Source organism: Janthinobacterium sp. BJB401 (genome assembly GCF_013372745.1).
Lineage (GTDB): Bacteria > Pseudomonadota > Gammaproteobacteria > Burkholderiales > Burkholderiaceae_D > Janthinobacterium > Janthinobacterium rivuli.
In genome coordinates this window covers 1-43,441 of sequence record NZ_JABXFH010000050.1, presented here as the reverse complement: position 1 = coordinate 43,441, position 43,441 = coordinate 1, and the positions used below count along the sequence as shown (strand labels likewise).

Genomic DNA, 43,441 nt, shown 5'->3' with positions numbered 1-43,441 from the left:
CATCATCGCCCAGTGCTCACCCTCGGCGCACGAGGCCAGCGGCTCCTGGCACGGGGCGCAAAAAGTCCACCAGCGCTGCGTTTCCGGGTCGGCGGCAATGGCCGCCATGTCGGCCTCAAAATCCTCGCCGTGGTATTCCCAGTAACCGAACAGCAGGTTTTCCGGCTGGCGCAGGAAGATCGAATAATTGCTGACATGCGCGGCCGCCAGCCTTGCCAGCACCTGCGGCCAGACGGCGGCGTGCAGGGTTTTGTATTCGGCGATACGTTCAGGCGCGATGCCGATGACCATGCCCATTCTTTTCATGGCGTCTCCTGGCTGATGCCGTAAAAGCGCAGCGCATTCAAACCGAAAATATCGTCCCTGTCCTCTTGCCCCAGATGCGTCAACAGCGCCTCGCTGGCGGCCAGCCACGCCGCATAGCCCTCTGCCAGGTCCACCACGGGCCAGTCGCTGCCCCAGATCACGCGCCGGGGGCCGAACACGTTCAGCACATGTGCGGCATAGGGGCGCAGGTCGTCCACGTGCCAGCCGGGCCGCGCTTCCGTCACCAGCCCGGACAGCTTGCAATGCACGTTCGGCAGCGCGGCCAACTGCGCCATGTCTTCGCGCCACGCACCGAAGGCGGCGTCGGCGATCGGCGGCTTGGCCGCATGGTCGATCACGATGGCCAGCCGCGGATAGTCGCGGGCACATTGCAGCAGCGCGGGCAGGTGGCGCGGCAGCACCAGCGCGTCCAGACGCACGCCGTGTTCGACCATGGCAGCCAAGGCCGGCGCCAGCGCGGGATTGGCGATCCACCGGTCGTCATCGATATCCTGCAGCATGGGCCGCAAGCCTTTGAGCTTCGGCTGCGACGCCAGGCATGCAATCGCCGCCGCTGCGTCAGGCGCCAGCAAATCGGTCCAGCCCACGACGGCCCGAATAAAGCTGTTCTGTTCCGCCAGCGCCAGCAGCCAATAGGTATCGTCTTCGGACGGCAGCGACTGCACCAGCACCGTGCCGGCGATGCCGTGCGCAGCCAGCAGCGGCGCCATGTCGGCGGGCGCAAAATCGCGGTGGATGGCGGCCAAGGATGGCGGCGGCCAGCTGCCAGCGCGCGCGGCCAGCTGCCAGAAGTGCTGGTGGGCGTCGATGCGCATCATGCGGCCACTCCCGCAGGCAGCGGCGCGCGCGCATCGAGCAAGTCCGCGTCCCGCAGCGCCAGCCACAGGGCGTCGGGCAGCGGCGTGGCGAACCAGTCCAGGTTTTGCCGCAGCTGCGCCAGGTCCTGTCCGCCCGGGATGCAGGAAACGACGGCCGGATGGGCGAGCGGGAACTGCAGTGCCGCAGCCTGCAGCGGCACGCCGAAGTCACGGCAGACGGCGTCCAGGCGCGCCACGCGCTTGAGTATGGCAGCCGGCGCATCGGCGTAGTTGAATTTGCCGTTCCCGGCCAGCACGCCCGAGTTGAACGGGCCGCCGATCACGATGGCGTTACCACGCTCCACGCAGGCGTCCAGCAATGGCGACAGCGAGGCCTGTTCCAGCAAGGTGTAGCGGCCGGCCAGCAGGGTGCAATCGAGGTCGAATTCCGCCATCGCGCGCAGCACGATCTCGCATTCATTGACACCGAGGCCCACGGCTTTCACCTGGCCGCTGGCGCGCAATTCATCGAGGGCGCGAAAACCGCCACCGGCCGTCAGCTGGCGCCAGTAATGCTGATCGTGTTCGCCATGCGTGGCCTTGCCGATATCGTGCACGAACAGGATATCGATGCGCTCGAGCCCCAACCGCTGCAGGCTATCGTCGTGCGAACGCAGCACGCCGTCATACGTGTAGTCGTAATGGGGACGGAACGGCAGCGGCGCGGCAAAGCCGTCGTCGCCGGGGCGAACCGAGGCGTCGGGCCGCATCAGCCGTCCCACCTTGGTGCTGATCACAAATTCATGGCGGGGCCGTTCGCGCAGCGCCGCACCGAGACGGCGTTCGGACTGGGTATAGCCATAGAACGGCGCCGTGTCGAAGAAACGCACGCCCGCGTCCCACGCGCCATCGAGGGTGGCGCGTGCCTGCGCGTCGCTGACGGGCTGGTACAAGCCGCCTATCGGCGCGCAACCCATGCCGATGCAGGGCAGCGACAGGCCGCCACGCGGCAAGGTACGCAATTGTGTGACATCCATGAACCCGGCCCTCAAGCGGCGCGCAATGGGAAGCAGCCTGGCCCCACCGCGTCGAATTGTTTATAGGTCAGCACGAATTCCTGGTGACCCAGGTCTTCCGAGCGGCTCAGTTCTCCGTTGGCCACGTTCAGCACGGCGGCGACGATCTCCGCGCCCACTTCTTCCAGGGTGGCTTCGCCCGTGAGGATCTTGCCCGCGTTGATATCCATGTCGTCGGCCAGGCGCTCGAAGGTTTGCGGATTGGCGCACACCTTGATGACGGGCGAAATCGCCGAACCGACGACGGAACCGCGGCCCGTGGTAAACAAGGTGATATGGGCGCCGCAGGAAATGAGTTCGACGATTTCCGCGTTGTCCGACACGTTCGGAAAGCCGAAGCGCGGCTCGCCGTCCGGCACCACGTCAAGCAGGTACAGGCCGCCGCCGGCCGGCTGGTCGCCCGGTTTCAAAATGCCGACGATGGGCGAGGAACCGCTCTTGGCATAGGCGCCCAGCGACTTTTCTTCCTGCGTGGTGAGGCCGCCATCGGCGTTCCCCGGCGAGAAGCTGCCATGGCCCATGATGGTGTAGTAGCGGGCCGCCTTGGCCACGGTTTCGACGATGGCGTTGCCCAGGTCCGGACTCACGGCGCGCCGCTGCATGTGGTATTCGCAGCCCACCAGTTCGCCCGTCTCTTCGAAGATGCAGGGGCTGCCGGCCGCGATCAGGGTGTCGAACGCGACGCCGACGGCCGGGTTGGCGCTAATGCCGCTGGTGCTGTCGGAGCCGCCGCAGATGGTGGCGACGACCAGTTCATCGATCCCCATCGGCACGCGCTCCTGCCGCGCCAGGTGTTCCAGCGCCCAGCCGATCCACTCGACACCGCTGCTCACGCTGGGGCGCGTGCCGCTGTTTTCCTGGATCGTGATCGTGTGGACGGGGCGGTCGCTGTCGGCCACGGCGCTGGAGAGGCCGTATTTATTGAAACCTTCGCAGCCCAGGGAGACCAGCAGCACGGCGCCCACGTTCGGGTGCGTCAGCAGGCGGCGCATCACCTGGTCCGCGTATTCGTTGGGGAAGCAGCCCGTAAAGCCGATCAGGTGCACGGGCTGGCCGGGAAAGGCGTTGACCATCAGGCGCGCCACGTGATGCGCGCATTCGACCATATAGGCCACCACCACGATATTGCGGATGCCCTTGCGGCCATCGGCGCGCAGGTAGCCCGACAGGGCGGGTGTCGTCACGGGAGCGTTCATGCTTGGTCGTCCTTGTCCAGGAAGTGGTGGCCGTCCTGGCCCAGGGTAAACGTGGGGATGTAATCGCTTGCCAGGTTGTGCGTGTGGATATGCTCGCCGATGGCGACGGGGGCCGTGATGCTGCCGATCAGGGCGCCGTAGCGCAGCACCTTGTCGCCCACGGCCAGCGCGCGGCGCGCCACCTTGTGGCCGATCTGGATGTTTTGCGCCAGGGTGACGGGCACGCCGTCAATGGCGACGACGTCGCCGCAGGCCAGGGCTGTCCTGGCGATCAGGCAGTTATCCTCGGGCGACATCAAGAGCAGGCTGGCAGGCTGGGAAGCGAGGCTCATGGCGCACCCTCCCCGGCAAAAACGGCTAGGCGGCCGCCTGGCTCAGTTTTTCCCGCGTGCCGATCGAGGACAGCATGGTGCTGCGCGAGGAATCGAGGTGCGAGCGCATGGCATCGAGCGCCTTCGGCACGTCGTGCTCCGCCAGCGCGCGCAGGATCGCCAGGTGCTCCTGCACCGCGTACTGGTTGCGGCCCTTTTCCTCGCCCTTGTCCCACTGGTAGTGATAGTGAAACACGAACGAGACGATATCGTAGAAGCCCTGCGCGAAGCGATTGTTCAACAGGCCGATCAGGAAGGTGTGGAACTCGCGGTCCAGCGCCGGAAACGCGTTGTGGCGCGTGTCTATCCTGGCCGCCAGCTTCTCGTGCTGTTTGATCAGCCGCGCCAGTTCCGCATACGCCGGATCGCCATGCGGCAGGTGCGCAAACTGCTCCACGGCCGCCATCTCGAACATGCGCCGCATGTCCGCCAGTTCGGTGGCGAACGAGCGGTCGAACGCGCACAGGCGCCAGCCGCCGCGCGGTTTCTTTTCGATCAGGCCGAAGCGCGAAAAGCCGATCAAAAATTCGCGCACGCTGACGGTACTGGCGCCCGCCTCGCGCGCCAGCTCCGCTTCCGAAAATTCCGCGCCGGGCGGCATGTCGCGCTGGTACACGCGTTCCATCAGCACTTGCTGGATGCGCTCCGCCCCCGACTGCAATTCCGAGATATCGAAGTAGTCGCCCGGTATGGGTTTCCTCAGCAAGCGCCGGTCCGCCGGGCTGGCGATCAGCCGCCGCGTCGACAGATACGCGATCGCGCTGCGAATCGCCGTGCGGCTGCCCTGGCAGATGGTGGTCAGGAACTGCTCCGTCGGCAGCATCTCGCCCACTGCGACATTCTCGGCGAGAAATTGCAACAGCAGATTGGTACTGCGCTTGAAGACGGTGGCGGGTTTGGACATGGATGAATGAACGCGCTATGCCAGCGAAAGGGAAAGTGGATGAGTGGGCCATTTTAGTCGATATCGGATTGGATCGGCATGCCAGAAAAGAAACAACTGCGCTAAGCGGGGCGTTCATGGCTGCGCTCCCGGCGCCAGCATGGCGCGCAGGCGCGGCTGCGCCAGGGCGGGACAGAGCTGCCGCGCCTGCGCCGCCACGGGCGCCATGCGCCGCTCGATCTTGCCGGCGTGGTGCTGGGCGATGTCGGCCAGGCGGTGCGCGAGGAAGGGATTGCTGAAGCGTTCCCTGACCTGCGCCACATAGGCCAGCGCGGCGTCACTGTGCTGCGCCCCCATGGCGGCAAACACGGGCAGCACTTCCTCGTGCCACAGGGCTTCCAGCGCGGCGCGCATGGCGCCATCGTCCATCGCCTCGCGCACCGTCATGCCGGCCGGGCTGCCCCGTTCCATCCACAGCTGCGCCAGATAGGTGTGGCCGAGGTTGAGCAGGAACAGCTTGCGCTGTTCATACTCGCGCAGGCTGCCCGTCACCACCAGTTGCGGGTGGAGGCACGGCAGCAGCATGCCTTCCTGCGCCTCGATGGCCCACAGCGCATAAGGCTCGGCCACCGCACCTATCGGTTCGATCGCTTCGGAAACGATGCGGTCGACGAGGGAATTGATCCACAAACAGCCCGTTTGCAGGTAGACGATGAACGCGGCATCGCCCCCCCACTGCCGCGCCAAAGCCACGATCACCTGGCGCAGTACATGACCGTTGTCGGCCACCAGTTCGCACGGAAAAATCGAGATGGGCGCGGCGCCGGCCAGGAAGCGGTCGTGCAGCAGCACCAGCAGCTTGGCGGGAAAGCTGGCGGGAACGGTTGCGCCATCGAGCATGCCGGCGTGGTCGGAATCAGCCAGCTGGTAGCCCGTGTCGCCCGTATTCGAGACGATCACGCGCGCGGCCACGGCCGCATCGCGCACCTGCCGCCAGTCGCTGCCGGCTTGCCACGCTTGCGTGACGGCGTCGGCGCGGCGTTCCTCGTCGATTTGCGCGCCGTCCTGCCAGCCGCGGATGCGCACCGGGTAGCCGCCGGCCTGGCGAAACGCCGCCACCCGCGCCGCACCCTGCGCGCTGCCGGTCGTTTGCACGATGGTGATATGGCCCAGCGCCTCGCCTGCCTTGGCCGCTTCGCTGACGAACAGGTCGGCGTGCGCCTGCAGGAAGCGGCTGGTGCCAAATTGCAGTATGGGATTGAGATTGCTCATCTCAGACCTCGACGATGGCCTTGATGACACCCGCCTCGGGCTGCATCCAGCGATCGAGCACGCCCGTAAATTCGTCGAGCGTGGTGCGGTGGGTATTGAGCAGCGCGGTGGGCACTTTCCCCGCCTTCATGGCCGCCACCACTTCCTCGAAATCGTCGACGGTGGCGTTGCGGCTACCCAGCAAGGTCGTTTCGCGCTTGTGGAATTCAGGGTCGGAAAAGGACAGGCGGTCGCGCACGATGGAGACCAGCACATAGGCCCCGCCGTGGGCGACGAAATCGAGGCCCCGCTCCATGGCGGCGATATTGCCGGTGGCGTCAAACACCACGTCGAAGAATTCGCCGCCGGTGGCGTCCGACAGTTGCTCCTTGTCGCCGTCGCCCAGTTGCACCGTGCGGACGATGCCCAGCGCGTCGCGGCAGAACTGCAAACGGTCGGCGCGGCCATCGAGCACCGTCACGTTGGCGCCTTTCAAGGACGCGAACAACATCACGGCCATGCCGATCGGACCGGCGCCCACCACCAGCACGCGCTTGCCGGCATCGACCGCGCCGCGCTTGACGGCGTGCGCGCCGATGGCGAGAAATTCGATCATGGCCGCGTCGTCGAGCGAGATGCCTTCCGTCTTGAAGACGAAGCGCTCGGGCAGCGCCAGGTATTCCGTCATGCCGCCGTCGCGGTGCACGCCCAGCACTTCGATGCGGGTGCAGCAGTTGGTCTTTCCCTGGCGGCAGGCCACGCAAGTACCGCACGACAGGTAGGGCATCACGTAGACCTGGTCGCCAGCGGCCAGGCGCGAGCCGGCTGGCGCACTGTCGATATGGCCGGACAATTCATGGCCCATCACGCGCGGATAGCTGAGAAAAGGCTGGGTGCCGCGGAAGATATGCATGTCGGTGCCGCAGATGCCGACGCGGCGTATGCGCAGCAGCACTTCACCCTCGCCGGGCACGGGCACGGGGCGCTGCTCCATGCGCAAACTGCCGGGCGTATCGCAAACGATACTTTTCATCATGGTCGTCCCTCTCGCCTCCCGGATCTTGCCGGCGGCATATTATATTTAACGTACAAACCAACTGTGAAAAAAATCCGTCTGCGCGGATTGTCTTTCCAGCCCTGCCAATGGCGCGCTTTGCTGCGCCGCACAACGATTTTTTCGTCATTCCATGTGGCTCGAACGCGCTGATTCTTCTGCAGTCGTCGTTCGGTTTTATAAATATACCGTACAAAAAAATGAAGGTCAACGGATTCTTTTTATGGTTTTTTCGGCTCCTCTGCTACATTCCTGCTTGACCCTGACGTTACGTCAGGCGCCATCGTGGTTGGTACGCACTGAAGACAAGGAGAAGACGATGCTGTTGAAAATCGGTGAACTGGCCAGGCTCACGGGCCTGACCATCCGCACCCTGCACCACTACGACAGCATCGGCCTGCTCTCGCCTTCGGCGCGCACGCAAGCTGGCTACCGCCTGTACCAGCACGGCGACATGGACCGGCTGCACCGGATCATGGCGCTGCGCAAATTCGGGCTGTCGCTGGCCGATATCGCCAACGCCCTCGCCGGCCCGGAGCTGCCGCTCTCCTCCATCGTGGCGCGGCAAATCGCCATGCTGGAACGCCAGATTGCGCAGGCTTCCACCTTGCGCGAACGCCTGTGCAGCCTGCAAACGCAGCTGACGCAGGGGCAGGCGCCGGAACTGGCCGAGTGGCTCACCACTATGGAGTTGATGACCATGTACGACAAATACTTTAGCCCAGAAGAACTGCAACAGCTGCCGCTGCTGTCCGATGCGGCCGTGGAACAGGAATGGAAAGCACTGGTAACGAAAGTGCGCGCCGTCAAGGATGCGGGCGCCGGGCCAGGCGACGCGCCAGCGCAGGCGCTGGCCATGGAATGGATGGTCAAGCTGGTGCGCGACACGAGCGCCCATCCGGGCCTGTTCGCGCGCCTGAACGACATGCATGCGCAGGAACCCTCGATGCAGGCGACGACCAGCATCGATGCGGACTTGATGCAATTCATCCTCGCCGCCTTCAATGCCTCGCGCATGGCGCTGTACCGGCCTTTCCTCAACGAGCAGGAATACGCGCACCTGGTGGCCAACTACGGCAAGCGTTCGGGCGAGTGGCCAGCCCTGATCGCCGCCGTGCGCGCCGCCATCGATGCGCGCACGCCGCCCACCGATCCGGCCGTGCTGCAACTGGCAAGGCAGTGGCTGGAACTGTTCCGCTCCTACGCGGGCACGGACCCGGCCACGCAGCTGAAATTCCGCCAGGCGCACCAGCAGGAACCGCGTCTGATGGAAGGCAGCTTCGTCGACGCGGCCATGCTGCAGTACCTGGGCGCGGCGATGGCCGTCGTGGCGCAGGAGCGACCACACGCATAGTTGACGTGTGGCATCTCGTGGGCGCGGCCATGTAGAATCGGCCTTCGCCCACGAGAGGATTAACCGATGCGCCGCTTTCTGTTTGCTTGCCTGACCCTGCCCGCCCTGAACCTCGCCATGGCTGGCGATGCGCCCGTGCAAGGGGTATGGCACGGCACCGTGGGCAAGGCCAGTATCGTCGCCTGCTTCAACCAGCCCAGCCCCACGCAAGGGGCTGACCGCAGCGGCAATTATTACTACACGCGCTACAAGACGCCGATCATGCTGTCCCGGCCCAACGGTAAAATCCTGTGGCAGGAACTCGACGCCAAGGGCGACACGACGGGCACGTGGAGCCTGCGCACGCCGCAAGGCGGCAAACTCACCGGCACGTGGACGGAGCCGAAAAGCGGCAAGACCCTGCCCGTGGCCTTGACCCTGCTGGAAGCGGCGGGCGACCGCGAACACCCGTCGTGTGCCAGCGATGCCTACAATCTGGCGCTGGAAGACTTTCCCGCCACCAAGGTAAGCAAACCCGTCATCTTTGAAGGCAAGCAATACCGCAACCTGCAAGTGGGCGACACCATCACGGTGGAGCTGATGGCGCCCGGCGACGGCGTGGCGAAAATCAATACGCAACTACGCGCCGTGCTGGCGAAGAACAAAAAGGACCTGGAAGATTTCTATGCCACGCGCCGCGAATACCTGGGCCGCAACGGTTTCACGACGGAAGACGAAGTGTATGCGGATCCCACCTACTGGTCGCCGCGCTGGGTGACGGTCAAGTTCTACCGCTGGGCGGCCGGCTATGGCGCCAGCGGCATCTCCATCAAGTTCCGCACCTGGGACGTAAAAACGGGCCAGGAAACGGACGTGTGGAACTGGTTTGGCGCCAGCGCCAGCGATGGCGACGACAAGGCCGCATTGCCGGACCGCCTGCGCCAGGCCCTCTTCAAGGGCGTGAAAATCGACGCCGAATGCAAGGGCACGGATTACGACGGCCGCGGCCGCTTCCACCTGTCATTGAAACCGGAAGGCGTATCGTTCTGGCAAGACCCGAACGGCAGCGGCTGCGAAAACGACTTTTTACTGCCCTACAGCAAGGTCGGCCCCTTCCTCACCGTCAAGGGCCGGGCCGCGCTCAGCGACTTGCTGCCGAAGAACTAGCCAGCACCAATCATCGCGGCCACCATCTCCGCCGTGGCGGCCGCCAGGGTCCAGCCCAGGTGGCCGTGGCCCGTGTTGTAGTACACGCCAGGCGCCTTGCCCGGCCCCACTTTCGGCAGCATGTCGGGCAGCATGGGACGCAAGCCGGCCCAGGGCACAACCTTGCGCGTATTCACGCCAGGAAAGCACTGCTCGACCCATCCCAATAGCGGGCGGATGCGGTCGGCGCGGATGTCGTGGTTGACGCCGTTGAATTCCGCCGTGCCCGCCACCCTGAGCCGGTCTTCACCGAGGCGACTGCTGACCAGCTTGGTGGCATCGTCAAGCAGGCTGACGGACGGTGCGGCCGCGCGGCTGGCTGGGTCTTCAAGCTGCACGGTGATCGAATAACCTTTCACGGGATACACGTTGACATGGTCGCCCAGCATGGCCGCCATGGCGCGGCTGGCCGTGCCCGCGCAGACGACGACGGCGTCAAACACGGTGCTGTCCCCATCCATGGAGACGCGCACCTTGCCGTGTTCGCGCGCCAGCCCCGTGACCTGCGCACCATAGCGGCAGGCCACGCCCAGGCGCACGCACGCGTCGGCCAGGCCGCTCGTGAACTTGTGGATGTCGCCCGTGGAGTCGCTGTCCGTGTAGTAGCCGCCGTAAAAGTCGCCCTGCAAGGCTGGTTCGATGGCGCGCATTTCCTGCGCCGTGACGGCGCGCCGCTCCAGCCCCCCCTGCGCCAGCAGGCGCGACACGCCGGCCGCCCGCTCGAAACCGCGCTGGTCGCGGTAGACGTGCAGGATGCCGGCGCGGCGGTGATCGAAAGCTATGTTTTCAGCTTGCGCCCACGCAAACAAATGTTCACGCGCGGCGATCGCCATGCGCGCCGTGGCGATGGTGTTGCGTTCGTAGGCGGGCATGGCGGCGAGAAACTCCGCAAACCAGCTCAGTTTGTGCCAGCTGGGCCAGGGATGGAGCAGCAGCGGCGCATCGCGCCGAACCATCCATTTCAGGGCGTTCAGTATCGTTGCCTTGTGGTTCCACACTTCCGCGTGCGAGGCCGACAATTGCCCGCCGTTCGCATATGACGTTTCCATGGCGGCGTAACGGTGGCGCTCGATCAGGGTCACGTCCACGCCCCGCTTGGCCAGCGCATACGCCGTCGTCACGCCCGTAATCCCTCCGCCGATGACAGCCACCCGCCTCATTGCGGCGACACCTTGTGCACGACCGTGTCGTCCGCCTGCAACACGCGGCCGTCCAGCGCCAGCACGTCCATCCTGCGCACGGGCAAGCCTGAGCCACGCTGCAGCAAGGTCGAATGCGCCTCGCCCGCTTCGAACAATTGATCCTCGCTCCACTGGCGCAAGCCGACGACGACGGGAAACAGGGCCAGCCCCTTTTGCGTCAGCACGTATTCCTGGTAGGCCGTGCCGTCCGAGGCGGGCGCGACCGTAAAAATGCCCTCTTCCACCAGGGTGTGCAGGCGGTCGGCCAGGATGTTCTTCGCCACGCCCAGGCTTTTCTGGAACTCGCCGAACCTGCGCATGCCGTCGAAGGCGTCGCGCACGATCAGCAGCGACCAGCGCTCGCCGATCACGTCGAGCGCGCGCGCCACGGGACAGGGGTCGGTTTTCAGGCTCTTGCGCTTGGCCATCGTCATGCTCCAGGATTGAGTGGTTGCATTTTAAAACTTCCCGGCGTAGACTCCAAGTGGTTTTAATTTGAAACCACTTAATTGACCTCCCATGCGCGATACGACAACTCCCATCACGACAGCACTTCCTCCTACCCTCGTCTGGCTGTTTGCCACGGCGGCCGGCCTCAGCGTGGCCAATGTGTATTACGCCCAGCCTTTGCTGGCCACCCTGGCGCACGAATTCGGCATGACGGAGGCGGCCAGCGGCATGGTCATCACGGCCACGCAGATCGGCTGCGCGCTGGCCCTGCTGCTGCTCGTGCCCCTGGGCGACATGCTGAACCGGCGCCGCCTGACCCTGTTCCAGCTGGGCATGCTGGCCATCACCCTGGCGGCGCTGGGCTGCGCCCGTTCCACGGCCGCCTTGCTGGGCGGCATGCTGCTGGTGGGCTTGCTGGGCACGGCCATGACGCAGGGTTTGATCGCCTATGCGGCCAGCGCGGCGGCCAGCCATGAACGGGGAAGAGTCGTCGGCATGGCACAGGGCGGCGTGGTGATCGGCTTGCTGCTGGCGCGCACCCTGTCCGGCGTGGTGGCGGACCTGGCCGACTGGCGCGCCGTGTATGTTGTTTCGGCGGCCATCGCCTGCGCCCTGCTGTTGCTGTTGTGGCGCAAGCTGCCGCCGGCGCAGCCATCCAGTCAACGGCTGGCGTATGGCGCCCTGCTCGCCTCGATGCTGGACATGCTGCTGCACAACAAGGTGCTGCGCGTGCGGGGCATGCTGGCCCTGCTGATGTTTGCCGTCTTCAATATTTTCTGGAGCGCCCTGGTGCTGCCCTTGACGGCGCAAGGCTATTCCCATGCGGCCATCGGCGCGTTTGGCCTGGTCGGCGTGATCGGCGCGTTGGGTGCGGCGCGCGCGGGCGCCATGGCGGACAAGGGTCGCGCGCAATGGACGACGGGCGCGGCCCTTCTGCTGTTGCTGGCCGCGTGGCTGCCACTGAGCTTTGCGGGCGCGGCCCTGTGGCCCTTAATCGTCGGCATCATCGCGCTGGACCAGGCAGGCCAGGCCATCCACGTGACGAATCAAAGCCTGATTTTCAAGCAGGACAGCGACGCGCACAGCCGCCTGGTGGCGTGCTACATGCTGTTTTATGCGGTGGGAAGCGGACTCGGTGCGATTGCCGCCACCAGCGTGTATGCGCTGGCGGGCTGGCATGGGGTATGCGCGCTGGGCGCGGCGGTCAGCTTGCTCGCCCTGCTGTTCTGGCGGCTGACCTTGCCTGCTGAAAAAGCTGAGTGATCAACGCTTAATTCAGCATGGCCGTGGCGGAACCATGGCGGTAGGTTTTCAAGGCATCGGGCTGGATCTGGATCAGCGAACCGCTGACTTTAATCAGGTGCAAGTCCGTCAGTTGGTGCAGCACGCGCGACAGGGTGGCGGGCGCCAGGTTCAGGAACGATGCCAATAAACTTTTCTTCAGGTCCAGCTTGACTTCGTTCGAGCGCTGCTGGTCCGAGGCCTGCAACAGGTATTCGACCACGCGCTGGGTGGCGTTCTGCACGGAGCAGCGCTCCACGTTGCGGATGAAACCCATCAGGTGGTGCGACAGGCTGTTCATCATCTGGCGCGCGATGCGCGGCGACTGGTCCAGCAGGCGCAGCAGCGCGTGCGGAGGGATGCGCAGCAGCAAGCAGTGCTCAAGCGCTTCGGCGCAGAATGGATACGGTTCATCGAGGAAAATCATGGCTTCGCCGAAGCTCTGGCCCGGACGGATCAGTTCCAGAACCTTGTCGGTCCCTTCCATGGAAAACACGCTCAGCTTGACGAGGCCGAAGACCACCACATAGGCGCCTTCCGCCACTTCGCCCTTGCGGAACAGCACTTTGCCTTTTTCCACTTCAACACGCACGACATCCTGGCGCAATTGCTCTAATTGCGAAGGGGAAATATGGCGGAACAGAGCCTGGCTCGATAGCAAGCCATCGACGTTGACCTTATGCATGACACTCTCTTATTAGATTAGCGAATGACTAAGAGTGTAATGGGCCGGCACGGTCAAGGCCATACGTCAAAGGAACTAGGGTTGTCTAGGCCGGAACGCCATGCAGATCAAACAATCGCGCATTGCTTGCGCACTATTTGCACTTTGTTTGATCTTTATTTGCTCAATTCGCGCTCGACGGCGTAGACGGCGATCTGCACGCGGCTGCTGAGCTTAAGCTTTTTGAGGATGTTTTGCACGTGGATTTTCACCGTACTTTCGGCCACGTCGAGCTGGCGCGCGATTTCCTTGTTGCTCAGTCCTTGCGCCAGGCAGGCCATGGCTTCGCGTTCGCGCGGCGTCAGTTTGTCATAGTCTTGCTGCGGCGCGTTCTGCCCCGCGCGGAACTGCGACACGAGCTTGGCCGTCATGGCGTCGGCGATCACGGATTCGCCGGCGGCGGCGCGGCAAATGGCCTGGCCCAGCTGCTCGGCCTCGATATTTTTCAGCAGGTAGCCGCGTGCGCCCGCGCGCAGGGCCGCACCGAGGTCGGCCGCGTTTTCCGACACGGTCAGCATCAGCACCACCATCTGCGGCAGGTCCTGCAGGATCAGCTGCAGCGCCTCGACGCCGGACACGCCAGGCATGTTCAAGTCCATCAGCACCACGTCGGGCCGCAGTTCGGCCGTCAGGCGCACGCCGTCGAGCCCGTTCGATGCCTCGCCCACCACCTGGAATTGAGGATTGCGCTGCAGCAGCAGCTTGACGCCGCTGCGCAGCAAGGTGTGGTCATCGACCAGCAGGATTTTGATTGGTGCGTTCACGTGTTTGTTGCCTGATAAAGATGATTCATTTGTTACGCGGCCTGGCGCCGGGCTGCCGGCAAGGCCAGCGAGATCGTCGTGCCGCCGCCGGGCGTGCTGTCGATGGCAAATTGCGCACCGAGCCGCTCGGCTCTTTCCTGCATGATACGCAAGCCGATCTGCAATTCCGTTTTCTTGTCGCGCAGGTTGGCGGCGAAACCTTCGCCATCGTCTCGCACCTGCAGCGCAAAATCGCGCCCGTTGTCCACGCGCAGCGCCACGTTGCTCGCCTGCGCGTGCTTGCGGATATTCGACAGCGCTTCCTGCACGATGAACAATATCTGCAACTGCTGTTCGGGCGCCAGCGGCGCGCCGTTGCCGCTCATCTCCAGGGAACCGACGACGCCCGTCTGCAGCTCGAACTTGGCCAGCACTTCACTGAGTTTGCTTTCGAGATCGCTGCCATGCCAGCGCGTGCGGAAATTGACCAGCAATTCGCGCACGTCCTGGTAGCTTTGCTCGACGCCCATGCGCATCAGCGGCAACACTTCGGCCGCTTCGTCGAGCTGGCCACGGCGCACGGAATCGTCGAGCATCTGCACTTGCAGGCTGATGAAGTTCAGGCTTTGCGCGATGCTGTCATGCAAGCCTTCGGCCAGCAGGCTGCGTTCGCGCGCCACGGCAAATTCCTTTTCACGCGCGATCAGGCGCTGGTTTTCAATGGCGATGCCCAGGCTCTGGCCCAGCGTTTCCAGCCAGCCCTGCTGCTGCGCCTGCACGGCTTGCGGGCGCGCAAAGTGCAGCGAAAAACTGCCGACGACTTGTTCGCGCGCGAGGATGGGAAAGACGGCGATGGCGATGAAACCTTCGTCCTGGCAACGGTAGCGCTGCAGCGCATCGACCTGGCGGAAATCGCGGATCTGGATCACGCCCTGCGCCACGGCCGCGCCGCACAGGCAATCGTTGTTGCGGATGCAGTGTTCTTCTTCCACCATGGCGTCGGAAATGCCCTCGTGCACGATGATGTGCACGGTGTCCTGCTGCGGATCGAGGATGCGCACGGTGCCGCCTTCGGCCTGCGCGAACTCCATCACATGGCGCAGGAAGCCACGGCACAGCGCATCGATGGCGTGCTGTCCGGCCAGCAAGGTGGAAATCTCGTGCAGGGTGGCCAGCTGGCGTTCCTGCGCGGCGCTCAGGCCCGATGCGGCTTGCGCCAGGCGGCGCTGGCGCCAGCGCGACGCTGGAAGTTGTTTGCGGGAAGGTTGACTGCGCGGCGCATGCATGAAGAACTCGAATCTGAAAAGTGGTGCGCCCGGCAAGCGCTACGGCCTGCCGGGCTGGTAAAGGTTACAAACGGGTTACAAACGGGTTACAAACGGATCTCGGTGCCGAGCAGTTTGACGAACTGCGCCAGCCAGGCCGGGTGCGCAGGCCAGGCCGGCGCCGTGACGAACTGGCCATCCGTGACGGCGTCCGTGACGGCGATGTCGGCATACGTGCCGCCCGCCAGTGTCACTTCCGGCGCGCAGGCGGGATAGGCGGAAATGCGCTTGCCACGGATGACGTCGGCGGCGGCCAGCAATTGCGCGCCATGGCAGACGGCGGCGACGGGCTTGCCCGCCTCGGCGAAATGGCGCACGGCGGCGATGACGTTCTTGTTCAGGCGCAGGTATTCGGGCGCGCGGCCGCCGGCGATCATCACGGCGTCATAGTCGGCCGGGTCGATCTCGTCGAAGCTGGCGTTCAGGGTGAACAGATGGCCCGGCTTTTCCGTGTAAGTCTGGTCGCCCTCGAAATCGTGGATGGCCGTCTTGATTGTCTCGCCGCTTTTCTTGCCGGGACAAACGGCATGCACGGTATGGCCGAGCATCAGCAGGGCCTGGAACGGCACCATCGTTTCATAATCTTCTGCAAAATCGCCGGTCAAAAACAGAATTTTCTTCGCTGCCATTTAGTTCTCCTATGAAAGATTGATACCGCAAGGCGTATCTTAGCGCGACTTGGCAACCATACTGGATATTTATCAAACTTTTGCGCCTTGATCGAGGATTTTACAGGCTGAGGCAGAATTATTTGCAGCCTCGCCGGTCAAATCAAGCACACCTCCTTGAAAGGCCGGGCCATGGACAGCAACAGCGGCAACAGCGGCGACAGCGGCAACAGCACCCTCATACGTATCTTCGACCACTTGCCCGATGCCGAGCGCGCCCGCAACCGGCTGCTGGCCGATGGTTTTCCCGCTCACGCCGTGCAGCTGGACGCGGGCGACGACGAGGCCGGCCCCGTGCAGGGCAATTTTACGGTCGGCAATCGGGACACCCTCACCAGCCGCCTGGAACGCGTGATCAATGCCCTGTTCGGCGGCGACAACCATATGTACCGGCGCAACTATGGCAAGACGGCGTTTCGCGGCATGGTGCGCCTGGTGGTGGCCACGCGCCATGCCGATGAGCAAGAGCGCGCGCACGCCATCGTGCAAGCGTGCGGCGGCAACGATATCGAACAGCGCACGGCCCGCTGCGGACAGGACGGGCACGATGGCGTAGCGGCCCTGTACCACTAGCCGGAGTGCACAGCAAGGAGAACGAGATGGACGTCACATGGGTGGTCGTGGCCGACAGCAGCCGAGCGCGGCTGTTTGCGCTGGGACAGCAAAACCAGCTGGGCGAGCTGCAAGACTTTGTCAATCCGGCGGGCCCTGAAGACGATAACGCCTTGAACAGCGACGCCAGCGGACGCTTCGGCAGCGGCATGCGCGCGGGGACCCAAGCGGGCACGCAGGCGCACACGGCCGAGCCACAGGTGACACCCGTCGACCATGCGAACGAACAGTTTGCCCGGCAGATCGCGCAGGTGTTGCAGCAGGGCCTGCAGCAACGGCGCTACAGCAAGCTGTGCCTGGTCGCCGCGCCGAAGTTCCTGGGACAATTGCGTCTAAGGCTAGATGCCCAGGTGGAAAAACGCCTCAGCCATGCCCTGGCCAGGGATGTCGCCAGCATGAACGTGCCGCAACTGGAAGCCTATCTGCAGCAGGCGCTGGACAGGAACGGCGGCGGCAGCTGAACGGCAGCGGCCCCATCGCCATCCGCAAGCGGGCACAATCTGTGGCAAGATCTGCGTTCTTTCTTTCAAAACCGGAACTTGCCATGATTTTTGAAATTGCCCACATCCAGATCAAATCAGCCACACACGCTGCCTTCGAAGCGGCCGTGACGAAAGCCGTCCCCCTGTTCCAGCGCGCACGCGGCTGCGAGTCGATGCGCCTGGAGCGCTCGATCGAAAACGGCGACGCCTACCGTCTGGTAGTCGGCTGGACAACCCTGGAAGACCATACCGTGCATTTTCGCGGCAGCGAGGACTTCCAGGCATGGCGCGGCCTGGTCGGTGAATTTTTTGCCGCACCGCCGCAGGTCGAGCACATGGATACGGTGGTGACGGGGTTCTAGACAGGCACCTACACTGCGGGGTGGTGGAAGACCTGCCGCAAATACGCGAGGAAGGTTTCATCCTTGCACAGGGTCTTGCCCGGCGAATCCGATAATTTCGCCACGGACTGGCCATTGCAGCGCACCAGTTTCATGACGATGTTGAGCGGCGTCAAGCCGACGTCGTTGGTGAGATTGGTGCCGATGCCAAAGCCCGTCATGATGCGGTCGGCGAAGTGCTGGTACAGGGCGAAGGCCTTGTCCAGGTCCAGGCCGTCGGAAAACACGAGGCGCTTGGTATTGGCGTCGATGCGCAGGGCCGCGTAGTGGGCCAGCGCCTTTTCTCCCCACTCGACGGGGTCGCCCGAATCGTGGCGCAAGCCGTCGAACAGCTTGGCGAAATACAGGTCGAAGTCGGCCAGGAACGCATCCATGCCCACCACGTCCGTCAGCGCGATGCCCAGGTCGCCCCGGTATTCCTGCACCCAGTCTTCCAGTGCCGCCTTTTGAAAATCGCGCAGGCGCACGCCAAACGACTGGAACGATTGCATGTATTCATGCGCCATGGTGCCGATCGGCACGATGCCCAGCTTTTTCGCCAGGTAGACATTCGACGTACCCTTGAAATACTCGGGCACGTCGCGCGCCAGACGCTGCACCACCTCGTCGTGCCAGGCGCCGGAAAAACGCCGGCGCACGCCGAAGTCGGAAAATTCAAACGGATGCTTGCGCCGTGGCAGCTTACCGAATTCCTTGACGGCTTCCACTTTCAAGCCGAGGCGGTGGCGCCCTTCGCGCATGGCGGCGTCCAGGTCGAAACGGCGGAAATACAGTTCGTTGATGATGTATAGCACGAAAATCTCGAAGCCCATCACGTGCACCTGCGGCCCTGCCGCGTGCACGAGCAAGGTATCGCCATCCGTGCTGACGTCGATGAACTTGCGCTGGAAGCGGAACACCGTCAGGAAGTCGACGAAGTCGCTCTTCATGAAGCGCAGGGTGCGCAGATAGGCCAGCTCGTCGTCGGCAAACGACATCGAGCACAGGTGGTCGAGCTGCTCTTCCAGTTCGCCCTTCAGTTCAGCCAGGGGAAAAGCGGTGGCGTTGCGGCAGACAAATTCGTATTCGGTATGGGTATTCGGATGACCGTGCAGCAAGGCTTGCCACATTGTAAATTTATACAGATCGGTTTCCAGCAAACTGCGCACTATCGGGGTCATGTGTGTTTTCTCCAACTTCCTGAAGCCAGAATAGTACGCCACTGCAAGCATTTCAGCAGGGTCCGCTTGCAGGACAGCATCAATTGCCTGCGTTGGCCACCAATTCAGGCAAGACGTCGGCGGACGTGGCCAGCCGTGCGCCGCGCGCATCCATGGCGGCAAGGAAGTCGCGCTGCTGCGCTGCAAAGCCCGTGACGGGACTCATGCAGTCCGTCAGCAGGACCAGGCGCGACAGGGCCTGCTTGCCTTGCTGCGCTTCCAGATAGTCGGCGATGTGCTCGGTGCTGGCTTTCACGCAATGGCTGCCCGCTTCGCCGCAGATATAAATCTGCTGCGCCGGCAGCAGGGTGGCGAGGAAATCCAGGTTCAGCTGGGTGGCCGCATCCTGCGCATCGGGCACTTCCGCCATGACGGCCGAGTAATGCTCGGTCCACGGATTGGAACCCTTGCTCAGCTTGGCAACCACTTGCAGGTGATCCACTTCCCAGGCGTTGTAGGCGGCGCGCACGGCAGCGTGGATATTCTGGCCCCAGCTGCCGATCTCGCAATGCACAGGCCACACCATCAGCTGATAGCGCCCAGCTTGCTGCAAGGCATCGAGGTAAGCCAGCGCGCGCGGCAGCGCATCGCTGGCGGCGGGCAGGAACAATCGGTCGCGCACTTGCCGGGCGGTGATCTGCGTAAACGGTGGCACGGCGCCGCCATCGCCCGTGCGCCAGAAGGCCGGGTGGGCGATGTCGTAGCGGTGGTGGGCGTCGAGGGTCACGCTGATTTGCGTCAGGCCATTGCCCCCTTCGCGTATCAGCTGCGCCACGCGCAGCATGTCGGCGTGGGCGCCGGGCACGGCCAGCGCCGGTGCGGCGTCCGGCGGCAGCCAGGCGGCAGGTAAATCGCAAAAGTCATTTTGCGGGTCGATGACAAGCAGGTGCAACTGGCGTTTCATGGCGGTCCTCGTGCGTGGCGGGAACTTGCATGATAATGGCAACATCGCCATCACGCCAATCCGGGACCCGCCATGCATCTTTCAGATCGCAATAACTTGCGTCCAAACAAATTACTCAACAGCAAATGGACGGCCGTGACACCGGCCAACAAGGAGAAGCACTTCCTCGTCATCAAGGTGTGCGCCGCGGCCACGCCCAATGAACCCGTCACACACGTGGAGCTGGAAGCCGTACATTCGGGCAGAGTGCAGATCCTGCCCTGGCGCGCGCTGCAGGATGCGGCGCAGTGGCATCAAGGATGGAAGACATAACGGCGCTGGCGCCGCTCGACCAGCTGCAATGCTACCTCGGCCGCTTCGCTGACGGCTTCGGCTTCCGTCGCGAACGGATGGTCGGCCAGCACGCGGTGCTTTTTGACGATATTGTTCCTGTGCATGGGATTGCTCGATGGGGTGTACAGGGACACATAGGCGCCCCACAGTTTGCAACCGCGTAAGGGTTCCGCCGTGTAATTTATTTCATACGTATCAACGTACTTTATCGGCACGATGTTTGCTCCAAAAATGACATCCCCGGGTAGCCTGTCTCAACGGCCCTACCCGGCGTAGGGTTGGAATACATGCAATCGCGCTTGCTCAGGATACTCACCTACTTATCTGCTTTTTATTACGCGGCACAGGGAAAAACTGGAACACCTGCCTCACCTTGAGACATGGCGGCGCGCCCACTGAAAGTATAGACGATGCGAAAAAATTATGAGGAGGCAACTCTGTACTGAACGCCGCAGGCGCCTGCCCTATTTCGCCGCCTCGGCGGCGGCATGCATGGACCAGACGACGCTGAGGATTTTCCATTGACCATCGCGCTTGACCATCTGCCACGCTTCCACGCCATAGTTGGACAATTTATCGCCGACGAGAAATTCGTAGTCGAAGTTGACCCACGCCACATGGCGGTCCTGGGTGATCTTGACGTTGTAGAATTTTTCTTCCGTGCGCAGAGGTTCGCGTTTGATGTAGTTGGCGAAACCGGCGTAGCCGGCCGCCGCGACGCCGTCGAAGTGGACGTCCGTCGTGTCGCGCATTTTCTGGATGAAAGCGTCATCGGCCGGCGAGGCGAACAGGATGTTCGTGTGCAGCAGCAGCGACGACAACAGCTTGACGTCCTTGGCGATCAGCGCCGCCTGGAAGTCGGCGACGACTTTTTCGATGGCGCGGATATCCTCGGGCGTGGAGGCATGGCGGCCCACGTGGGGCGGCGCCACCGGTGCCGTTTGCGCCAGCGCAATGCCTGCTGAAAACAAAGAACATCCGAACAGTACTGCGCTGGCCAACTTGTGCATGAGGGACTTTCATGGCGAACGGCTCGCCGGGCTGGCACTGGGCGTGCCGCCGGCAAGCTTATGCCAACCATATTAGATTGGCAATCCCCCATTGGAACTAGAGTGACACCAAACTCAGGCAGCCAGGGCCTCGATCGACGCGCGGCCCTTGGCGACGGCGCTGGCGACGGCATCCTCGCCCATGGCCACGCCTTCGGCTTGCACGAACTCGATGTCGGTGATGCCGATGAAGCCCAGCGCCGTGCGCAGATAGGTGCTCAGGTAGTCATACGCGGCGCCCGGGCCTTCGCTGTAGACGCCGCCGCTGGCCGTGAAAATCACGGCTTTCTTGCCCGTGGCCAGGCCAACGGGGCCATTGGCCGTGTACTGGAAGGTGCGGCCCGCGCGCGCCACGTGGTCGATCCACGCCTTCAGGGTCGACGGCACGGAAAAATTGTACATGGGCGCGGCCAGCACCAGCACGTCGGCGGCCAGCAATTCATCGACCAGGGTATCGGACAATTGCACGGCCGCTGCCGCCTGCGCGCTGCGCTGCCCGGCCGGCGTGAAGAAGGCGCCCATCACCTCTTCCGTCAGGTGCGGCACCGGTTGCGCCGCCAGATCGCGCACGACGATGGTGTCGCCTTGCGCGGCCAGTTTGGCGACGAATTCGCCCGACAATTGACGCGACAGGGAACCGCTGTTGCGCACGCTGCTATTGATGTGTAGTACGTTTGCCATGATGCACTCCTTCAAGAACGATAGATGGGGGGTGCGGCGTTTGCTGCACTTGCACACATCATAGTTCGGGTCTACTATCGATGAAACCGTGTAAATATAAATGATTAGCATCGAATTTCTAGATATGGAGCCAGCATGAGAGAACCGGGCCAGCCTTCGCTCGATCAGTTGCGCGTGTTCGTCGCCGTCATCGACGCGGGCGGCTTTGCCCACGCGGCGCGCCAGCTGCACCGCACGCAGTCGGTGATCAGCTACACCATCGCCAACCTGGAAGAACAACTGAATGTGGTGCTGCTCGACCGCGGCAAGCGCAAGCCCACCCTGACGGACGCGGGCAAGGCCTTGCTGGCCGACGCGCGCGCCGTGGCCTTGAAGGTCGACGGCATGCGCGCGCGCGCCAAGGCGCTGGCCGGCGGGCTGGAAGCGGAAGTGTCGGTGGTGTTCGACGTGATGTTTCCCACCTGCGTGCTGGTGCGCGTGCTCGAGGCGTTCCAGGCGCAGTTCCCCACCGTCGCCCTGCGCCTGCGCATCGAGGCGATGGGCGCCGTGGCGCAGCTCGTGATGGATGGCAGCTGCCACATCGGCCTCGGTGGCTGGATGACGTCCACTGCCAGCGTCTTCGAGCGCCTGGCCGTCGGCCACGTGCGCCTGATTCCCGTGGCCGCCCCCAGCCACGCGCTGGCGCAGCTGTCCGGGCCGATCGCGTCCAACGTGGCGCGCGAACACGTGCAGCTGGTGCTCAGCGACCGCAGCGTGCTGACGCAGGGCCAGGATTTCGGCGTGCTGGGATTGCGCAACTGGCGCCTGGGCGACCTCGGCTCCAAGCACGCGCTGCTGCGCGCGGGCCTGGGCTGGGGCAATATGCCCGAGGCGATGGTGCGCGACGACCTGGCAGAAGGCCGCCTGGTGCACCTGCCGCTGGCCGTCGACAATGGCGAGAATTACCCGATTTATCTGATCCAGCGCGCCGACACGCCGCCGGGGCAGGCGGGCAAGTGGCTGACGGAGCGGTTTGCGGAGCAGTTGCCGTTGCTGGTGCAGGGCTTCTAGAAAAAGTGGGCCACAGGTATGATTAGCCCCCCAACGGCAGACACTGGGGTCAACTTTCAATGACAAGGATTTACCATGGCCGGCATCGACGACTTCGTCAACAAACAAAAACCTGGCGCGCGCTTCGTCATCACGGCGCAGATGCTGCGCATGACGCCGCAGCAATTTGATTCACTGGCGCAGGAATGGATGGAAGACGGCGGCCCCGGCTTCGACGTGGCCGGCATCCCGCACCGGGTCGTCGTCGACGGGCAGTTTTATATCGGCAGGATCACCGTGCAGCGGCACGGCGAGCCTGAATAAAAACTACTCGACGCCCAGCACGTGCAGGCGGCGCCGCAAACGCGCCACTTCCTCCGACAGATCGACCACCAGCGCGGCCAGCTCCGCATTCGCGTCGAACACGGATTCGATTTCATGCAGGCGGCGCGCGCGCACCAGGTCCAGGCTGGTAAAGCGCCAGGCCGTGAGCTGGCCCGCCGGCGGGCCGTCCTGCAGCAGCACGCCCGTCTGCACGTGCTGCACCACCCAGTCCGGCTCCACGGCGCAGGCGCGCGCCAGTTCTTCCAGGCTCAGGGCACGGTCTTCCAGCAATTCGCCAATTACCTTGTTTGTCATGATTTACCCTCCCAGCTTCTGGCGCGGATTGAAAGCCATTTCGCGCGCCATGGTTGCATACAGTTCGCGCGCCTTGTCGTCGTTCGCCGGCGGCAGCACCACTTCCAGCAGCAGATACAGGTCGCCCGGCTGGGCGGCGGGGATGCCGCGTCCCTTCAGGCGCAGCTTGCGCCCCGTCTGCGAATTGGGTGGCACGGTGACGGACACCGTGCCCGATGGCGTGGGCACGTCGATTGCGCCGCCCAGTGCCGCTTCCCATGGCGTGACGGGTACCGTCTCGAACACGTCGCGCCCCTCCACCTTGTAGCGCGCATCGGGCCGGAAGCGGATCTCCAGGTACAGATCGCCGGCGGGCGCGCCGCCGCTGCCCGGATTGCCCTGCCCCTTCATGCGCAGCTGCTGTCCTTCCGTGACGCCTTTCGGTATCGTCACTTCCAGGGTGCGTTCGCGCGTCACCACATGGCCTTGCGCATCCGCTTCGGGCACGCGCATGACGATGTGGCGCCTGGCGCCCTGGAAACTGTCCTGCAGATCGATGGTGATGGCGGCGTGGCTGTCCTCGCCCTGCATCTGGAAAGTGCTGTTGGAGCGGCGGCGCCCGCCCACGTGGGCGAACAGGTCGGCAAAGAAGTCGCTGTCGTCGGCGCCCGACGATTCGTAGCCCGCACCCCAGTCCGGCGGAGGGCGGAATGGCTGGCCCTGCGCGCCCTGGTTACGGCCCAGTTCATCGTAGGCGGCGCGCTTTTCCGCGTCGCCCAGCACGCCGTAAGCCTCGTTCAAGGCTTTGGTGCGCTTGTCGGCGTCCGGTTCCTTGCTCACGTCGGGATGGTATTTGCGCACCAGCTTGCGGTACGCCTTCTTGATCTCGGCCTCGGTCGCCGTTTTTTCGACGCCAAGTTCCTTGTAATAGTCCTTGTATTCCACCGTGCCTGCTCCCCATGGTTGAAGTGCCTGTGGGAAGAGTACACGAATTGGGCGCTGGACAGCGTGTGCACAATACAGCGCTGCCCGACGGCGGAATCAGCGCACGCGGCGCAGCGAGGAAATGCGGCGGTCGAGGCCACCGTGCAGGCGGCCGTAGCTGCCCGGACCCATCACCACGCAGCGGCCGCGGAAGTTGGCGTCGACGCAGAATTCCCAGCGGCCGTAATTGACGACGAGCGATTCGGCGCGGTCGTTGAAACCATAGCGGTTCAAGTCATGCACCTCGCGGTCCAGGCGCACGGGCCGGCCGCGCATGCCGGCATCGGGGTACAGCAGCACGGCGCCATTCATGTCGGGACGGTGGCCGCCGCCGTGGCCGGGGTAACCGGGATGAGGACGTTCCGGTTCCGGGCGCGGCGGATACGGGCGGTGGCCGCCGCCATGGCCCGGGCGGCCCACTTCGCGCACGGAGGAAACGGCGTCGTTCATGCCCGGCATGGTGTCGTAGCGGCCCGGCCCCAGAGTGCGGCAGTTGCCCCGGTAATTGGCGTCCTTGCATACTTCCCAGGTACCCGAGCGCACGATGATGCTCGAGGTCTTGTCGTTAAAGCCCATGCGCGACAACTCTCCCGCGTCGGAACGCAGGGTGACGGGGCGGCCGCGGAAACCGGCATCCTGGAACAGGGTGATTTCGCCCGCCGATGCGGCAAGCGGGGCAAGGAAGGTGGCGGCGCACAGCAGCGCGGGGCGGAAAGATCGAACCATGACAACTCCAATACTGAGACATTTTCGCCAGTGTAGTCCAGGCGGCAGGCGGCGAGTGTAACAAAGGGCAAGCAAATGTCATCACACGGCTGGGAATGTAAAAACCGCCTGGCGGGATCAACCCGGCAGGCGGCGTGGCAACACTGAATCAGGAAGGAATCAGCGTACGCGGCGCAGCGAGGAAATCTGGTTTTCCATGGCGTTCAGTCGGCCATACTCGCCCGGCCCGATCACTTCGCAGCGGCCACGGAAGTTCGAATCGCTGCACACTTCCCACTGGCCTTCATTGACGATGATGGACGAGGCGCGGTCATTGAAATTGAAGCGCACCAGGTCCTCCGCGTTGCGCTCCAGCGCCAGCGGTTCGCCGCGCATGCCCGCCTCGGGGAACAGCAGCACGGCGCCGCGCTGCTGGTACTGCGGCTGCTGGTATTGCGGCTGTTGATATTGCGGGTACTGCTGCTCGTACTGCGGCCGCTGGTACTGGTTATCGTACTGCTGCTGGCGGCGCGCTTCGCGCTCGTCGACCATGCGCGCCGACGACACGCGTCCGTCAAGACCACGCCCCAGGTCGTCGTGGCGGCCAGGGCCGAAAATGCGGCAAGTGCCCTGGTAGTTCGAATCGCTGCACAGCTGCCAGTAGCCGTTATGGATCACGATGCTCGTGGTGCGGTCATTGAAACCGATGCCGACGAAATCGTCCGTATCGCGGTTCAGGCGCGCCGAGCCGCCATTCTGGCCCGCGCCCGAATACACTTCCAGGCTGCCGCCACGGCCATAGCCGCCATTGCCACGGTCCGGATCGCGCCCCGGGCGTCCCGGATTGTAGCCATCGCCGCGCCCCGTTTCGCGCACTGAACTGATGGCGTCGTTCATGCCAGGCATCGAGGCGTACTCGCCCGGCCCCAGGGTCTTGCACCTGCCGCGGAAGCCGGCATCGGTACAGACATCCCAGGTTCCTGAACGCACCACGATGCTCGACACCTTGTCGTTGAAGCCCTGGGGCGACAGGTTGTCCGCCGTTTCGCGCAGGGTCACGGCGCGGCCACGGAAATTGTCATCCTGGAACAGGGTGATCTCGCCCGCATGGGCGGCCGCATGGCCCCCCAGCGAGAGCAGCAAGGTCGCCGCGCATGCCAGCGTGTGTTTGAAAGGGCCCGTCATGATTAACTCCATTCTTCATTCTTTGGTGATGATTTGCCTGGCCAAAACGCCAGGATGCCATTGTAACAAGCGCCCTCCCCCACGGAAGGTCGCTCAAGACAAATGATCGACATGACAACTGATGCCAGTGTAACCATCCGCAGAAAAAACGGTGTAACAAAGTATGGGAAAAGCACAATAAATTGTTACTAAAAGCAATAGTCGGCCCCGGCAGGGACCGGCTACGCTTGCCAGTCTGGCGTCAGCGCACTTCGCGCACCGACGAGATGCGGTTGCTCATGCGTTCCAGGCTCGCGTATTCACCGGGTTCCAGGGTGCGGCAACGGCCGCGGAAGCCCACGTCCTCGCACACTTCCCAATAGCCGGAGCGCACGCGCACGCTTTGCACCGTGTCGTTGAAATCGCGCTCGCGCAAGTCGGCTGAAGCGTTGCGCACGCTCAAGCTGCGGCCGGCGAAATCGTCGCGCGTGTAAAAGGTCAGTTCGCCGCCCAGCGAGCGCCCCGGCAAATGGCCGTGTTCCCGGTCGCGTTCCCAGCGGCCGTCCCGATCTCGCCCACGGTCACGATCGCGGCCCGGATGCCCACCCCAGCCGCCGCGCACTTCGCGCAGCGAGGTGATCTTGTTGGCGCGTTCATCGAGCGATGGATACTCGCCCGCCTCGAGCAGGAAGCAATCGCCGCGGAAATCGGCTTCTTCGCACGCTTCCCAGCGGCCCGAGCGCACGCGGATGCTTTGCGTCGTGTCGTTGAAACGGACGTCTTCCAGGTCGGCGACCGTATCGCGCACGGTCTGCGAGCGGCCGTGAAAATCGTCGCGCGAATACAGGGTCAGTTCGCCAGCGCCGGCCAGTTCGGCCGTCATGGCGGCGCCCAGCAACAGGGCGCAGTTCAGGGTGTGTCTCAGCATGGTCTTGCTCCATAGTCAGGATAGTACGGTGTGACTATTTGGTCATCTTGCCAAATAGAGCACGCAGTCTAGCCGCGACTGGCCCATTTAGCTGTAACAAATGATTACCGCGCCCGGCCCCTCGGGGCGCCACGGCGGACAAGCACGGCGAATGCCGGTAGAATCTTGTGTTTCGTCAAGCTTGCCGCCATGCCACACACCACCTCGTTCACCCTGCCCGCCATCCGCACTGAAGTCTCGTCGCTGTGGAAGCTGGCCTGGCCCATCCTGATCGGCCAGCTGGCCACCGTCGGCATGGGCGCGGCCGACGTGGCGATGACGGGGCATACGAATCCCGAGGAACTGGCGGCCGTCTCGCTGGGCGCGGCCATCTGGTCCATCGTGCTCGTCACCGTGAGCGGCATCATGATGGCGATCAATACGCTGGTGGCGCATGAAATCGGCGCCGCGCGCCACGACAAGGTGCCGCGCATCGTGCGCCAGTCGCTGTGGAAGGCGCTGCTCGTGGGTCTGGTGGCCTGCCTGCTGACGAACATGGCGGCGCTGGTGTTCGACCACCTGATGCTGGAGCCAAACGTCGCATCCAAGGCCAAGCTGTTCGTGCACATCATCAGCTGCGCGCTGCCGCCGTTCGCCGCCTACCGCGCGCTGTACGGCTACAGCACCAGCATCAACCAGACCAAGCCCGTGATGGTGATCGCGCTGGCCGCGCTGGGCCTCAATATCCTCGTCAACTATTTGCTGATCTACGGCCACTGGGGCATGCCGAAGATGGGCGGCGTGGGCTGCGCCGTGGCCACCACCTGCTGCGTGTGGATGATGCTGCTGGCCATGCTGGCCTGGATCAGGATCGCGCCCGCCTACCGCGCCACGTATCCGTTCACGCACTGGGAAGGGCCGCAGCTGTCGTCCATCGGCCCCATGCTGCGCCTGGGCCTGCCCATCGGCGTGACCTACTTTGCCGAAGTGAGCGCCTTTGGCGTCATCAGTCTGCTGGTGGCGCGCTTCGGCGTGATCCAGGTGTCGGCGCACCAGATCGCCCTGAATTTCTCGTCCGTCGTCTTCATGGTGCCGCTCACCTTTGGTATCGCGCTCGTCACGCGCGTGGGCCATGCCGTGGGCGAAGCCAATCTGCGCCGCGCGCGCTTCATTTCATGGGTCGGTGTGGCCATGTCGCTGACGGCGGCCATCGTCTCGGCCACCGTCATCACGGTCTTCCGCCACCAGATCGCGCAAGCCTATACGTCCGACCCGCAGGTGCAGGCGCTGTGCGCGCAGCTGCTGCTGTTCGCCGCCCTGTTCCAGCTGTCCGACGCGACGCAGGTGGCCACGTCCTGCGCCATCCGCGGCTACAAGGTGACGCGCCAGCCGATGCTGATCCAGCTGCTGGCCTTCTGGGGCTTCTCGCTGCCGATCGGCTACGTGCTGGGCCTCGCGCCGCAAGGCTTCATCTGGTCGCCGGCCGAGCCGATGGCCGCCGCCGGCTTCTGGATCGGCCTGGTGACGGGCCTGACGGTGGCGGCCGTGCTGCTGACCTGGTATTTGAACCGGCTATCGCTGCAGCGCCTGCGCGCCGCCTGACCCTCCTGCAAGGAACAGCCATGCCACAACCGCGCCCCTTCAAGCAAGTCGATGTCTTCAGCAGCGTGCCCTTCCAGGGCAATCCGCTGGCGGTGGTGCTCGACGCCGACGGCCTGGATGACGCGCAGATGCAGGCGATTGCGCGCTGGACCGGCCTGTCGGAAACCACCTTCGTGCTGGCGGCGCGCGACCCCGCCGCCGACTACCGCGTGCGTATCTTTTCGCCCGAGACGGAATTCCCGTTTGCCGGCCACCCGACCCTGGGCACGGCGCACGCCCTGCTCGATGCGGGCCTGCAGCCGAAAGGCGCGCGCATCGTGCAGGAATGCGGCGTCGGCCTGGTGCACATTGAACAGCATGCGGGCGGCGTGCTGGCGTTCCAGGCGCCGCCCTGCACGGCGCGCGCGCTCGAACCCACTCTGCTGCCGCTGCTGCAAACAGCGCTGGCCGGCACGCCCGCCGCTGCCGGCAGCGTCGTCGACATGGGCATCCGCTGGCTGTGCGTGCCGCTGGCAAGCGCCGCCGCCTGCCTGGCCGTACGCGCCGATATCGCCGCGCTGACGGCCTTGCTGGCCGCCTCCGGGACCGATGGCCTGGCGCTGTACGGCCCGCACGCAGCAGGCGGACCGGCCGACTACGAAGTGCGCGCGCTGCTCAGCGAACATGGCGCGCTGGTGGAAGACCCCGTCACGGGCAGCGCCAATGCCTGCATCGCGCAGCTGCTGGCCGGTGGCGACTACAGCGTCCGCCAGGGCACCTGCCTGCAACGCGACGGCCGCGTATCCGTCCGCTTCCGCGATGGCCAGGCCTGGATAGGCGGCGCGTGCCTGACCGTGATCGCAGGGTCGATATTGGCCTGAACCGCATAAAGCGCCATGGAATGGGTGGCTATCGGATATTTCCAGCGAAGGAAATACGGCCAGTACGCCCATATTCCGTGGCCGGGGCTATCGCATAAACATGCATGCTCTGGTATCGTCTTACGCTTAGGCAACGCTCAAGTTCGCCTATGCATGCAGTGCCCTTCATCCTTCCAACTACCGAGACATCCATGCGTTTTATTCTTTGTTTTCTGGCCGCGATGGCCAGCGTTCCCGCATCGGCTGAAAAGCTGACCCTGGAACGCATTCACGCCGATCCGGCGCTGGCCGGCCCCGGCGTGCGCTACCTGAAGGTCTCACCCGATGGCGAGCGAGTCACGTTCCTGCGCGGCCGCGCGGACAACCAGTTCCAGCTCGACCTGTGGGAATTCAAGCTGAAGGACAAGAGCACGCACCGCCTGATCGACTCGAAGGCGCTGGTGCCGAATGAAACGATTTCGCCCGAAGAGCAGGCGCGCCGCGAACGCGAGCGCACGGCCAGCCTGAACGGCATTCTCAGCTACAGCTGGTCGCCCGATGGCAAGCAGCTGCTGGTGCCGCTGGCCGGCAATCTGTACCTGGTCGACGCGGCCCACCCGGACAAGGCGCGCCTGGTCGCCAAGGGCAATGTGCTCGATCCGAAAATCTCGCCGAAAGGGCGCTACGTCTCGTTCGTGCGCGACCAGAATATCTATGTGATCGACCTGAAATCGGGCCAGGAACGCCAGCTGACGACCGATGGCAAGGGCACCATCCGCAACGGCGAAGCCGAATTCGTGGCGCAGGAAGAAATGGGCCAGCGCACCGGCTACTACTGGGCCCCTGACGATTCCGCCATCGCCTACAAACGCTATGACGAAGCGCCGGTTCCCGTCGTGCGCCGCTTTGAAATCTTCGCCGACCGCACGGACGTCGTCGAGCAGCGCTACCCGGCCGCCGGCGACCCGAACGTGCTGGTGCAGCTGCTGATCGTCTCGCCGGAAACGGGCGCGCAGCGCCAGGTGGACCTGGGCACGAACCCGGACATCTACCTGGTGCGCGCCGACTGGAGCGCGGACAGCAAATCGCTCGTCTACCAGCGCCAGTCGCGCGACCAGAAGACCCTCGACCTGGTCGCCGTCGATGCAAGCACGCTGGCGCAGCGCACCCTGCTGACGGAAACGTCGACAACCTGGGTCAGCATCCATGACGACCTGCGCTTCCTGTCGAACGGCACCTTCCTCTGGTCGTCGGAACGCACGGGCCGCAATCACCTGTATTTGTACGACATGAGCGGCAAGCTGCTGCACCCGGTCACTTCCGGCGCATGGGGCATCGACAGCGTGCTGGCCGTGAACCAGAAGACGGGTAAAGTGTTCGTCGCGTCGAACCGCGACGCCGTCATCGACAAGCAAACCTACGCCCTGGCCCTCGATGGCAGCACGGCCGACAAACCGCAGCGCGTGACGAAAGCCGACGGCTGGCACGACACGACGTTCTCGCGCAATGGCGAAGTCTTCGTCGACACGTATTCCGACCCGGCCACGCCGCCGCAAGTGAGCATCCGCCGTCCGGATGGCGCCATGGTGGGCTGGCTGGAAGAAAACGCGCTGAACGCCAGCCACCCGTACGCCAAGTACAAGGCGGACCACCTGCCGACCGAGTACGGCACCCTGAAGGCCAACGATGGCCAGACGCTGTACTACTCCATCGTCAAGCCATCGAACTTCGACGCCAGCAAACGCTATCCCGTCTACCTGTCGACGTATGGCGGCCCGCACTCGCAGCACGTGGCGCGCCGCTGGGGCAACAACTTCGACCAGTACATGGCGCAGCAAGGCTTTGTCGTCTTCCGCCTCGATAACCGCGGTTCGTCGCGCCGCGAGCGCGCGTTCACGGATGCCATCTACCATAATCTGGGCGCGGCCGAAGTGGCCGACCAGCTGGTCGGCATCGACTGGCTGGGCAAGCAAAGTTTCGTCGACCCGAAACGCATCGGCGTGTTCGGTTGGAGCTACGGCGGCTTCATGACCTTGCGCTTGCTGTCGGCCGCATCCGACAAGATCGCCATGGGCGTGTCGGTGGCGCCCGTGACCGACTGGTCGCTGTACGACACCCACTACACGGAGCAATTCCTCGGCATGCCGAAGGAAAACGTGGATGGCTACAAGGCCAGCACCGTGTTCGCCCACCTCGACGGCCTGAAGTCGCCGCTGCTGCTGGTGCACGGCATGGCCGACGACAACGTCTTGTTCAGCAACAGCACACGCCTGATCGACGCGCTGGTGAACCGCGGCGTGCAGTTCGACCTGATGACGTATCCGGGCGCCAAGCACGGCATCTCGTCGCGCGCGGGCCAGCGCCACGTGTACAAGAAAATCGAGATGTTCTTCAAGCAGAACCTGATGAAGCCAGCACAGTAAGATTGCGCTGCATCAAATAAAAAACCGCCGCCTGTCTCGCGACAGGCGGCGGTTTTTTTACATTCTTGCTGCCAGAATTATGGCTTGCGAGTCACAGTTTCAACCGCATCTTTCACATCGCCAACTTTCTTCTGCACTTTGCCTTCGACCTGGTTTGCCAGGCCCTTGGCTTGCTGTTCTTCGCTGCCGACCAGTTTGCCAGCTTGTTCCTGGATTTTACCGCCGACTTCCTTCAGTTTACCTTCGACTTGATCTTTGTTCATGATGGATCCTCACTGTAGTTGGTACATCTGTTGTCCTGCCCCGAAGGGCCGGTACTGCGGCTCACACGCTGTTTGAAGCGGCTTGCGCTGCTTGCTGCGTGTCGATGTGTCCATACTACGCTTGAGGTTGCAAAAACTATGTACGGTCCCTAACACATGCCAAAAATCAGCTAATGACGCGAAATCAGCCCGCTTTGCGCCAGACCGTCGCCAGCCACGGCTGCTGCTCGCGCGGCAAGCCGGGCGGACGGTAATACTGCTCGATCAGGCTGAAACCGGCCGCCTGCAGGTAGACGGCCCAGGTCGCTTCGTCGTGGTAGCTGCCGTAGCGGGCGCCATTCCAGCCTTCCTGGTTCTGCCCGCGCGGGTTCGAGCTGAACAACACACCGCCGGGCTTCAGGCACGCGACCAAAGCGCGCAGCACGCCGGGCAAGGCGGCGCTGGGCACGTGGAACAGCACGGCATTGGCGAACACGCCGTCGAAGTGCCCGGCAGGCAGGTCGAGGTCGACGAAATCCTGCTGCCACACGGTGCAGCCGCTGTAGTCGCGCGCCATCTCGACGAAGCGGGCGCTGCCATCGACACCGGTCGCATGGTGGCCCATGGCCGTGAACGCTTTCAGATCGCGGCCCGGGCCGCAGCCGAGGTCGAGAATCGCCAAAGGCGCCGGCTTGCCGATGGCGGCCAGCAGTGCGCTGATGTTCTGGCTGACGTCGTGATCGCGCGTGCCTTCGAAAAACTGCTCGGCACTGGCGTCGTAATGGGCCAGGGTGCGGCCCGTGATGGCGTGGATGGGGTCTTGCTGCGGGTTCGGCTTCATGGCGGTCCTATCGATATGTTCCGCCATTTTACGGTGCCGGCGCGCTAGGCGTGCGGCACCGTCAATGACTACCAGACGCGCACGCGCTGCTCCGGCGCCAGGTACAACTGCTGTCCCGGCTTGACGTCGAAGGCCGGGTACCAGGCGTCAAGATTGCGCACGGTGGCGGCGCGGTATTGCGCCGGCGCATGGCCATCCGTGAGGATTTGCTGGCGCGCCGCCGCTTCGCGCGCCTTGCTGCGCCAGCTCACGCCGTAGCCGATGAAGAAATCACGGTCCGCGCCAGGCTGCAGCGGCTTGCCCTGCTGCGACAGGGTGAACGCGTCATGCGCGGCCGCCACGCCGGCCAGGTCGGCCAGGTTTTCGCTCAGGGTCAGCTGGCCATTCACGGCCAGGTCGGGGAACGGTTTATAGGCCGCGAACTGCGCCACCAGTTGCTTGGATGCTGTCTGGAAATGCGCCAGGTCGGCCGGCGTCCACCAGTCGCGCAGCTTGCCCTGGGCGTCGAACTGCGCGCCCTGGTCGTCAAAACTGTGGCTGATCTCGTGGCCGATGGTGGCGCCGATGCCGCCATAGTTGGCCGCATCGGATGCTTGCGGGTCGAAAAACGGCGGCTGCAGGATGGCGGCCGGGAAGTTCAGCGCATTTTGCAGCGGCAGGTTGACGGCATTGACCAGCTGGGCCGGCATGGCCCAGGCCTTGCGGTCGGGCGACTGGCCCAGCTTGGCCAGCTCCTGGCGATAGTGGAACTGTTCCGCGCGCTGCACATTGCCCAGCGCATCGCCGCGCACCACGCGCAAGCCCGCATAGCTGTCCCAGCGCTCCGGATAGCCCACGCCCACGTACAGGGTCTTGAGCTTTTCCTGCGCCTGCGCCTTGGTGGCCGGCGCCATCCAGTCCAGCTTGTCGATGCGGCGCGAGAAGGCGGCCACGATATTCGTCACCATGTCTTGCACGCGGGCTTTCGATTCAGGTGGGAAATAGCGTTCCACGTACAGCTTGCCGACGGCGTCGCTGAGGGCCGCGTTGGTTGCCGCCAGCGCGCGCTTGCTGCGCGGCGACTGCTGCGGCGTGCCGCTCAGGGCGCTGCCATAGAAGGCGAAGCGCTGCTCGGCGGCCGCCTTCGGCAAAATCGTGCTGAAATGATTGATGGCGTGGAAGGCCAGAAAATCCTTCCACGTGGCCAGCGGCACGCTACCCACCAGGGCCGCGCTGCCCGTCATGGCCGTCGGATGCCAGACGATGAAATCCGTCTGCTGGCCCAGACCGGCCGCCTGGAAGAAGGCTTTCCAGTCCAGTCCAGGCGCCTTGCTGGCGAAGTCGGCGGCGCGCCACGCATTATTGCCCTTGGCGACATCGGCCGAATCCTCGCGGCTGGCGTGGCTGGCGGCAATTTGCTGCTCCAGCGCAAACACGCGCGCGGCGCGGGCCGGCGCATCGCTGTAGCCGGCCTGCTTGAGCATGGCCGCGATATGCGCCTGGTAGCCGGCGCGCAAGCCCTGCATGCGGGCGCTGTCGCCCTGGTAGAACGCGCGGTCAGGCAAGCCCAGCCCGCCCTGCAGCAGATACGCCACATTGCGCGTGGTGTCGTTCAAGTCTTGCGCCACCCACAGGCCGAACAGGTTTTCCGTATAAAAATTGGTGGCGTTGAGCGGGTCGACATCGGCGCGCAAGCTTTCGCCCAGCGCGCGGGCCAGTCCTGCCAGGTCGCGGATGCCATCGATCTTCTTCAGCAACGGCTTGATCGGCGCCCAGCCTTTCGCTTCGATAGCCGATTCATCCATCCAGGAACGGTAAAAATCGCTGACCTGGCGCGCCGAGGGATCGGCCTGCGGCGCCGCCGACAAGCCTTCGACGAGACCGATGATGCGCTCGTTGGTGGCGTTGGCGAGGATGGCGAACGAGCCCCAGCTGCTGCGGTCGGCGGGAATCTCCGTCTTGCGCAGCCAGTCGCCATTCACGTAATCGTAGAAATCGTCGCCGGGCAAGGCCGTGGGGGCAGCGGGAACAACGGCGCTGGCGGCCGCCTGCTGGCCATGCGCCTGGGCGGGCAAGCCGGCCAGCGACACGCCGGCCAGGGCGAGGATGATGGCGGCCTGGACTGGCGTCCGGGACCAGGAAAAACGCAAACCGTGCATGGCGATCCTTTCAATGGAATAGTCAAAATCATAGCCTGTTTCCCATGAAAAAAGCGCCCCGGAATTTTTTTGCATGCGGACAAAAAATCGGCCTATAGTTTCACGACCCCGCGCCGCGCGAATGCCAAGGAGATTGCCATGCAACTGGAAGCGCTGTTTCAGCAACCCCACGCCCTGCCTGCCGCCCCGAAGATCGTCGATGAACTGGTGCGCAGTTTCGACAACCCCGCCATCGCCACCGAAGACATCGCCCGGCAGCTGGGAGCGGACCCGGCCTTGAGCGCCAAGCTGCTGCGGCTGGCCAACTCGGCGTATTACCACGTCTCGCGCAGCATCGGCACGGTGGAAGACGCCGTGCTGATGCTCGGCTTTGTAACCGTGCGCACGCTCGTCATCAGTTCGGGCCTGGTCAGCGGCTACAAGGCCGTGCCGGGACTGAATCTGCCGCAATTCTGGCGCTACAGCCTGCACAGCGCCGTGTCGGCCCGCTGGATCGCCAGACAGACGGGCGACAACCAGGATCTGGCGTTCACCATCGGCATGATGCATGCGATCGGTCAACTGGTGATCCATGCGGCCATGCCCGAACAAGCCATGCAGCTCGACAAGATCGCCCCGCCGCTCGACGCGCGCCGGCTCGACGCGGAGCGGGTTTCGCTGGGCTATGACTATGCGCAGGTGGGCGCCGAACTGGCGCGCCGCTGGAAGTTCCCCCCTGCCTTTGCCGAGGCCATCGCCGCCTTTCCCGATCCGCTGGCCAAGGCGCCGCTGAACCGCCTGGCCGCCATCATCCACCTGGCCGCGTGGCGCGCCCGCATCGATGAAAACGCGTTGAGCAATGAAGAAATCATCGCCTGCTACCCCAGCAACGTGGCCGAAGCGCTCGGTTTGCCGCCCTCGGTGCTGATCGACAAGATGCCGCCGCCCGCCGAACTGAGCGCGGGACTGGAAGAACTCGTCAAATAAATCCACGCTGGCAGGAATCGCCGGCCCCCGCATCCATGCGGGTTTGCGGGCGATTCCGGCGGCCGCCAAGCAATCAGCTAAATTATTTTCACTTTTTTTCAAAAACACCCTCAAGTTCCCCTAGGACCTGCCGTTAATCTGGACAAGCGGTAATCCATTCACTAGTTACGGGTGTGCTCATGACCTCCAACGACGTTCTCTCGATGTACGAAAATATTGCAGGAATGACCAATAAAATGGTCGTGGCCGCACGTTCGAGCGACTGGAATGACTTGGATGCCCTGGAAAACCAGTGCGCCAGCGCCGCCAGCGCGACCATGACGGGCAAGGTGCCTGCCCTGGCCGGCGCCTCGCGCCTGCGCAAGATCGATTTGCTCAAGCAAATTCTGGCAAACGACCGCGAAATCCGCGCCATCACGGAACCGTGGATGACGCAGCTGCCGAGCGCCATGCAGGGCGCGCGCGCCCGCATGTAAGAAGCTGCAGCACCAGAAACGACAAAAGCACCCGCGGGTGCTTTTTTTACGTCAACTCCCTGACAAGGAGCGCGACAACTGCGGCGCTCGGGAACAAGGAGGGGGGGGGAATTTGGAAGGCGAGCCCCAGGTATCTCCTGGCGTCGCCTCGCTGCCGGTTGCATCCGGCGTTCGCGAGCACATCGTCGGCATCGCGAACCGCTTCCAGACCCAGGCGTTTATGCAACGCTACACCTGTTTGCCGCGCCACACTATCGTTGGTGACTGCGCCAGGCTGGGGCTGTTTTGTCGTAGAGCAAGTCCACTGAATTAATCATAACACCATCTTTAAGAAATAGGCAACGCGATTGGCAAGCATATCCATGTCTTTTTTCAATATCTTTTTTTATATCAAATTGTAGCGCAGCCTTGCAGCACGATTAACGCGAGAACGGCTCCGGCTCCGGTTCCGGCGCGGCTGCCGCTCCGTCCTCCACCGCCTCCGTCAGCACGGGCACATCCTTTTTCTTGCGGCGGAACGGTTTGCGCAGCAAGACCCAGTATTTCGACGGCGCGCCCGGCACTGCCGCCTGCTTGCGCATGCGCACGACATACACGATGAGCGCCGTCAGCAACAGGAAGGCCACGGTGCCGATACCAAGCCACAGCAAGCCGTTGCCGCTCGCCTTCTTGTCAGCGACTGGCGCTGTATGCAGGGGCTTGGGCTTGGCATGCGGCGCCTGCGCCTCGGCCGGCGCGGCAGCCGGCGCAACGGCGGTGGCGGGCTGAGCCAGCGCCTTTTGCAAGGCGCCGATCTTGCCCTCCAATTCGCCGAGCTTGTCATTCAGGGCCGCGTTTTTCTCATCCAGCGCCACGCACGCTTGCGCCTGCCCGGCATCCGCCTGCGGTGCGCAGGCGGCCACGGGCGCCGTGGCGCGGCGCAGCTGCGGCGCTCGCCGCGCGGGCGCAGCCGGTGTGGGCGCGGCGGGCGGCGGCACGAACACGCGCGCCGGGCGCACCAGGCCCTCGGCGCGCGCGCGGGCCGCCAGCGCGGCGGCATCGGGCAACGGCGCGCCAGTCACTGCGCGTGGCAACGGCGCGGGGACAGGCATGGGCATGGGCACCGGAACGGCGGGCCTGGCTGGCGCACTGACGGCAGCGGCAGCAGGCGGCGCCGGCGTCAGCCACAGGGTGCCCAGGCGCACGACGGCGCCATTGCCACTACCCAGCAATAAATACAGATGCACGTGGCCCGCCTGGATCGCTTGCCGCGTAGTCACGCGCACATAATGGCGGCCACCGCGCTCCAGCGGGCTGATCGTCAACCCCTGCAGGGCCGGATCCATGCCGATGCCGCCACCGCGGTACACATCGGGCGAGGCCAGGCGCACGGCCACGCCATTGGCCTCCTCGGGCGCCAGTGCCGTCAGTTCGATCTCGGCCAGCAAGGGCTGGCCCACGTGCGACAGCACGGCCATCTCACCCAGTTCGGCCGCCATGACGGGCGGCATGGCCAGGCTGGCGGCGGCGCACGCGATCAGGGACCAACGGAGAATAATGCTGCTGTGCATGGACTGATCGCTTTGATAACAGGATAAGAAGGGGGACTCGCCTGTCTTTAACGGCAGGAAATCGCAAAAATATAGATGGGCCACGGCAAAAATGATGCAATACAGCATCATCCTGTGCCTTTTTGACGCCTGGAGTACACTCGATCCACCTCTATCGATGAAAGGGATGTCATGAGTAGCAGAATCGAACGCGACAGTTTCGGCCCGATCGACGTACCCGCCGACCGGCTGTGGGGAGCGCAAACGCAGCGCTCGCTTGAGCACTTCCATATCTCCACGGAAAAGATGCCGCCCGAACTGATCGCCGCCCTGGCCACCGTCAAGCGCGCGGCCGCCCACGTCAACCTGGACTTGGGATTACTAGATGGCAAGAAAGCCATCGCCATCACGCAGGCGGCCGACGAAGTGCTGGCCGGCAAGCATGACGCAGAATTCCCGCTGGCCGTCTGGCAGACGGGCTCGGGCACGCAAAGCAATATGAACATGAATGAAGTGCTGGCCAACCGCGGCTCCGAGCTGATCGGCGGCTTGCGCGGCGCCGAGCGCCTGCTGCATCCGAACGACGACGTCAACCTGGGCCAGTCCTCGAACGATATCTTTCCGACCGCGATACACGTGGCGGCCGCCCTGGCCGTCGCCAACACGGTCTTGCCGCCGCTGCGCCAGCTGCGCGCCACCCTGGACGCGAAAGCGACGGAATTTGCCGACATCGTCAAGATCGGCCGCACGCACTTGCAGGATGCGACGCCGCTGACCCTGGGCCAGGAATTCTCGGGCTACGTGGCGCAGCTGGACTTTGCCGAGCACATCATCACGGCATCGTTGCCGCCGCTGCTGCAACTGGCCGCCGGCGGCACGGCCGTCGGCACGGGCCTGAATGCCCACGTGGAATTTGCCGGCCGCATCGCGGCCGAGCTGGCGCGCCTGACGGGCCAGCCGTTCGAGACGGCCAGCAACAAGTTTGCCGCCCTGGCCGCCCACGATGCCTTGGTCGCCGCCCATGGCGCCTTGAAAACCCTGGCCACGGCCCTGATGAAAATCGCCAACGACGTGCGCTGGATGGCCTCCGGCCCCCGTTCCGGCCTCGGTGAAATCACGATACCGGAAAACGAGCCGGGCAGCTCCATCATGCCGGGCAAGGTCAATCCTACCCAGTGCGAAGCGCTGACCATGCTGTGCTGCCAGGTGTTCGGCAACGACGTCGCCATCACGGTGGGCGGCGCCTCGGGCAATTTCGAGCTGAACGTCTTCAAGCCCTTGATTGCGCACAACTTCCTGCAAAGCGCGCGCCTGCTGGGCGACGGCATGCGCAGCTTCGACGAGCATTGCGCCCACGGCATCGAACCGAACCGTGCACGTATCGCCGACCTGATGGAGCGTTCCTTGATGCTGGTCACGGCGCTGGCGCCGCACATCGGCTACGACAAGGCAGCGCAAATCGCCAAGCAAGCCCAGCATGAAGGCACGACCTTGAAGGAAGCGGCGCTGGGCCTGGGCTTTGTAACGGAAGAGCAATTCAGCGCGTGGATCGTGCCCCTGGAGATGACGCGGCCCAACAAAAGTTAAGGCTCAGCCTGCATTCTCCCTCGCTTCATGTAAACTATGATCTTAGTTGACACCGTCATTCAGTGTTGAAAACACATCGTTGCAATAAGGGATACAATGCAAAAAGTAAGCTTTGATTTAACATCCGAGTTCGTCGAGCTGAACCAGCTGTTGAAGCTGGTCGGCCTGTGCGACAGCGGTGGCGCAGGCAAGGTCATGGTCGATAGCGGCGTGGTGAAGGTCGATGGCAAGAAGGAATTGCGCAAGACCGCCAAGATCCGCGCCGGCCAGGTCGTCAGCGTGGGCGATATCCGTATCACGGTCGTCGCTCCTGTCTGATTCCCGCATGGGGTGCGAAAGCGGCCCCATGCGTCCAACTGGCTGCCTGGATCAAGCTGCAAACACGTCGTTATTGTCAGATAAATATCGATTGCGGAAGGGAGCGCCATGGACCAGCCCGAACAAGGTACGCGCAGCCAGGAACGCCTGATCGGCGACTTGCGCCAGGTAATAGAAAACGCGGAAGAATTGCTGCGTAACACAGACAAATACACCAGCAGCCTGTACCAGAGCGCGCGCGCCAGGCTGGAACTGGCCCTCGTCGCGGCCACGGCCGAGCTGGCCCGCTTTGAAGAAGAGCAAGTTACGCGCATGATGGACGCCACCCTGGCCGCGAATGCCCTGTACCGCGATCAGACGGGCGAAGCGCGCCTGCTGCGGGCCTTCGAATAAACTGTCACGCCGTCAATACCGCATGCGCCAGCCACTGGCGCAAGTGGGCGGCCAGGTCGAATGCCGGGTCCAGCTCGAACGCCGCATCGAGCGCGGCGCCAAACGTCTGGCCCTGCTGCAACATGACCAAGGCCGCATGCGCGGCCGCATCCACTACCAGCACCTGCGCCTTCCAGCGCGTCCGGCATACGAGCGCCCAGCTGGCCACCTGCAACTCCTGCGGAAACTTCCCCTGCTCTTCACCTTCCTGATGCGCCTGCCACAGGGCGGCCACTTGCCAGCCGGACGCCAGCAAGACGCAAGCGGGATGCAAGCTGAAACGCCGCGCTTCCAGCTGATCGGGATGCAGGGTGGCCAGCGACTCGGGGGCCAGGCCCTGCGCATCGGCCGCGTAATGGGCCAGGTGCACGGCCCATTCCAGGCGCGCCATGTCCGGCAGGTAGGGCAAGTCGGCCACAGGCGGAAAACTGGCGAGAAAATCGGCGAAACGGGCGCCAAACTCATTCAAGTCGGCGCTATCGGACGGGTACTGGCGGCCATACGCGCGCGCCAGGCCGCCAAAGAATGCCTTGCCCACCAGCGCCAGCACGACGGGGTAGGCGTGGCCCAGGATGCGGCGCCAGGTGGCGCTCAGGTTGCCGCGGTACAGCGAGAAACGCTGCGGCACGGCTTCTCCCGCGAACGCTGGCAATGCGGCCTGAGCATCCAGCAAGGCTGTGGCAAACGCTTGCTGGCCGGCCGCCAGCGCGTCAAGCAACACGGGCGGCGGCGGGGACGGCAGCACCGTTCCCTGCCATGGCGTTTGCGGCGCATGGCGCGCCAGCATGGCTTGCGCCTTGTCCGCTTCGCCCAGCAGGATATCGAGGGCGGGCAAGTCCGTATCCCATTCGACCAGGGTAGGCATGGCGCCAAAGCGCAGCAAGGCGGCCGCATACAAATCCCAGACGGGATCGGCCACGGCGGCGCCATGGTGGTCGATCACGGCATACGGCGTCAGCAGGTGGCCGCCCAGATGCAGCTCGCCCACGCTGCCCGGTGCAATGGCCTGCATGGCCGTGAAGGCGTCTTCGCCGTGGTTGCACTGGTTCACATACAGGTTATTGATATCGAGCAGCAGGCCGCAGCCGCTGCGGCGTGCCAGCTCCGCCAGGAATTGCGCCTCGCTCATGGCATCGTCGGCAAAACGCAGGCAAGTGGAGACATTCTCCAGCAAGATCGGTCTTTTCAGCACGTCCTGCACCCGCCCCACTCGTGCGCACAGCAAATCCAGGGCGGCGCCATTCAAGGCCAGCGGCAACAGATCATTGAGTTGCTGCTGCGCCACGGCGCCCCAGCTCAGGTGTTCCGACACGAGGGCCGGTTCGATGCGCTCGACCACGGCGCGCACACGCTGCAAATGGGCTTCGGAAAAGCCGCGCGCGGAACCCAGGCCCAGCCCGACGCCATGCAGGCTGATCGGGTAATCCTGGCGCAGGGCTTGCAGCACATGATTATCCCAGCCCGACGGCTGCAGGTAGTTTTCAGTGTGCACTTCCAGCCAGCCGACCTTGGGCCTGCGCGCCAGGAAGTCGCGGTAATGCGCGGCGCGCAGGCCGACGCCGGCAAGCGCCTGGATGGGCGGCGGCATGGGCAGGCGGCGGACGCTTAGGGCTGCGTGGCCGGTTTGGCAGCCTTGCCGGCCTTGATGGGCTTGACGGAGCCGCCCGCCTGTTCGCACGTGCCCTTGGCAACATAAGTCCATTCGGTCGGCAGGTTGTCCGCCTCCGCCTGGCCCGCGCAGGAATGCGCGCCATCGGACGAGGCGCAATCGTTCTGCCCTGCCTTGGCCACGCCATAGCATTTTTCCTTGTCGCCAGGAGCGGGGCCATCGTGCGCGGCCGCGTTGAGGGTGGTGCCGGCACAGATGCCCGCGAGGGCGGCGGCGATGAGAGCTTGACGTTTGTTCATGGAAAATCCTCTTGCATGGGTCAAAGTAATCGATAAGTAATCGCGGCAAATCACGGCACGCCCCGGGCTGCACGATGGGCAACATGGGGTGATGGACGTCATTCTACTGAATCGGCCGCGCCATGGCGAACCATCTTCAATCAGTCAATTTTATAGAGGGAGGGGGGAAAGCGGAAAGACAGACAAAAACGCCCACGCTCCACCGTCGATGACGGTGGTGTGGGCGTAAATAGAGCGGGCGCCAGAGTGGCGCCGCGGGACTGCGCTCAGGCAGTCGTGTTGATGCGATTGCCGAGGTGAGCCGGCAGGCTAGGCGCCGACTGTACCGGTGGCAACGCTGCCAGCAAGGCAGTGGCGGTCGAGCTTTGGATATCCTGGGCTTTTTTCAGGACAGTCAATCCGACGGCTTGCCGCGTGCCTGTCTCCGCCATCGTGGTTGACAGTTGAGCAATGCTTCCGACGTCCATACGTTTCTCCAATGAGGTTCTACCAGTATTAACGGATGGCCGCGGCAAACCTTTAACTTATTTTTCCAGCTTATTTTCCAACTGCAGCAGCAGCCAGGCCAGCACGTGCTCGCGCGCATTCAAGTCCAACCATTCTACGCCTTCGCGCAAGTCGGCCGGCGCCGGGCTGTCGGAGGCCACGGCGATCACATGCGGGTCGTGCGGATACAGGGGCGCCTGCCCCACTTCCGGACGAAACACTTCCAGCTTGGGAATGGGATCCGTCTTGAAACCTTCGACCAGGGTCAGGTCTGCCGGCCCCATGCGGGACAATTGCTGCGCCAGGCTCGGCTCGGGCGCGCCGCGCAGCTCATGCACGATGGCAAAACGGTACGGCGACGCCACCAGCACTTCCGCCGCCCCGGCCAGGCGCAGGCGGGCACTGTCTTTTTGCGGCGGTTCCAGCGCCAGATCATGGTGGCTGTGCTTGACCAGGTTGACGCGCAAGCCGCGCGCCGCCAGTTCCTTCACCACAAATTCCAGCAGGGTCGTCTTGCCGCTACCGGAACGGCCGATCACACCGAGTACCGGGTGTGCGGGCATCGCATCGTGCATGGTCACTCCTTGATTGAGAAGGAATGATTATACGCAGCCCCACGGGCGCGACCGCCTGGCGCAGCGCCGCGCATTGCCCCGCGCATCGCCCAAGTCAAGCGCCGCCAGGTTTTCCACCATTCTTCGCGCCGGCGGGCACCAGGCG

At 64.1% G+C, this 43,441-nt stretch carries 49 protein-coding genes; 17 read left to right on the top strand and 32 right to left on the bottom strand.

All coding sequences use genetic code 11. The features are described 5' to 3' along the window. The 8 genes from HWE17_RS24110 to HWE17_RS24075 form a co-directional block, all read right to left on the bottom strand. Positions 1-306: L-rhamnose mutarotase (locus HWE17_RS24110; protein WP_176390511.1), on the bottom strand; the 306-nt coding region annotated here is incomplete at its 3' end. After that, on the bottom strand, positions 303-1,145 hold the full coding sequence (locus HWE17_RS24105) for an amidohydrolase (RefSeq protein WP_217916872.1): 843 nt from the start codon (positions 1,143-1,145) through the stop codon (positions 303-305). The genes HWE17_RS24105 and HWE17_RS24110, both read right to left, overlap by 4 nt. Further along, positions 1,142-2,161 carry an aldo/keto reductase gene (locus tag HWE17_RS24100; protein ID WP_176390510.1) on the bottom strand — a complete coding sequence of 340 codons (1,020 nt, stop codon included), beginning with the start codon at positions 2,159-2,161 and terminating at the stop codon, positions 1,142-1,144. The genes HWE17_RS24105 and HWE17_RS24100 overlap by 4 nt, the downstream gene beginning before the upstream one ends. 11 nt (positions 2,162-2,172) lie before the next feature. Continuing rightward, the gene (locus HWE17_RS24095; protein WP_176390509.1) at positions 2,173-3,396 is read right to left on the bottom strand and encodes a UxaA family hydrolase; all 1,224 of its coding nucleotides are present in this window, start codon (positions 3,394-3,396) and stop codon (positions 2,173-2,175) included. Continuing rightward, positions 3,393-3,728: a UxaA family hydrolase gene (locus tag HWE17_RS24090; RefSeq protein ID WP_176390508.1), complete on the bottom strand. Its 336-nt coding sequence runs from the start codon at positions 3,726-3,728 to the stop codon at positions 3,393-3,395. Before HWE17_RS24090 ends, HWE17_RS24095 begins: the two co-directional genes overlap by 4 nt. Before the next feature lie 25 nt (positions 3,729-3,753). Next, positions 3,754-4,671, bottom strand: a complete 918-nt coding sequence (locus HWE17_RS24085) for a GntR family transcriptional regulator (protein WP_176390507.1) — start codon at positions 4,669-4,671, stop codon at positions 3,754-3,756. Positions 4,672-4,785: 114 nt separating this feature from the next. Then, positions 4,786-5,922 (bottom strand): mannitol dehydrogenase family protein, encoded by a 1,137-nt coding sequence (locus HWE17_RS24080; RefSeq protein WP_176390506.1) that lies wholly within the window; start codon positions 5,920-5,922, stop codon positions 4,786-4,788. 1 nt (position 5,923) lies between these two features. Then, on the bottom strand, positions 5,924-6,934 hold the full coding sequence (locus HWE17_RS24075; protein ID WP_176390512.1) for a zinc-binding alcohol dehydrogenase family protein: 1,011 nt from the start codon (positions 6,932-6,934) through the stop codon (positions 5,924-5,926). A 340-nt stretch (positions 6,935-7,274) separates the two neighbouring features. Here HWE17_RS24075 and HWE17_RS24070 point away from each other — a divergent pair, with 340 nt between their 5' ends. After that, positions 7,275-8,309, top strand: a complete 1,035-nt coding sequence (locus HWE17_RS24070; protein WP_176390505.1) for a MerR family transcriptional regulator — start codon at positions 7,275-7,277, stop codon at positions 8,307-8,309. Positions 8,310-8,375: 66 nt separating this feature from the next. Then, entirely contained in the window at positions 8,376-9,455 is a 1,080-nt protein-coding gene (locus HWE17_RS24065; protein ID WP_176390504.1) for a hypothetical protein, read from the top strand. On the opposite strand, the gene HWE17_RS24060 is transcribed toward HWE17_RS24065, so the two are convergent. Together HWE17_RS24060 and HWE17_RS24055 are read right to left on the bottom strand one after the other, a co-directional pair. Beyond that, entirely contained in the window at positions 9,452-10,654 is a 1,203-nt protein-coding gene (locus HWE17_RS24060) for a D-amino acid dehydrogenase (RefSeq protein ID WP_176390503.1), read from the bottom strand. The two genes, HWE17_RS24065 and HWE17_RS24060, sit on opposite strands and share 4 nt — an antisense overlap. Beyond that, on the bottom strand, positions 10,651-11,103 hold the full coding sequence (locus tag HWE17_RS24055) for a helix-turn-helix domain-containing protein (protein ID WP_099401086.1): 453 nt from the start codon (positions 11,101-11,103) through the stop codon (positions 10,651-10,653). Before HWE17_RS24055 ends, HWE17_RS24060 begins: the two co-directional genes overlap by 4 nt. Before the next feature lie 91 nt (positions 11,104-11,194). Here HWE17_RS24055 and HWE17_RS24050 point away from each other — a divergent pair, with 91 nt between their 5' ends. Further along, positions 11,195-12,388, top strand: coding sequence for an MFS transporter (locus HWE17_RS24050; RefSeq protein ID WP_176390502.1), 1,194 nt, complete (start codon positions 11,195-11,197; stop codon positions 12,386-12,388). A 7-nt stretch (positions 12,389-12,395) separates the two neighbouring features. Here the strand turns inward: HWE17_RS24050 and HWE17_RS24045 are convergent, their stop codons facing one another. From HWE17_RS24045 to HWE17_RS24030, 4 genes are all read right to left on the bottom strand, one after another. Then, on the bottom strand, positions 12,396-13,091 hold the full coding sequence (locus tag HWE17_RS24045) for a Crp/Fnr family transcriptional regulator (protein ID WP_034759676.1): 696 nt from the start codon (positions 13,089-13,091) through the stop codon (positions 12,396-12,398). A 155-nt stretch (positions 13,092-13,246) separates the two neighbouring features. After that, on the bottom strand, positions 13,247-13,894 hold the full coding sequence (locus HWE17_RS24040) for a response regulator (protein WP_176390501.1): 648 nt from the start codon (positions 13,892-13,894) through the stop codon (positions 13,247-13,249). A 32-nt stretch (positions 13,895-13,926) separates the two neighbouring features. Further along, entirely contained in the window at positions 13,927-15,159 is a 1,233-nt protein-coding gene (locus tag HWE17_RS24035; protein ID WP_176390500.1) for a GAF domain-containing protein, read from the bottom strand. Positions 15,160-15,245: 86 nt separating this feature from the next. Next, on the bottom strand, positions 15,246-15,827 hold the full coding sequence (locus HWE17_RS24030) for a DJ-1/PfpI family protein (protein WP_035825518.1): 582 nt from the start codon (positions 15,825-15,827) through the stop codon (positions 15,246-15,248). A gap of 171 nt (positions 15,828-15,998) precedes the next feature. Here HWE17_RS24030 and HWE17_RS24025 point away from each other — a divergent pair, with 171 nt between their 5' ends. The 3 genes from HWE17_RS24025 (at position 15,999) to HWE17_RS24015 (ending at position 17,322) form a co-directional block, all read left to right on the top strand. Further along, a complete protein-coding gene (locus tag HWE17_RS24025) occupies positions 15,999-16,439 on the top strand; it encodes a hypothetical protein (protein ID WP_176390499.1) in 441 nt (146 codons plus the stop codon). Between the two features lie 26 nt (positions 16,440-16,465). After that, entirely contained in the window at positions 16,466-16,939 is a 474-nt protein-coding gene (locus HWE17_RS24020) for a host attachment protein (RefSeq protein WP_176390498.1), read from the top strand. Between the two features lie 83 nt (positions 16,940-17,022). Continuing rightward, positions 17,023-17,322, top strand: a complete 300-nt coding sequence (locus tag HWE17_RS24015; protein ID WP_035825510.1) for an antibiotic biosynthesis monooxygenase — start codon at positions 17,023-17,025, stop codon at positions 17,320-17,322. Between the two features lie 8 nt (positions 17,323-17,330). Here HWE17_RS24015 and pncB read toward each other — a convergent pair whose 3' ends face one another. Next, positions 17,331-18,521: a nicotinate phosphoribosyltransferase gene (gene pncB / locus HWE17_RS24010; RefSeq protein WP_034759704.1), complete on the bottom strand. Its 1,191-nt coding sequence runs from the start codon at positions 18,519-18,521 to the stop codon at positions 17,331-17,333. A 79-nt stretch (positions 18,522-18,600) separates the two neighbouring features. After that, on the bottom strand, positions 18,601-19,464 hold the full coding sequence (locus HWE17_RS24005; protein ID WP_176390497.1) for a cysteine hydrolase: 864 nt from the start codon (positions 19,462-19,464) through the stop codon (positions 18,601-18,603). A gap of 72 nt (positions 19,465-19,536) precedes the next feature. Here HWE17_RS24005 and HWE17_RS24000 point away from each other — a divergent pair, with 72 nt between their 5' ends. Next, complete coding sequence (locus HWE17_RS24000; RefSeq protein WP_176390496.1) at positions 19,537-19,776, top strand: TIGR02450 family Trp-rich protein; 240 nt, start codon at positions 19,537-19,539, stop codon at positions 19,774-19,776. Here HWE17_RS24000 and HWE17_RS28530 read toward each other — a convergent pair. The 3 genes from HWE17_RS28530 to HWE17_RS23985 form a co-directional block, all read right to left on the bottom strand. Beyond that, positions 19,758-19,901 (bottom strand): hypothetical protein, encoded by a 144-nt coding sequence (locus HWE17_RS28530; protein ID WP_217916871.1) that lies wholly within the window; start codon positions 19,899-19,901, stop codon positions 19,758-19,760. The genes HWE17_RS24000 and HWE17_RS28530 overlap by 19 nt on opposite strands. Before the next feature lie 360 nt (positions 19,902-20,261). Next, on the bottom strand, positions 20,262-20,768 hold the full coding sequence (locus HWE17_RS23990; protein ID WP_176390495.1) for a nuclear transport factor 2 family protein: 507 nt from the start codon (positions 20,766-20,768) through the stop codon (positions 20,262-20,264). A 153-nt stretch (positions 20,769-20,921) separates the two neighbouring features. Next, on the bottom strand, positions 20,922-21,527 hold the full coding sequence (locus HWE17_RS23985; protein WP_176390494.1) for an FMN-dependent NADH-azoreductase: 606 nt from the start codon (positions 21,525-21,527) through the stop codon (positions 20,922-20,924). Between the two features lie 135 nt (positions 21,528-21,662). On the opposite strand from HWE17_RS23985, the gene HWE17_RS23980 reads away from it, so the two are divergent. Together HWE17_RS23980 and HWE17_RS23975 are read left to right on the top strand one after the other, a co-directional pair. Beyond that, on the top strand, positions 21,663-22,577 hold the full coding sequence (locus HWE17_RS23980; protein WP_176390493.1) for a LysR family transcriptional regulator: 915 nt from the start codon (positions 21,663-21,665) through the stop codon (positions 22,575-22,577). Positions 22,578-22,652: 75 nt separating this feature from the next. Continuing rightward, a complete protein-coding gene (locus HWE17_RS23975) occupies positions 22,653-22,880 on the top strand; it encodes a hypothetical protein (protein ID WP_070221813.1) in 228 nt (75 codons plus the stop codon). A 3-nt stretch (positions 22,881-22,883) separates the two neighbouring features. Here HWE17_RS23975 and HWE17_RS23970 read toward each other — a convergent pair whose 3' ends face one another. The 5 genes from HWE17_RS23970 to HWE17_RS23950 form a co-directional block, all read right to left on the bottom strand. Then, positions 22,884-23,195: a MerR family transcriptional regulator gene (locus HWE17_RS23970; protein ID WP_034759737.1), complete on the bottom strand. Its 312-nt coding sequence runs from the start codon at positions 23,193-23,195 to the stop codon at positions 22,884-22,886. A 3-nt stretch (positions 23,196-23,198) separates the two neighbouring features. Continuing rightward, positions 23,199-24,119 (bottom strand): DnaJ C-terminal domain-containing protein, encoded by a 921-nt coding sequence (locus HWE17_RS23965; protein WP_176390492.1) that lies wholly within the window; start codon positions 24,117-24,119, stop codon positions 23,199-23,201. 96 nt (positions 24,120-24,215) lie between these two features. Next, positions 24,216-24,884, bottom strand: a complete 669-nt coding sequence (locus tag HWE17_RS23960) for a beta/gamma crystallin-related protein (RefSeq protein WP_099400878.1) — start codon at positions 24,882-24,884, stop codon at positions 24,216-24,218. Positions 24,885-25,043: 159 nt separating this feature from the next. Then, positions 25,044-26,048, bottom strand: coding sequence for a beta/gamma crystallin-related protein (locus HWE17_RS23955; RefSeq protein ID WP_176390491.1), 1,005 nt, complete (start codon positions 26,046-26,048; stop codon positions 25,044-25,046). Between the two features lie 241 nt (positions 26,049-26,289). Beyond that, positions 26,290-26,955: a beta/gamma crystallin family protein gene (locus tag HWE17_RS23950; RefSeq protein WP_099400876.1), complete on the bottom strand. Its 666-nt coding sequence runs from the start codon at positions 26,953-26,955 to the stop codon at positions 26,290-26,292. A gap of 189 nt (positions 26,956-27,144) precedes the next feature. On the opposite strand from HWE17_RS23950, the gene HWE17_RS23945 reads away from it, so the two are divergent. The 3 genes from HWE17_RS23945 (at position 27,145) to HWE17_RS23935 (ending at position 31,798) form a co-directional block, all read left to right on the top strand. Continuing rightward, a complete protein-coding gene (locus HWE17_RS23945) occupies positions 27,145-28,536 on the top strand; it encodes an MATE family efflux transporter (RefSeq protein ID WP_176390490.1) in 1,392 nt (463 codons plus the stop codon). Positions 28,537-28,556: 20 nt separating this feature from the next. Beyond that, a complete protein-coding gene (locus HWE17_RS23940) occupies positions 28,557-29,396 on the top strand; it encodes a PhzF family phenazine biosynthesis protein (RefSeq protein ID WP_176390489.1) in 840 nt (279 codons plus the stop codon). Between the two features lie 191 nt (positions 29,397-29,587). Next, a complete protein-coding gene (locus tag HWE17_RS23935; RefSeq protein ID WP_176390488.1) occupies positions 29,588-31,798 on the top strand; it encodes an alpha/beta fold hydrolase in 2,211 nt (736 codons plus the stop codon). 77 nt (positions 31,799-31,875) lie between these two features. On the opposite strand, the gene HWE17_RS23930 is transcribed toward HWE17_RS23935, so the two are convergent. The 3 genes from HWE17_RS23930 to HWE17_RS23920 form a co-directional block, all read right to left on the bottom strand. Further along, positions 31,876-32,061: a CsbD family protein gene (locus HWE17_RS23930; protein ID WP_035825486.1), complete on the bottom strand. Its 186-nt coding sequence runs from the start codon at positions 32,059-32,061 to the stop codon at positions 31,876-31,878. A gap of 184 nt (positions 32,062-32,245) precedes the next feature. After that, positions 32,246-32,881, bottom strand: a complete 636-nt coding sequence (locus HWE17_RS23925; RefSeq protein ID WP_176390487.1) for a bifunctional 2-polyprenyl-6-hydroxyphenol methylase/3-demethylubiquinol 3-O-methyltransferase UbiG — start codon at positions 32,879-32,881, stop codon at positions 32,246-32,248. A gap of 68 nt (positions 32,882-32,949) precedes the next feature. After that, positions 32,950-35,019 carry a M13 family metallopeptidase gene (locus HWE17_RS23920; RefSeq protein WP_176390486.1) on the bottom strand — a complete coding sequence of 690 codons (2,070 nt, stop codon included), beginning with the start codon at positions 35,017-35,019 and terminating at the stop codon, positions 32,950-32,952. 138 nt (positions 35,020-35,157) lie between these two features. Between HWE17_RS23920 and HWE17_RS23915 the strand changes: the two genes are divergently transcribed. Both HWE17_RS23915 and HWE17_RS23910 read left to right on the top strand, forming a co-directional pair. Further along, positions 35,158-35,985, top strand: coding sequence for an HDOD domain-containing protein (locus HWE17_RS23915; protein ID WP_176390485.1), 828 nt, complete (start codon positions 35,158-35,160; stop codon positions 35,983-35,985). A 224-nt stretch (positions 35,986-36,209) separates the two neighbouring features. Further along, a complete protein-coding gene (locus HWE17_RS23910) occupies positions 36,210-36,461 on the top strand; it encodes a flagellar protein FliT (RefSeq protein WP_235211804.1) in 252 nt (83 codons plus the stop codon). 419 nt (positions 36,462-36,880) lie between these two features. Here HWE17_RS23910 and HWE17_RS23905 read toward each other — a convergent pair whose 3' ends face one another. Next, positions 36,881-38,011, bottom strand: a complete 1,131-nt coding sequence (locus HWE17_RS23905) for a FimV family protein (RefSeq protein ID WP_176390484.1) — start codon at positions 38,009-38,011, stop codon at positions 36,881-36,883. Positions 38,012-38,182: 171 nt separating this feature from the next. Here HWE17_RS23905 and fumC point away from each other — a divergent pair, with 171 nt between their 5' ends. The 3 genes from fumC to HWE17_RS23890 all read left to right on the top strand — a co-directional run bounded on the left by fumC (position 38,183) and on the right by HWE17_RS23890 (position 40,288). Then, positions 38,183-39,577: a class II fumarate hydratase gene (fumC, locus tag HWE17_RS23900; protein ID WP_176390483.1), complete on the top strand. Its 1,395-nt coding sequence runs from the start codon at positions 38,183-38,185 to the stop codon at positions 39,575-39,577. 96 nt (positions 39,578-39,673) lie between these two features. After that, entirely contained in the window at positions 39,674-39,895 is a 222-nt protein-coding gene (locus tag HWE17_RS23895) for an RNA-binding S4 domain-containing protein (protein WP_035825476.1), read from the top strand. Positions 39,896-40,003: 108 nt separating this feature from the next. Further along, complete coding sequence (locus HWE17_RS23890) at positions 40,004-40,288, top strand: hypothetical protein (protein ID WP_035825472.1); 285 nt, start codon at positions 40,004-40,006, stop codon at positions 40,286-40,288. Positions 40,289-40,292: 4 nt separating this feature from the next. On the opposite strand, the gene HWE17_RS23885 is transcribed toward HWE17_RS23890, so the two are convergent. The 4 genes from HWE17_RS23885 to mobB all read right to left on the bottom strand — a co-directional run bounded on the left by HWE17_RS23885 (position 40,293) and on the right by mobB (position 43,296). Continuing rightward, positions 40,293-41,915: a DUF692 family multinuclear iron-containing protein gene (locus tag HWE17_RS23885; protein WP_176390482.1), complete on the bottom strand. Its 1,623-nt coding sequence runs from the start codon at positions 41,913-41,915 to the stop codon at positions 40,293-40,295. 17 nt (positions 41,916-41,932) lie between these two features. After that, complete coding sequence (locus tag HWE17_RS23880) at positions 41,933-42,235, bottom strand: DUF2282 domain-containing protein (protein ID WP_077400619.1); 303 nt, start codon at positions 42,233-42,235, stop codon at positions 41,933-41,935. 266 nt (positions 42,236-42,501) lie between these two features. Next, complete coding sequence (locus HWE17_RS23875; RefSeq protein ID WP_034781856.1) at positions 42,502-42,702, bottom strand: YjfB family protein; 201 nt, start codon at positions 42,700-42,702, stop codon at positions 42,502-42,504. A gap of 57 nt (positions 42,703-42,759) precedes the next feature. Beyond that, positions 42,760-43,296 carry a molybdopterin-guanine dinucleotide biosynthesis protein B gene (gene mobB / locus HWE17_RS23870; protein ID WP_176390481.1) on the bottom strand — a complete coding sequence of 179 codons (537 nt, stop codon included), beginning with the start codon at positions 43,294-43,296 and terminating at the stop codon, positions 42,760-42,762. Positions 43,297-43,441 lie beyond the last annotated feature (145 nt).

What these genes read in the sequence shown, in the direction of transcription:
- mobB (WP_176390481.1), bottom strand. Translation starts at nt 43,296, where the DNA reads ATGCACGATGCGATGCCCGCACACCCGGTACTCGGTGTGATCGGCCGT.
- HWE17_RS24060 (WP_176390503.1), bottom strand. Translation starts at nt 10,654, where the DNA reads ATGAGGCGGGTGGCTGTCATCGGCGGAGGGATTACGGGCGTGACGACG.
- HWE17_RS23890 (WP_035825472.1), top strand. Translation starts at nt 40,004, where the DNA reads ATGGACCAGCCCGAACAAGGTACGCGCAGCCAGGAACGCCTGATCGGC.
- HWE17_RS23895 (WP_035825476.1), top strand. Translation starts at nt 39,674, where the DNA reads ATGCAAAAAGTAAGCTTTGATTTAACATCCGAGTTCGTCGAGCTGAAC.
- HWE17_RS23940 (WP_176390489.1), top strand. Translation starts at nt 28,557, where the DNA reads ATGCCACAACCGCGCCCCTTCAAGCAAGTCGATGTCTTCAGCAGCGTG.
- HWE17_RS24055 (WP_099401086.1), bottom strand. Translation starts at nt 11,103, where the DNA reads ATGGCCAAGCGCAAGAGCCTGAAAACCGACCCCTGTCCCGTGGCGCGC.
- HWE17_RS23970 (WP_034759737.1), bottom strand. Translation starts at nt 23,195, where the DNA reads ATGACAAACAAGGTAATTGGCGAATTGCTGGAAGACCGTGCCCTGAGC.
- HWE17_RS23950 (WP_099400876.1), bottom strand. Translation starts at nt 26,955, where the DNA reads ATGCTGAGACACACCCTGAACTGCGCCCTGTTGCTGGGCGCCGCCATG.
- HWE17_RS24105 (WP_217916872.1), bottom strand. Translation starts at nt 1,145, where the DNA reads ATGATGCGCATCGACGCCCACCAGCACTTCTGGCAGCTGGCCGCGCGC.
- HWE17_RS24080 (WP_176390506.1), bottom strand. Translation starts at nt 5,922, where the DNA reads ATGAGCAATCTCAATCCCATACTGCAATTTGGCACCAGCCGCTTCCTG.
- fumC (WP_176390483.1), top strand. Translation starts at nt 38,183, where the DNA reads ATGAGTAGCAGAATCGAACGCGACAGTTTCGGCCCGATCGACGTACCC.
- HWE17_RS28530 (WP_217916871.1), bottom strand. Translation starts at nt 19,901, where the DNA reads ATGCACAGGAACAATATCGTCAAAAAGCACCGCGTGCTGGCCGACCAT.
- HWE17_RS24075 (WP_176390512.1), bottom strand. Translation starts at nt 6,934, where the DNA reads ATGAAAAGTATCGTTTGCGATACGCCCGGCAGTTTGCGCATGGAGCAG.
- HWE17_RS23945 (WP_176390490.1), top strand. Translation starts at nt 27,145, where the DNA reads ATGCCACACACCACCTCGTTCACCCTGCCCGCCATCCGCACTGAAGTC.
- HWE17_RS23985 (WP_176390494.1), bottom strand. Translation starts at nt 21,527, where the DNA reads ATGGCAAACGTACTACACATCAATAGCAGCGTGCGCAACAGCGGTTCC.
- HWE17_RS24085 (WP_176390507.1), bottom strand. Translation starts at nt 4,671, where the DNA reads ATGTCCAAACCCGCCACCGTCTTCAAGCGCAGTACCAATCTGCTGTTG.
- HWE17_RS23885 (WP_176390482.1), bottom strand. Translation starts at nt 41,915, where the DNA reads ATGCCGCCGCCCATCCAGGCGCTTGCCGGCGTCGGCCTGCGCGCCGCG.
- HWE17_RS24070 (WP_176390505.1), top strand. Translation starts at nt 7,275, where the DNA reads ATGCTGTTGAAAATCGGTGAACTGGCCAGGCTCACGGGCCTGACCATC.
- pncB (WP_034759704.1), bottom strand. Translation starts at nt 18,521, where the DNA reads ATGACCCCGATAGTGCGCAGTTTGCTGGAAACCGATCTGTATAAATTT.
- HWE17_RS23925 (WP_176390487.1), bottom strand. Translation starts at nt 32,881, where the DNA reads ATGAAGCCGAACCCGCAGCAAGACCCCATCCACGCCATCACGGGCCGC.
- HWE17_RS24065 (WP_176390504.1), top strand. Translation starts at nt 8,376, where the DNA reads ATGCGCCGCTTTCTGTTTGCTTGCCTGACCCTGCCCGCCCTGAACCTC.
- HWE17_RS23955 (WP_176390491.1), bottom strand. Translation starts at nt 26,048, where the DNA reads ATGACGGGCCCTTTCAAACACACGCTGGCATGCGCGGCGACCTTGCTG.
- HWE17_RS23975 (WP_070221813.1), top strand. Translation starts at nt 22,653, where the DNA reads ATGGCCGGCATCGACGACTTCGTCAACAAACAAAAACCTGGCGCGCGC.
- HWE17_RS24050 (WP_176390502.1), top strand. Translation starts at nt 11,195, where the DNA reads ATGCGCGATACGACAACTCCCATCACGACAGCACTTCCTCCTACCCTC.
- HWE17_RS24015 (WP_035825510.1), top strand. Translation starts at nt 17,023, where the DNA reads ATGATTTTTGAAATTGCCCACATCCAGATCAAATCAGCCACACACGCT.
- HWE17_RS24045 (WP_034759676.1), bottom strand. Translation starts at nt 13,091, where the DNA reads ATGCATAAGGTCAACGTCGATGGCTTGCTATCGAGCCAGGCTCTGTTC.
- HWE17_RS23960 (WP_099400878.1), bottom strand. Translation starts at nt 24,884, where the DNA reads ATGGTTCGATCTTTCCGCCCCGCGCTGCTGTGCGCCGCCACCTTCCTT.
- HWE17_RS23880 (WP_077400619.1), bottom strand. Translation starts at nt 42,235, where the DNA reads ATGAACAAACGTCAAGCTCTCATCGCCGCCGCCCTCGCGGGCATCTGT.
- HWE17_RS24100 (WP_176390510.1), bottom strand. Translation starts at nt 2,161, where the DNA reads ATGGATGTCACACAATTGCGTACCTTGCCGCGTGGCGGCCTGTCGCTG.
- HWE17_RS24020 (WP_176390498.1), top strand. Translation starts at nt 16,466, where the DNA reads ATGGACGTCACATGGGTGGTCGTGGCCGACAGCAGCCGAGCGCGGCTG.
- HWE17_RS23930 (WP_035825486.1), bottom strand. Translation starts at nt 32,061, where the DNA reads ATGAACAAAGATCAAGTCGAAGGTAAACTGAAGGAAGTCGGCGGTAAA.
- HWE17_RS23935 (WP_176390488.1), top strand. Translation starts at nt 29,588, where the DNA reads ATGCGTTTTATTCTTTGTTTTCTGGCCGCGATGGCCAGCGTTCCCGCA.
- HWE17_RS23875 (WP_034781856.1), bottom strand. Translation starts at nt 42,702, where the DNA reads ATGGACGTCGGAAGCATTGCTCAACTGTCAACCACGATGGCGGAGACA.
- HWE17_RS23905 (WP_176390484.1), bottom strand. Translation starts at nt 38,011, where the DNA reads ATGCACAGCAGCATTATTCTCCGTTGGTCCCTGATCGCGTGCGCCGCC.
- HWE17_RS24025 (WP_176390499.1), top strand. Translation starts at nt 15,999, where the DNA reads ATGGACAGCAACAGCGGCAACAGCGGCGACAGCGGCAACAGCACCCTC.
- HWE17_RS23980 (WP_176390493.1), top strand. Translation starts at nt 21,663, where the DNA reads ATGAGAGAACCGGGCCAGCCTTCGCTCGATCAGTTGCGCGTGTTCGTC.
- HWE17_RS24095 (WP_176390509.1), bottom strand. Translation starts at nt 3,396, where the DNA reads ATGAACGCTCCCGTGACGACACCCGCCCTGTCGGGCTACCTGCGCGCC.
- HWE17_RS24035 (WP_176390500.1), bottom strand. Translation starts at nt 15,159, where the DNA reads ATGCATGCGCCGCGCAGTCAACCTTCCCGCAAACAACTTCCAGCGTCG.
- HWE17_RS24000 (WP_176390496.1), top strand. Translation starts at nt 19,537, where the DNA reads ATGCATCTTTCAGATCGCAATAACTTGCGTCCAAACAAATTACTCAAC.
- HWE17_RS24090 (WP_176390508.1), bottom strand. Translation starts at nt 3,728, where the DNA reads ATGAGCCTCGCTTCCCAGCCTGCCAGCCTGCTCTTGATGTCGCCCGAG.
- HWE17_RS23915 (WP_176390485.1), top strand. Translation starts at nt 35,158, where the DNA reads ATGCAACTGGAAGCGCTGTTTCAGCAACCCCACGCCCTGCCTGCCGCC.
- HWE17_RS23920 (WP_176390486.1), bottom strand. Translation starts at nt 35,019, where the DNA reads ATGCACGGTTTGCGTTTTTCCTGGTCCCGGACGCCAGTCCAGGCCGCC.
- HWE17_RS24005 (WP_176390497.1), bottom strand. Translation starts at nt 19,464, where the DNA reads ATGAAACGCCAGTTGCACCTGCTTGTCATCGACCCGCAAAATGACTTT.
- HWE17_RS24030 (WP_035825518.1), bottom strand. Translation starts at nt 15,827, where the DNA reads ATGGCAGCGAAGAAAATTCTGTTTTTGACCGGCGATTTTGCAGAAGAT.
- HWE17_RS23910 (WP_235211804.1), top strand. Translation starts at nt 36,210, where the DNA reads ATGACCAATAAAATGGTCGTGGCCGCACGTTCGAGCGACTGGAATGAC.